Origin of the sequence: Streptomyces sp. R33 (assembly GCF_041200175.1) — a bacterium.
Lineage (GTDB): Bacteria > Actinomycetota > Actinomycetes > Streptomycetales > Streptomycetaceae > Streptomyces > Streptomyces katrae_B.
This window is the reverse complement of record NZ_CP165727.1, coordinates 3,905,136-3,961,352: the sequence shown is the minus strand read 5'-3', so window position 1 is coordinate 3,961,352 and position 56,217 is coordinate 3,905,136. Positions and strand designations below refer to the sequence as shown.

The 56,217-nt window shown below is 71.5% G+C and carries 54 protein-coding genes (2 of these 54 running past the window's edge); 30 read left to right on the top strand and 24 right to left on the bottom strand.

What is annotated here, in order from left to right; translation table 11 throughout:
• A protein-coding gene (locus AB5J51_RS18050; protein ID WP_136225687.1) for a MarR family winged helix-turn-helix transcriptional regulator crosses the window boundary here: on the top strand, window positions 1-332 show its 3' portion. Its footprint begins 100 nt before the window's first position; 332 of the gene's 432 nt are visible here — the last part of the coding sequence; its start codon lies beyond the left edge, outside the window; its stop codon occupies window positions 330-332.
• Between the two features lie 57 nt (window positions 333-389).
• Here the strand turns inward: AB5J51_RS18050 and AB5J51_RS18045 are convergent, their stop codons facing one another.
• Both AB5J51_RS18045 and AB5J51_RS18040 read right to left on the bottom strand, forming a co-directional pair.
• Window positions 390-1,562, bottom strand: a complete 1,173-nt coding sequence (locus AB5J51_RS18045; protein ID WP_369778082.1) for a lipase family protein — start codon at window positions 1,560-1,562, stop codon at window positions 390-392.
• A 139-nt stretch (window positions 1,563-1,701) separates the two neighbouring features.
• Window positions 1,702-2,712 carry an AraC family transcriptional regulator gene (locus AB5J51_RS18040; RefSeq protein ID WP_369778081.1) on the bottom strand — a complete coding sequence of 337 codons (1,011 nt, stop codon included), beginning with the start codon at window positions 2,710-2,712 and terminating at the stop codon, window positions 1,702-1,704.
• 133 nt (window positions 2,713-2,845) lie between these two features.
• On the opposite strand from AB5J51_RS18040, the gene AB5J51_RS18035 reads away from it, so the two are divergent.
• Window positions 2,846-4,639, top strand: a complete 1,794-nt coding sequence (locus AB5J51_RS18035) for a long-chain fatty acid--CoA ligase (protein ID WP_369778080.1) — start codon at window positions 2,846-2,848, stop codon at window positions 4,637-4,639.
• Between the two features lie 22 nt (window positions 4,640-4,661).
• On the opposite strand, the gene AB5J51_RS18030 is transcribed toward AB5J51_RS18035, so the two are convergent.
• The 4 genes from AB5J51_RS18030 to AB5J51_RS18015 form a co-directional block, all read right to left on the bottom strand.
• Window positions 4,662-5,402 (bottom strand): hypothetical protein, encoded by a 741-nt coding sequence (locus AB5J51_RS18030; protein ID WP_369778079.1) that lies wholly within the window; start codon window positions 5,400-5,402, stop codon window positions 4,662-4,664.
• A gap of 141 nt (window positions 5,403-5,543) precedes the next feature.
• Window positions 5,544-6,017: a carboxymuconolactone decarboxylase family protein gene (locus AB5J51_RS18025; protein ID WP_053791138.1), complete on the bottom strand. Its 474-nt coding sequence runs from the start codon at window positions 6,015-6,017 to the stop codon at window positions 5,544-5,546.
• Window positions 6,018-7,630: 1,613 nt separating this feature from the next.
• Window positions 7,631-8,107, bottom strand: a complete 477-nt coding sequence (locus AB5J51_RS18020; protein ID WP_133897230.1) for an SRPBCC domain-containing protein — start codon at window positions 8,105-8,107, stop codon at window positions 7,631-7,633.
• A 47-nt stretch (window positions 8,108-8,154) separates the two neighbouring features.
• Entirely contained in the window at window positions 8,155-8,589 is a 435-nt protein-coding gene (locus AB5J51_RS18015) for a VOC family protein (protein ID WP_369778078.1), read from the bottom strand.
• 65 nt (window positions 8,590-8,654) lie between these two features.
• On the opposite strand from AB5J51_RS18015, the gene AB5J51_RS18010 reads away from it, so the two are divergent.
• Window positions 8,655-9,098, top strand: a complete 444-nt coding sequence (locus tag AB5J51_RS18010; protein ID WP_053789805.1) for a MarR family winged helix-turn-helix transcriptional regulator — start codon at window positions 8,655-8,657, stop codon at window positions 9,096-9,098.
• A gap of 17 nt (window positions 9,099-9,115) precedes the next feature.
• On the opposite strand, the gene AB5J51_RS18005 is transcribed toward AB5J51_RS18010, so the two are convergent.
• Window positions 9,116-9,505, bottom strand: coding sequence for a hypothetical protein (locus tag AB5J51_RS18005; protein WP_133897229.1), 390 nt, complete (start codon window positions 9,503-9,505; stop codon window positions 9,116-9,118).
• Between the two features lie 291 nt (window positions 9,506-9,796).
• On the opposite strand from AB5J51_RS18005, the gene AB5J51_RS18000 reads away from it, so the two are divergent.
• The gene (locus AB5J51_RS18000) at window positions 9,797-11,506 is read left to right on the top strand and encodes a lytic transglycosylase domain-containing protein (protein ID WP_369778077.1); all 1,710 of its coding nucleotides are present in this window, start codon (window positions 9,797-9,799) and stop codon (window positions 11,504-11,506) included.
• 222 nt (window positions 11,507-11,728) lie between these two features.
• Here AB5J51_RS18000 and AB5J51_RS17995 read toward each other — a convergent pair whose 3' ends face one another.
• Window positions 11,729-11,932: a cold-shock protein gene (locus tag AB5J51_RS17995; RefSeq protein ID WP_030162033.1), complete on the bottom strand. Its 204-nt coding sequence runs from the start codon at window positions 11,930-11,932 to the stop codon at window positions 11,729-11,731.
• A gap of 237 nt (window positions 11,933-12,169) precedes the next feature.
• Here AB5J51_RS17995 and AB5J51_RS17990 point away from each other — a divergent pair, with 237 nt between their 5' ends.
• The 4 genes from AB5J51_RS17990 (at window position 12,170) to AB5J51_RS17975 (ending at window position 17,064) form a co-directional block, all read left to right on the top strand.
• The gene (locus tag AB5J51_RS17990) at window positions 12,170-13,033 is read left to right on the top strand and encodes a menaquinone biosynthetic enzyme MqnA/MqnD family protein (RefSeq protein ID WP_133897228.1); all 864 of its coding nucleotides are present in this window, start codon (window positions 12,170-12,172) and stop codon (window positions 13,031-13,033) included.
• A gap of 253 nt (window positions 13,034-13,286) precedes the next feature.
• Window positions 13,287-15,074: a serine/threonine-protein kinase gene (locus AB5J51_RS17985; RefSeq protein ID WP_136225693.1), complete on the top strand. Its 1,788-nt coding sequence runs from the start codon at window positions 13,287-13,289 to the stop codon at window positions 15,072-15,074.
• Window positions 15,075-15,168: 94 nt separating this feature from the next.
• Window positions 15,169-16,368, top strand: a complete 1,200-nt coding sequence (gene mqnC / locus AB5J51_RS17980; protein ID WP_133897226.1) for a cyclic dehypoxanthinyl futalosine synthase — start codon at window positions 15,169-15,171, stop codon at window positions 16,366-16,368.
• A 45-nt stretch (window positions 16,369-16,413) separates the two neighbouring features.
• Complete coding sequence (locus AB5J51_RS17975) at window positions 16,414-17,064, top strand: hypothetical protein (RefSeq protein WP_133897225.1); 651 nt, start codon at window positions 16,414-16,416, stop codon at window positions 17,062-17,064.
• 8 nt (window positions 17,065-17,072) lie between these two features.
• Here the strand turns inward: AB5J51_RS17975 and AB5J51_RS17970 are convergent, their stop codons facing one another.
• Together AB5J51_RS17970 and AB5J51_RS17965 are read right to left on the bottom strand one after the other, a co-directional pair.
• Entirely contained in the window at window positions 17,073-17,342 is a 270-nt protein-coding gene (locus AB5J51_RS17970; protein WP_053789799.1) for a response regulator transcription factor, read from the bottom strand.
• Between the two features lie 62 nt (window positions 17,343-17,404).
• On the bottom strand, window positions 17,405-18,313 hold the full coding sequence (locus tag AB5J51_RS17965) for a DUF3152 domain-containing protein (protein WP_136225694.1): 909 nt from the start codon (window positions 18,311-18,313) through the stop codon (window positions 17,405-17,407).
• 242 nt (window positions 18,314-18,555) lie between these two features.
• Between AB5J51_RS17965 and AB5J51_RS17960 the strand changes: the two genes are divergently transcribed.
• Together AB5J51_RS17960 and AB5J51_RS17955 are read left to right on the top strand one after the other, a co-directional pair.
• Entirely contained in the window at window positions 18,556-19,248 is a 693-nt protein-coding gene (locus tag AB5J51_RS17960; protein WP_053789797.1) for a demethylmenaquinone methyltransferase, read from the top strand.
• Window positions 19,249-19,253: 5 nt separating this feature from the next.
• Window positions 19,254-20,165, top strand: a complete 912-nt coding sequence (locus AB5J51_RS17955) for a glutaminase (RefSeq protein ID WP_030298020.1) — start codon at window positions 19,254-19,256, stop codon at window positions 20,163-20,165.
• Window positions 20,166-20,210: 45 nt separating this feature from the next.
• Here AB5J51_RS17955 and AB5J51_RS17950 read toward each other — a convergent pair whose 3' ends face one another.
• Window positions 20,211-20,741, bottom strand: a complete 531-nt coding sequence (locus tag AB5J51_RS17950) for a GNAT family N-acetyltransferase (RefSeq protein WP_053789796.1) — start codon at window positions 20,739-20,741, stop codon at window positions 20,211-20,213.
• A 99-nt stretch (window positions 20,742-20,840) separates the two neighbouring features.
• Here AB5J51_RS17950 and AB5J51_RS17945 point away from each other — a divergent pair, with 99 nt between their 5' ends.
• Window positions 20,841-22,124, top strand: coding sequence for a geranylgeranyl reductase family protein (locus tag AB5J51_RS17945; RefSeq protein WP_053789795.1), 1,284 nt, complete (start codon window positions 20,841-20,843; stop codon window positions 22,122-22,124).
• A 16-nt stretch (window positions 22,125-22,140) separates the two neighbouring features.
• On the opposite strand, the gene AB5J51_RS17940 is transcribed toward AB5J51_RS17945, so the two are convergent.
• Window positions 22,141-22,464, bottom strand: a complete 324-nt coding sequence (locus tag AB5J51_RS17940; RefSeq protein ID WP_369778076.1) for a hypothetical protein — start codon at window positions 22,462-22,464, stop codon at window positions 22,141-22,143.
• 196 nt (window positions 22,465-22,660) lie between these two features.
• The gene (locus AB5J51_RS17935; RefSeq protein ID WP_053789793.1) at window positions 22,661-23,494 is read right to left on the bottom strand and encodes a C40 family peptidase; all 834 of its coding nucleotides are present in this window, start codon (window positions 23,492-23,494) and stop codon (window positions 22,661-22,663) included.
• A 759-nt stretch (window positions 23,495-24,253) separates the two neighbouring features.
• Here AB5J51_RS17935 and AB5J51_RS17930 point away from each other — a divergent pair.
• From AB5J51_RS17930 to nuoN, 14 genes are read left to right on the top strand one after another with little or no spacing between them, the layout of a single operon-like run.
• Window positions 24,254-24,613, top strand: coding sequence for an NADH-quinone oxidoreductase subunit A (locus tag AB5J51_RS17930; RefSeq protein ID WP_030028256.1), 360 nt, complete (start codon window positions 24,254-24,256; stop codon window positions 24,611-24,613).
• 15 nt (window positions 24,614-24,628) lie between these two features.
• Window positions 24,629-25,183: an NADH-quinone oxidoreductase subunit B family protein gene (locus AB5J51_RS17925; protein ID WP_030298030.1), complete on the top strand. Its 555-nt coding sequence runs from the start codon at window positions 24,629-24,631 to the stop codon at window positions 25,181-25,183.
• On the top strand, window positions 25,180-25,926 hold the full coding sequence (locus AB5J51_RS17920; protein WP_053789792.1) for an NADH-quinone oxidoreductase subunit C: 747 nt from the start codon (window positions 25,180-25,182) through the stop codon (window positions 25,924-25,926). Before AB5J51_RS17925 ends, AB5J51_RS17920 begins: the two co-directional genes overlap by 4 nt.
• A complete protein-coding gene (locus AB5J51_RS17915; RefSeq protein WP_369778075.1) occupies window positions 25,926-27,281 on the top strand; it encodes an NADH-quinone oxidoreductase subunit D in 1,356 nt (451 codons plus the stop codon). Before AB5J51_RS17920 ends, AB5J51_RS17915 begins: the two co-directional genes overlap by 1 nt.
• Entirely contained in the window at window positions 27,278-28,057 is a 780-nt protein-coding gene (gene nuoE, locus AB5J51_RS17910; RefSeq protein ID WP_053789790.1) for an NADH-quinone oxidoreductase subunit NuoE, read from the top strand. The genes AB5J51_RS17915 and nuoE overlap by 4 nt, the downstream gene beginning before the upstream one ends.
• Entirely contained in the window at window positions 28,057-29,421 is a 1,365-nt protein-coding gene (gene nuoF, locus AB5J51_RS17905) for an NADH-quinone oxidoreductase subunit NuoF (protein ID WP_053789789.1), read from the top strand. The genes nuoE and nuoF overlap by 1 nt, the downstream gene beginning before the upstream one ends.
• Window positions 29,418-31,934, top strand: coding sequence for an NADH-quinone oxidoreductase subunit G (locus AB5J51_RS17900; protein WP_369778074.1), 2,517 nt, complete (start codon window positions 29,418-29,420; stop codon window positions 31,932-31,934). Before nuoF ends, AB5J51_RS17900 begins: the two co-directional genes overlap by 4 nt.
• Entirely contained in the window at window positions 31,931-33,301 is a 1,371-nt protein-coding gene (gene nuoH, locus AB5J51_RS17895) for an NADH-quinone oxidoreductase subunit NuoH (RefSeq protein ID WP_053789787.1), read from the top strand. Before AB5J51_RS17900 ends, nuoH begins: the two co-directional genes overlap by 4 nt.
• Window positions 33,294-33,902, top strand: coding sequence for an NADH-quinone oxidoreductase subunit NuoI (gene nuoI, locus AB5J51_RS17890; protein WP_053789786.1), 609 nt, complete (start codon window positions 33,294-33,296; stop codon window positions 33,900-33,902). The genes nuoH and nuoI overlap by 8 nt, the downstream gene beginning before the upstream one ends.
• Window positions 33,899-34,708: an NADH-quinone oxidoreductase subunit J gene (locus AB5J51_RS17885; RefSeq protein WP_053789785.1), complete on the top strand. Its 810-nt coding sequence runs from the start codon at window positions 33,899-33,901 to the stop codon at window positions 34,706-34,708. The genes nuoI and AB5J51_RS17885 overlap by 4 nt, the downstream gene beginning before the upstream one ends.
• Entirely contained in the window at window positions 34,705-35,004 is a 300-nt protein-coding gene (nuoK, locus tag AB5J51_RS17880; protein WP_030864698.1) for an NADH-quinone oxidoreductase subunit NuoK, read from the top strand. The genes AB5J51_RS17885 and nuoK overlap by 4 nt, the downstream gene beginning before the upstream one ends.
• A gap of 12 nt (window positions 35,005-35,016) precedes the next feature.
• The gene (gene nuoL / locus AB5J51_RS17875; protein ID WP_369778073.1) at window positions 35,017-36,912 is read left to right on the top strand and encodes an NADH-quinone oxidoreductase subunit L; all 1,896 of its coding nucleotides are present in this window, start codon (window positions 35,017-35,019) and stop codon (window positions 36,910-36,912) included.
• Between the two features lies 1 nt (window position 36,913).
• Window positions 36,914-38,515, top strand: coding sequence for an NADH-quinone oxidoreductase subunit M (locus AB5J51_RS17870; RefSeq protein WP_369778072.1), 1,602 nt, complete (start codon window positions 36,914-36,916; stop codon window positions 38,513-38,515).
• Between the two features lie 5 nt (window positions 38,516-38,520).
• Entirely contained in the window at window positions 38,521-40,167 is a 1,647-nt protein-coding gene (nuoN, locus tag AB5J51_RS17865; protein ID WP_053789811.1) for an NADH-quinone oxidoreductase subunit NuoN, read from the top strand.
• A gap of 64 nt (window positions 40,168-40,231) precedes the next feature.
• Here nuoN and AB5J51_RS17860 read toward each other — a convergent pair whose 3' ends face one another.
• The 8 genes from AB5J51_RS17860 to fahA form a co-directional block, all read right to left on the bottom strand.
• Complete coding sequence (locus AB5J51_RS17860; protein ID WP_369778070.1) at window positions 40,232-40,837, bottom strand: Uma2 family endonuclease; 606 nt, start codon at window positions 40,835-40,837, stop codon at window positions 40,232-40,234.
• 105 nt (window positions 40,838-40,942) lie between these two features.
• Window positions 40,943-43,705, bottom strand: a complete 2,763-nt coding sequence (locus AB5J51_RS17855; protein ID WP_369778069.1) for a fumarate reductase/succinate dehydrogenase flavoprotein subunit — start codon at window positions 43,703-43,705, stop codon at window positions 40,943-40,945.
• A gap of 69 nt (window positions 43,706-43,774) precedes the next feature.
• Window positions 43,775-44,530: an ABC transporter ATP-binding protein gene (locus tag AB5J51_RS17850; RefSeq protein ID WP_136225702.1), complete on the bottom strand. Its 756-nt coding sequence runs from the start codon at window positions 44,528-44,530 to the stop codon at window positions 43,775-43,777.
• Window positions 44,531-44,631: 101 nt separating this feature from the next.
• Window positions 44,632-45,468, bottom strand: a complete 837-nt coding sequence (locus AB5J51_RS17845) for an ABC transporter permease (RefSeq protein ID WP_369778068.1) — start codon at window positions 45,466-45,468, stop codon at window positions 44,632-44,634.
• Window positions 45,465-46,817, bottom strand: a complete 1,353-nt coding sequence (locus AB5J51_RS17840) for an ABC transporter substrate-binding protein (RefSeq protein WP_136225704.1) — start codon at window positions 46,815-46,817, stop codon at window positions 45,465-45,467. The genes AB5J51_RS17845 and AB5J51_RS17840 overlap by 4 nt, the downstream gene beginning before the upstream one ends.
• Before the next feature lie 14 nt (window positions 46,818-46,831).
• Window positions 46,832-47,059 (bottom strand): ferredoxin family protein, encoded by a 228-nt coding sequence (locus AB5J51_RS17835; RefSeq protein WP_030298062.1) that lies wholly within the window; start codon window positions 47,057-47,059, stop codon window positions 46,832-46,834.
• 43 nt (window positions 47,060-47,102) lie between these two features.
• Window positions 47,103-47,873, bottom strand: a complete 771-nt coding sequence (locus AB5J51_RS17830) for a GntR family transcriptional regulator (RefSeq protein ID WP_206310750.1) — start codon at window positions 47,871-47,873, stop codon at window positions 47,103-47,105.
• Between the two features lie 151 nt (window positions 47,874-48,024).
• Complete coding sequence (fahA, locus tag AB5J51_RS17825) at window positions 48,025-49,248, bottom strand: fumarylacetoacetase (protein ID WP_369778067.1); 1,224 nt, start codon at window positions 49,246-49,248, stop codon at window positions 48,025-48,027.
• A 141-nt stretch (window positions 49,249-49,389) separates the two neighbouring features.
• Between fahA and AB5J51_RS17820 the strand changes: the two genes are divergently transcribed.
• Complete coding sequence (locus tag AB5J51_RS17820) at window positions 49,390-50,211, top strand: Cof-type HAD-IIB family hydrolase (RefSeq protein ID WP_053789776.1); 822 nt, start codon at window positions 49,390-49,392, stop codon at window positions 50,209-50,211.
• Window positions 50,212-50,356: 145 nt separating this feature from the next.
• On the opposite strand, the gene AB5J51_RS17815 is transcribed toward AB5J51_RS17820, so the two are convergent.
• Window positions 50,357-52,354, bottom strand: coding sequence for a CocE/NonD family hydrolase (locus tag AB5J51_RS17815; protein WP_369778066.1), 1,998 nt, complete (start codon window positions 52,352-52,354; stop codon window positions 50,357-50,359).
• On the bottom strand, window positions 52,351-52,581 hold the full coding sequence (locus AB5J51_RS17810) for a hypothetical protein (RefSeq protein WP_133897210.1): 231 nt from the start codon (window positions 52,579-52,581) through the stop codon (window positions 52,351-52,353). Before AB5J51_RS17810 ends, AB5J51_RS17815 begins: the two co-directional genes overlap by 4 nt.
• 314 nt (window positions 52,582-52,895) lie before the next feature.
• Between AB5J51_RS17810 and AB5J51_RS17805 the strand changes: the two genes are divergently transcribed.
• The 4 genes from AB5J51_RS17805 to AB5J51_RS17790 all read left to right on the top strand — a co-directional run bounded on the left by AB5J51_RS17805 (window position 52,896) and on the right by AB5J51_RS17790 (window position 56,036).
• Complete coding sequence (locus AB5J51_RS17805; RefSeq protein WP_053789773.1) at window positions 52,896-53,906, top strand: polyprenyl synthetase family protein; 1,011 nt, start codon at window positions 52,896-52,898, stop codon at window positions 53,904-53,906.
• A gap of 178 nt (window positions 53,907-54,084) precedes the next feature.
• Complete coding sequence (locus tag AB5J51_RS17800) at window positions 54,085-55,311, top strand: DUF2092 domain-containing protein (RefSeq protein WP_136225708.1); 1,227 nt, start codon at window positions 54,085-54,087, stop codon at window positions 55,309-55,311.
• Window positions 55,312-55,416: 105 nt separating this feature from the next.
• Entirely contained in the window at window positions 55,417-55,620 is a 204-nt protein-coding gene (locus AB5J51_RS17795) for a ribbon-helix-helix domain-containing protein (RefSeq protein ID WP_225884906.1), read from the top strand.
• Window positions 55,617-56,036 carry a hypothetical protein gene (locus tag AB5J51_RS17790; protein WP_234382739.1) on the top strand — a complete coding sequence of 140 codons (420 nt, stop codon included), beginning with the start codon at window positions 55,617-55,619 and terminating at the stop codon, window positions 56,034-56,036. Before AB5J51_RS17795 ends, AB5J51_RS17790 begins: the two co-directional genes overlap by 4 nt.
• Before the next feature lie 25 nt (window positions 56,037-56,061).
• Here the strand turns inward: AB5J51_RS17790 and AB5J51_RS17785 are convergent, their stop codons facing one another.
• On the bottom strand, window positions 56,062-56,217 hold the 3' end of the coding sequence (locus AB5J51_RS17785; protein WP_133897208.1) for a M28 family metallopeptidase. It continues 1,161 nt past the right edge of the window; only the last 156 of its 1,317 coding nucleotides appear in the window; the start codon falls outside the window, past its right edge; its stop codon occupies window positions 56,062-56,064.

Genomic DNA, 56,217 nt, shown 5'->3' with positions numbered 1-56,217 from the left:
CGCAGCAGGGCGCGCTCGCCGTGCTCAGCGACAACCCCGGGATCAACGCCGCCGAGCTCGCGCGCAAGCTCTCGGTGACTCCGCAGACGATGAACAGCCTGCTCGGCCGGCTGGAGGCGCGCGGCCTGGTCGCCCGCAGCCCGCACCCGATCCACGGCACCCTGATCGAGATCCGGATGACCGAGCGCGGCGCGGAGGTGTTCGCCCAGGCCGACGCGCTGGTGGCGAAGCTCGACGCCCGGCTCCACGAGGGGCTGTCCGAGGCCGAGTCGGCCGCCGTACGGGATCTGCTCACCCGGATCATCCGGAACGCCGAGGCCCCAGGCCTCTGAGTCCTGGGGCCTGGGGCCTGGGGCCTGGGGCCTGAGGGCGTTGGTGTGCCCGTCCGGTCAGCAGTTCGGATGCGTCGGGCGGTCCGCGAAGCGGTCCGCCAGCCAGTCGCCCGCCGCCGGGGAGTGCGTGATCACGCCGCTGACGTGCTCGCCGACCCAGATCGTGTCCCACTCCACGTTCGCGCCCTTCGCGCACCACTCGGAGCGCAGCTGCCGCCCGACCGCGTACGGGATGAGCTCGTCGCCGAGCGCGTGGTACTGGTGCACCGGCGCGGCCGGGGCCGTCCGCCCGAGCCTGCTCTGGTTCAACCGGGCCTGCCAGTCCGGCTGTTCGAGGGGGTTGCGGGTGGTCAGGTCGGAGATCCGCTTGAAGGAGCCCGCGATGGCGTCGATCGCCACGCAGTTCTCCTTCATGCCCGACACCAACGCCTTGCCCGCCGGATTGAGGTACGAGTCCAGGCGGAGCTCCGGGAACGCCGCGTCCTGGCCCGCCGCCGCCATGAAGATCAGGCCCGAGCCGTACGAGCCGTCGTTGAAGCCGGCCACCCTCATCAGGTCGGCCGGGACCCCGCCGGTCGCCGTGCCCTTCACCTTCAGCTCGGGGGCGTACGAACCCTGCAGCTCGGCGGCCCAGCTGCTGGCCTGGCCGCCCTGGGAGTAACCCATGATGCCCACCGGGGTACCGGCCCCCAGGCCCGCCTCCGGCAGTCGCTCGGCTGCACGCGCGGCATCGAGCATGGCCCGGCCGGCCGAGGGGCCGACCGTGTAGGTGTGGACCCCGGGGGTGCCGAGGCCCTCGTAGTCGGTGACGACCACGGCCCAGCCGCGCAGGGTGAGCTGCTGGATCAGGTTGGCCTCCATGGCGGTGCCGTACGGGAGGTTGTTGCTCGGCGCGCACGAGTCGCCCATGCCGACGGTGCCGACGGCGTACGTGACGAGCGGCCGCGGGCCGGTCCGGCCGTCCTGGGGGACGATCACGGTGCCGGAGACGGTGTTCGGGGCGCCGTCGGCAGTGGTGGAGCGGTAGTGGATCTTCCAGGCCTTGGTGTTGGTGGGCTGGCCGGGCAGCGGGTGGAAGGCCGAGGGGGCGACATCGACGATGTCCCCGGGGCGGCCGGTTCCGGCTTCGGACGCGGTGGCCGTGGCGGGGATCCCGGCCGGGACGGCGGCCAGTGCGGCCGCGGCCACGGCGGCGACGGCGGTCCTGCGGGCGGGGGTTCGCAAACGCATGGGCGGCTCTCCCAACGGAACGTTTCGTGCGGGGGGTGGGTGAGGAGAACGTAGTGACCGACCGGTAGGCACGTCGCTGACCGCGCAGCTCACCTTTCCTGGCCCGGGGTTCACCCCCGCCCGCCGGCCTCAGCCGGCCTCAGCCGCCCGAGGCGATCCGGTACGCGCCCGGCGTCGTCCCCGTCCAGCGGCGGAACGCGCGGTGGAAGGCGGTGTCCTCCGAGAAGCCCAGCCGGGCCGCCAGTTCCGCGATCGGCTCGCCGCTCTCCGCCAGCCCCGCGATCGCCGCGTCCCGCCGCACGTGGTCCTTCAGCTGCTGGAACGAGGTCCCCTCCTGCCGGAGCCGACGCCGCAGCGTCGCCGGGGACACCGCCAGCCGCGCCGCCACCTCCCCCAGCGCCGGCAGCCGCGGAGAGCTCCGCAACTGCCGTGCCAGGGCCCGGCGGACCTGCTCCGCGACCGTCGTCCCGTACTCCGGCCGCGACAGCAGGTCGAAGGGGGCCCGGCGCAGCATCGCGTCCAGCGCGGCCTCGTCCCGTACGAGCGGTGCGGCCAGCCAGCGCGCGTCGAAGGCGGCGCCCGTACGGACCGCCCCGAAGCGGACCGGACAGCCGAAGAGGATCTCGTACTCGGCCTCGTGCGGCGGCGCAGGGTACGCGAACGCGGCGTACGCGAGCGGGATGCGCCGCCCGATCAGCCAGCTGCTCAGCCGGTGCCAGATCGCGAGCACGCACTCGGTCAGGAAACGCTCCTCGTCCCGCGCGAAATCGTTGTGCACGGTGAACCGCGCCTCGGCGCCCGTCACTTCGAGTGCCAGCTCCGGGCCGCCCGGGAAGAGGCCGTAGAACGCCGCGGCACGCTCCACCGCCGCGCCGAGGTCCCGGCAGCCCAGCGAGGCGTAGCACATCATCGCGAACGTGCCCGGGCGGCTCGGTACCGCGGACAGCCCCAGGAACTCGTCCTGGGTGGTCCGGTACAGCGCCCGGAACAGCCGGGCGAACTGCGCCGGCGTGATCCGCGCCCGGTCGTCGCCGAGCAGCAGCGGAGGGATCTGCGCCTCCTGGAGCAGCGGCACGGTGTCGATGCCGCTGCGCGCCGCCCCCGCGAGCACGGCGCGCACATGGTGCACGGTGATCGTCCGCCTCCCCATGGTCCGACGGTAGCCCCAATGAGCTCCGGGGTCAGCGGGGCTGACGCTTCCGGTCATGTCGCCCAAGGGTCCGGCCTGCCTAGCGTCGTCGGTACGTACGTACCCCGGACGTACCCCCAGGGAGGCGAGGGTGATGGACGCTGTGCGACCGGAGACGCTGGCGGTGTTCACCGAGTGGACGGGGGAGCGGTACGGCGGCGAGACCGCCCTGCGATTCAGAGGGGACGGCGGTTGGACCACCGTCACGTACGCCGAACTGCGCACCCGCGTACGGCAGACCGGGCGGGCGCTGCTCGGGCTGGGGGTCGCGCCGGGGGAGCGGGTGGCGGTCCTGGCCGAGACCCGGCCGGCATGGACGTACACCCACTTCGGGATCCTGGCGGCGGGCGCCGTCCTCGTACCGGTGTACCCGACGGCGGGGGACGAGGAGCTGGCCTGGGTCCTGGCGGACTCGGAGGCGGTGGCCGTGGTCTGCGACGACGCGGCGCAGGCGGACCGGGTCGAGGTGTTGCGGGCGAAGCTGCCGGCGCTGCGCACCGTCGTACGGATGGACGCGCTGGTCGGGCTGCAGGGGCCGGCGGAGCTGCCGGGGCTGCTGGGGCTGGCTGCGATCGAACCCGCCCCGGAGGCGGAACTCCTGGAACGGGCCCGGCGGGTGGCCCCCGGCGCCGACGCGTCGATCGTCTACACCTCGGGGACGACGGGCCTGCCGAAGGGCTGCCGCCTCACGCACGGCAACCTGGGCGCCATCCAGGACGCGACGCTCCCGCTGACCAAGGGCGGACCGGGCGACTCCACGTACCTGTACCTGCCGCTGGCGCACCTGCTGGCCCAGCTGATCCAGTTCACGACCCTGCTCCAGGGCGGTGAGCTGTGCTACTTCGGCGGGCGGATCGAGGACGTGCTGTCCGAGCTCGCCGAGGCGCGGCCCACCCATCTCCCGTCCGTACCCCGCCTGTTCGAGAAGGTCCACTCGGTGGTGCTGTCCCTGGCGGAGTCCCGGGAGGGCGGCGCCGAGCGCTTCCGGGAGGCGGTGCGGCTGGGGGTGCTGGCGGCGGAGGGCCGGCTGCCCGAGTCCTCGCGGGCGGCGTACGAGGAGGCGGAGAAGAGCCTGTACTCCTTGGTCAGGGGCGCTTTCGGGGGCCGGCTGCACTGGGCGCTGACCGGCGGAGCACCGATCGCCCCGGCGACCCTGGACTTCCTGCGGGCCTGCGGGATCGCGGTCTACGAGGGCTACGGAATGACCGAGTCCGGCGGGGTGATCAGCCTCAACCACCCGGCGGCCGTCCGCCACGGCACGGTGGGCCGGCCGATCGCGGGCTGCGAGGTCCGCATCGCGGCGGACGGCGAGGTCCTGGCCCGGGGGCCGATGGTCTTCCCGGGTTACCACGCGAACCCGGCCGCGACGGCGCAGGCGCTGGACGCGCAGGGCTGGCTGCACACCGGGGACCTGGGGGAGCTGGACGCCGACGGGTTCCTGTCCATCACGGGCCGCAAGAAGGAGCTGATCATCACCTCCTCGGGGAAGAACATCACCCCGACGGAGGTCGAGTTCGCCGTCCAGCGCTCCCGGTACGTGTCGCGGGCGGTCCTCATCGGCGACCACCGGCCCCACCCCGTCGCCCTGGTCACCCTGGACGCGGAGGAGGTCACGGCGTGGGCGAAGCGGCAGGGCCTCGACCTGGACCCTGCCGCCGCGGCCGCCCACCCGGCGGTCCGCGCCCTCGTCGAGGAGGCGGTCACGGCGGCCAACGCCACGGTCTCCCGCCCGGCCCGCATCCGCGCCTTCCACGTCCTGGCCGAGGACTTCACCATCGAGGCGGGCACGTTGACCCCGACCCTGAAACTGCGCCGCGCGGCGGTGGCGGAGCGGTACGCGGCGGAGATCGACGCGCTGTACGGGGACGGCCCGGACCGCCGCGGCTGAGGCCGCCGGGGCGATCGGGGCTTCAGCCGCGGGCGTACGACCCGAGGCCGACCAGGCAGTACACGTACTCGTTGATGGTGATCCCGCCGCGGCTGTAGCGGTACGAGAACGCGTACTGCGTCTTCGGATTGCTGTTGCAGCGGTCCAGCTCGGACGTCAGCGGGATGCTCTCGATCACCTTGTAGTGCGCGTCGGACGCCGAGCAGGAGACCTCCTCCACGCCGGTGACCTTCGTCGGGGTGGTCGAGTCCGGCAGGGTTCCGTTGAGGCACGTGCCCCGGTCGAACGGGCTGGGGGCCGGCTCCTCGGAGGGCGGGGCGAGCGGATCGCTCGAGCTGACCACCGGGGGCGGGGCCGGGGCCGGGGACCAGGAGCTGTACGAGGGGGTGGGCCGCGGGGCGGCGGTGCCGTCCCGGTCGTCGTCCCCGCTGTTCAGCAGGATCGCGCCGATGACGATGGCGACGACGATCCCGAGTGCCACGAGGCATCCCCGCGAGCTCGACGCGGGTGCGGGTGCGGGTGCGGATGTGGGTGTGGGTGTGGGTGTGGGTGTGGGTGTGGGGGCTGGTCCGGGCCCGGGGCCGGGGGCGACCCGGATGCGCAGCAGCACCTCGCCCTCGCCGAGCCGGGCCCGCACGAGATCGCCGTCCCGGGAGGGCGGAATCCGCAGCCGGGCCACGCCGGTCGCCAGCGTCACGCTCAGGATCACGCCGTGGGCGGCCTGCTGCGGGGTGAGGGTGATCGGGATCTCCTGAGACTCCACCGGCTGCTCCACGGGGTGAGGGGACGACTGCCTGACGGGTCCTCATCGAGTGTGCAGGACCAGCGTGTCGGGACGCAGCCGTTCCGCCGGGACGGCCCGGCCGCCGTGGTGGAGGCAGCGGCCGGGCGGGCCCGCTCGTGATCAGCCGAACTGGCCCGGCTGGTAGTCGCCCGCCGGCTGCTGGACGATCACGTTCATCCGGTTGTAGGCGTTGATCAGGGCGATGAGGGAGACCAGGGCGGCCAGCTGGTCCTCGTCGTAGTACTTGGCGGCTTCCGCCCAGGCCTCGTCCGTGACACCGCCGGCGGCGTCGGCGATGCGCGTGCCCTGCTCCGTCAGCTCCAGGGCCGCCCGCTCGGCGTCGGTGAACACCGTCGCCTCACGCCAGGCCGCGACCAGGTTGAGCCGCACGGCGGTCTCCCCGGCGTGTACGGCGTCCTTGAAGTGCATGTCGGTGCAGAAGCCGCAGCCGTTGATCTGGCTGGCCCGCAGCTTCACCAGCTCCTGCGTGGGGGCCGGCAGCGTCGAGTCCGAGATGACCTTGCCTGCCGAGTTGATGTACCGCGCGAACTTGGCGGCGACGGCGTTGCCGAAGAAGTTGAGCCGAGCGTCCATCGTGATCTCCTTGCCGTATCGACTGTTACACAGCTCTGACGGAACAGCGCGGACCGATGTGACAGGCGGGCGACACGGCTGGGTGTGAGCTGGGTCTCACCCGGGTGGGGCGGGGGTGGGGTGGGGTCCGTGTGTTCGGGGTCGGTGACGTCTGCGGGGGGCGTCGGGGGGCGGGGTCCGTGCACTCGGCGTGGGTAGGGCGAGCCGGGACCTTGGGGACGGGGTCTGTGCACTCGGCGTGGGTGACGTCTGCCGGGATGTCGGGGGCGGGGACCGTGCACTCGGCATCAGGACTGTGGATCGGAGGCCAGGGGGCGGGGTTCGCGAACTCGGCGTCGGTGGAGTGTCCGGGGGCTTCCCGGCAGTCCACTGTCCTTCCGTGTCGTGCCGGTCCCTCAAGGGCGCTCCTTCGTCGCGTCGCTTCGCGATGTCGCTGCGCTCCACCCTTGACCGACCGACCCGCCCCGGAATGCCAACAGACTGCCGGGAAGCCCCCGAAGGAATGGCCGGGAGGTTCATGTTCCGATTGGCCCCGATCAGAGATGCCGAGCAGGGGCCCCTGTCCATCCGCACCCCATTCCCCGGGACCACCGAGGTGGAGCGGGATGAGGCCCGGGGGAGGCCACAGTCCCCTGAAGGGCCCAAAGGAAGCCCTTTCCGGACCAGGGCAGGGTCAACCTGCACCAGACAGCGGCCAGATGACCAGGCCGGTAGGAGTGGCCCCGCAGGCGCCCCAGATCGCTACGCGCTCCTCATCTCTCGGCGTCCGACGGCCGTCTGGGGCTGGACATAGGCCGCCCAGACGCCTCCGTGGCCAGGTTTTCGGGCGTCTGCGAGCCGTTCGGGGCGAAATGCGGGCCAGACGGAGTCTGATGGCGGATTTCTCAACCTCTCACTCCGGCAAGCGCCCCTTCACGTCTCAACTGGGCGTCAAAACGGGACAAACGACCCGCAGGCGCTTTCCGGGCCGGCTTGTGCCGGTCGTGGGCGGCCTCTGTCCAGCCCCAGACGGCCGTCAGCCGCCGAACCGGGCGGAGCGCGTAGCGATCCGGGGCGTCCACGGCCCGACTGGGACCGCATGGTCATCTCTTCGCTGTCTGGTGCGGGTTGACCCTGCCTGGGTTCGGAAGGGGTGTCTCTGGGCCCTAGAGGGAGGCGTGGCCCTCCCCGCGGCCCCATCGGCTGTCCCGGCCGGGTCCTGGTGGGCTGGACCGGGGGGGGGGACAAGGTCGGACATCTCTGATGAACCCGTGTGGGTATCTGTCCCCCTGACCGTTCCTTCGGGGGCTTCCCGGCAGTCTTATGGCATTCCGGGGCGGGTCGGTCGGTCAAGGGTGGAGCGCAGCGACATCGCGTAGCGACGCGACGAAGGAGCGCCCTTGAGGGACCGGCACGACACGGAAGGACAGTGGACTGCCGGGAAACCCCCGGACTTCCTCTGATGCCGGATGAGTGCACCCCGCCGCGGGGATCCCGCCCTCGGCAACGCAGCCCAGGCCGTCAGCCCAACGGCCGGCCCGGCCGTCACCCCGCCCCCGCCCCCGCCCCCGACCCCGCCCCGGCCCCCGCTCCCCGGCCCCGCCCCCCGTCCTCGCCGCCGCCCCGCCCCGCCCTCACTCCCGCTCCGTCAGGGCCTCGTCCTGGGCCGCCAGGACCTGGTGCCAGGCCGACTCGTGGGCGTCGCGGGCCGCTTCGTCGTAGAAGCCGGCGTGGGTGAGGTGCAGCCGTGTGCCGATCGGGTGCGGGCTGAGCTCGACGGTGACCACCGTCTCGGCGCCGGCCGTGCCGGCCCGGCCCGTCACCCAGGTCAGCTCCACCAGCCGGTCGGGCACCAGGCGCAGGAAGCGCCCGTAGTGCGGATGCCTGGTCCGTGGAGCCCCCGGCTCCTTCGCGAACTCCGTCTCGAAGAAGAACGGGGCGTTCACCTCGGCCGTCATCACCACCGAGCCCGGCGCGGCGAACCAGCGGTCGAACTCCTCGGTCCACGCCGCGTACAGGGTGTGCTCGGAGGCGATCATCGCGCGCTCGACGGTCAGCCGGTGGGGGCGCTCCGTCAGGTCGGGGACGCGGATCGGTGCGGTGTCGGTCATGGCACCTCACCGTAGTGAGCGGGGAGCGCGGCGCCCGGGTGCGACGCTCAGTACGACTGGAGCTCCCACAGGTTGCCCTCGGGATCGCGGACATGGGCGCTGCGCAGGGTCGGGCCCCACTCCGGGCGGTCGGCCGGCGGGCCGGCCGGGGTGGCGCCGCGGGACAGGCAGGCGGCGTAGGCGGCGTCCACGTCCGGGACGCGGCTGACCAGCATCGTGCGGTCATCCAGGGCGCCGGGGCCGCCGGGGTCGGCCGGACCGCCGTCACCGGGCGGTGTCGTCGTGGAGGCCGTCACCGTCGCCATCGCCGTACGGTCGAACAGCGCGAGCACGCCTTGGCCGTCCACGTCCCACGAGGCGTACGGGCCCTCGGCGCCGCCACGGGTGCGCGTCGCGCCGAGCAGGGCGGGGAGCAGGGCGTCGTAGAAGCGGAAGGCGTCGCCGAAGCGGGCGACGAGCAGGCGGGTGTGCAGGGCGTCCATGAGGGCTCCGTTCACACGAATCTGTAGGGTGACACCAATGGTTGGTGTCACCCTACAATCTCCCCATGGTTGCTCCCTCGACGCCCCGACTGACCGCCCTCACGCCCTACTTGCTCTCCACGGTGGGCAAGGAGGCCCGCGCCCTCGTCGGCGAGCGGGTCGCCGCGCGCGGTCTGCGGCTGTGGGACATGGCCGTGCTCGCCGCCCTCGCCGATCACGGGCCGCAGCCGCAGCGGGATCTCGCCGAACGGCTCGAGCTGCACCCGAGCGACGTGGTCAAGGTGCTCGACGGACTCGCCCGCCTCGGACACGTCGACCGGGAGCGCGACACGGCCGACCGCCGCCGGGTCCTGGTGAGCATCAGCGAGCCGGGACGACGGCTCCTGGACGAGCTGGCCGCGGAGGTCGCGGCCGTCCGCGACGGCCTGCTGGCCCCTCTGGACGAGGCCGAACGGGCCACCCTGCACGCGCTTCTGCTGCGCGTGCACGTGCACGCGGCCCGCCGGTGACTCGGCGCGCCGGTGACTCAGCGCTTGGGCAGGGCCCGGAGCACGGCGAGTTCCTCGGTGTGGCGGCGCATGGCCAGGCTGACGGTGCCCGAGGTGTACTGGAAGAGGCCGACGGCCGCGAGCGGCAGGGAGACCACGAGCATGCCGAGCAGGTCGGCGGAGTCCCGTGCGGCCGCGCAGCGGTCGCCCTCGGCGTCGGCGTAGCCGCGCTTCCCGGAGTCCCCCTCGTCGTAGAAGACGCGGGAGGCGCACGTCCGGCCGCTGCTCGAGCCGAGGCTGAAGGGGGCGAACAGCTGGTAGGCGAGCCAGAGCCAGATGCCGCCCGCCGCGATGAACAGGAAGACCCCCACGGTCCTCTTGCGCTCCGCCCGCTCGCGGAAGGTCGTCTCGTACGCCTCTGCAGTCATGGGCGTCGAATCTAGCCGAGGCCGACGGCCCGCTCCGGATCCTTTCCTCCGCGCACGGTGCTGCGCGCCCACCGACCAAGAACGGTCAAACCAGGGAGTATTGGGGTGTTTCCGGTGCGATCCTAGATCCTTTGTTCGTTCGGCTGTGAGGGCCCGGTGAAGCCGAGACGAATGGTGTGCCACATATCGCGGGGCGGCGGCGAGTCGTATCCGAATACCTGATAGACAGTGGATATCCACGGCTCGACCCGCCGTATACCTTGTCGGCCGCCTTGGGGGGATCGCCGCACCGTGAAGCCGCTTCACCGTCACCTCGTCAACACCTCGCGCAAGGTCCTGTGCACGGCCGCGCTCGCGGCCAGCCTGACGACCGCCGCGGTGGTGACCAACACGCCGACCGCAGACGCGGGCGAGTCCGAGCCCACCCCGGACAGCCCCCAGGCCAACGATCGCGGCGACGCTCGCCTCGACCTGCCCGACCCGCTCGCCGACCCGGCCGTACCGCCCGCCGGCGCCGGGGGCGAGGGGGCCAGCGGCATACCCGCGACCGCCCTCGACGCGTACCGGCGCGCCGAGGTCTCCGTCGCCGCCGCGCTCCCCGGCTGCAAGCTGCCCTGGCAGTTGCTCGCCGGCATAGGCCGGGTCGAGTCCGTGCACGCCTCCGGCTACGGGCTCAAGGCCGACGGCTACACCGAGAAGCCGATCCGCGGCCCCCGCCTCGACGGCAACGGCTTCGCCGAGGTCAAGGACACCGACAAGGGCGAGTTCGACGGGGACGCCGTCTACGACCGCGCCGTCGGCCCGATGCAGTTCATCCCCTCCACCTGGGCCACGTGGGGCGCCGACGGCAACGGCGACTCCAAGCGCGACCCGAACAACATCTACGACGCGGCGCTGGGCGCGGGCCTCTACCTGTGCGCGGGCGACCGGAACCTCTCGGACCAGGCGCAGCTCGACCGGGCGATCCTCAGCTACAACAACTCCCGCGAGTACGTGAACACCGTGGTCGGGTACATGCACCAGTACCAGAACGGTGCCGCCGGGGTGCCGAACCCGCCCGTCGGGAACTACCCGACGCCGCCCGTGACGACGCTGCCCACGCCCTCGCAGACGAAGCCGAGCACTCCGAGTACGTCGAAGCCCACGCCGACTCCGACCCCGACGCCCACGCCGTCGAAGCCGGCCGAGCCGCAGAAGCCCACGCCGGCTCCGACCCTGGCCAAGCTGGAGCTGCTCGGCAGCCCGCAGCTCAAGGCCGAGGCCGGGTCCGCGTTCGGCGCGGTCCCGCGGATCAAGGCGGTGCTCAGCGACGGCAAGCCGGCCGCCGCGAAGCCCATCCTGTTCGAGCTCAAGGACGACACCACGGGCAGCTTCATCGGCGCCGAGGGCAAGACCTTCCTCGTCGTCGAGACCGACACCGAGGGCATCGCGGCCCTGCCCGGCCTGAAGGCCGGGGCCAAGGCGGGCGGGTTCACCCTGCGGGTGGCGGCCTACAACACCGAGACCCAGCTCACGGTGAACTTCACCGGTACGGTCACGGCGAAGCCGGCCCCGGTCGCGGACAAGCTGACCCGTACCGACGCCGGCGCGGCGCAGCCGCTGGAGGTCGTGGCGGGGACCAGCTTCACGGGCGTGCAGGTCACGGCCACCGCCCAGGACAAGGCGGTTGAGGGTACGCAGGTCACGGCCGGACTGGTGGAGAAGAACCAGGACGGCAGCGCGTGGGTCCCGGTGGACCCGGCGAAGTCCAAGGGCCCGTGGTTCAAGGACAAGGACGGCGCGAAGGTGACCAACCTGCTGCTGGCCCCGACCGGCGCGGACGGCAAGATCGCGCTGCCCGAGCTGTTCACCACGGACGTCGCCCCGGGCACGTACCACCTCCGCCTGATCACGAAGGACAACGTGGTCCTGATCCTGGACCTGAAGATCACGGCAGCCCCGACGACGCCTCCGACGACGCCTCCGACGACGCCTCCGACGACGCCGGCCGCCAAGCAGTAACGCGCCGGGCCCGGGACCGCGTTCCGGAGTCCGGGCTCGCGGGCCCGCCCGCAGACGCCGACCGCCCCTGCTCACCGTGCAACGGTGAGCAGGGGCGGTCCGCGTTCGCCCCGTCCCCCGCCCGGGAGGGAAAAGGCAGGAGCCCCACGACCTCCGTCGGAACGGAGGAGGCAGGGCTCCTTGGGTACTGCTATCCAACCGCGATTAGGTTGGCCCAGGCGACTAGGCCGGGGTGACGTTCTCCGCCTGCGGGCCCTTCGGACCCTGCGTGACGTCGAAGTTCACCATCTGGTTCTCCTCGAGGGAGCGGAAGCCAGAGGCGTTGATCGCGGAGTAGTGGACGAAGACATCCGGGCCGCCGCCGTCCTGGGCGATGAAGCCGAAGCCCTTTTCAGCGTTGAACCACTTCACGGTTCCGGTAGCCATGAGCCCTCCTATGGGCCAAAGGGTCGCCCTGCTCCAGAACCTGCTAAGAAGTCTGAAAACTACAAAAGCCTGCGGGTCACATTCTCCGCAGGCCTCGTACTGCAAGGGAAACCAAACTGCAACTTGCGTCGAGCCTAGCACGCACCCTGCGGCGGAGACCAGAGGGAAAGATCACGTCACCCGGACGTTTGAGGGCCGCCCGAAGGCTGACGGAGACCCGGGGGCTAGTCTCGCGATGTGGACGTCTATCGCAGCCGGCCCCGCGTCGGCCACATTCAGTTCCTGAACTGCCTTCCCCTCTACTGGGGACTGGCGAGAACCGGCACGCTGCTGGACCTGGAGCTGACCAAGGACACCCCCGAGAAGCTCAGTGAGCGGCTCGTCCAGGGGGACCTGGACATGGGTCCGATCACCCTCGTGGAGTTCCTCCGCAACTCCGACCAGCTCGTCGCGTTCCCCGATCTGGCGGTCGGCTGCGACGGCCCGGTCATGTCCTGCGTGATCGTTTCGCAGGTGCCGCTGGAGCGGCTGGACGGGGCGCGGGTCGCCCTCGGCTCGACCTCCCGTACGTCCGTACGCCTCGCCCAGCTGCTGCTTTCCGAGCGGTACGGGGTCCGCCCTGACTACTACACCTGCCCGCCCGACCTGGGCCTGATGATGCAGGAGGCCGATGCGGCGGTGCTGATCGGCGACGCCGCGCTGCGCGCCTCGCTGCACGATGCGCCCCGGCTCGGCCTCGACGTGCACGACCTGGGGCTGATGTGGAAGGAGTGGACCGGACTGCCGTTCGTCTTCGCCGTCTGGGCCGCCCGCAAGGACTACCTCGCCCGCGAGCCGGCCGTCGTGCGCAAGGTCCACGAGGCCTTCCTCGACTCCCGCGACCTCTCCCTGGAGGAGGTCGCCAAGGTCGCCGAGCAGGCGGCCCGCTGGGAGGCCTTCGACGCCGATCTGCTCCAGCGGTACTTCACGACGCTCGACTTCCGCTTCGGACCCGAACAGTTGGCCGGTGTAAGGGAATTCGCCCGTCGTACGGGACCGACCACGGGCTATCCCGCGGATGTCGCGGTGGAGCTGCTGAGCGGCGACGGCGCCCGCCTCTGATCGCTTCCGGCGCCTTCTGCTGATCGAATTACCGGGCGGTAGCCCGGGTTCCGGTAGGGGGATATGCCGTTTCCCGGGAATTCCCCCTCTTTTCGCTTTCCTGTCCGAGTCCCGTCCGCCCGACCGGAATGCACGGATCAGGCCCTCGAGCAGATGCGCGCCGGGTGCGGGCCCACGGGATCCGCCCCCGCGGGACGGTGACCCCTCTAAGGTGCTCTTGGCGATCAGGGACCGAACGGGGGAGGGGGACGCGATGCAGCCGCTCGAAGCCGGCGAACCGCGGACCATCGGTGCGTACCGGCTGCTCGGCCGGCTCGGCTCGGGTGGCATGGGGCGGGTCTACCTGGGGCGCAGCACGGGCGGACGGACGGTGGCCGTCAAGATCGTGCACCCGCACTTCGCCTCCGACGAGGAGTTCCGCGCCCGGTTCCGCCGCGAGGTCGAGGCCGCCCGGCGGGTCGGCGGCGAGTGGACCGCGCCCGTCCTGGACGCCGACCCGGAGGCGCCGGTCCCGTGGGTGGCCACCGGGTACGTGGCGGGCCCCTCCCTGGGCGGTGCGGTGGCCTCGTACGGACCCCTTCCCGAGGCCTCCGTACGAGCCGTCGGCGAAGGTCTGGCGCGCGCTCTGGTGGCCGTCCACGGGCTGGGGCTCGTCCACCGGGACGTGAAGCCGTCGAACGTGATGCTGACCCTCGACGGCCCCCGGCTGATCGACTTCGGGATCGCCCGCGCCACGGACGGCACGGCCTCGCTCACCTCCACCGGCGTCTCCATCGGCTCACCCGGCTACATGTCCCCCGAGCAGATCCTCGGCAAGGGGGTCACCGGGGCGGCCGACGTGTTCTCGCTCGGCGCCGTGCTGGCCTTCGCGGCGACCGGTCAGCCGCCGTTCACCGGGGACAACTCAGCGACCCTGCTCTACAAGGTGGTCCACGAACCGCCGGACCTCGACGCGGTCCCGGCCGGCGGGCTGCGCGAACTGATCGCCGCCTGCCTGGCCAAGGCGGCCGCCGACCGGCCCGCGCCGGAGGCGATGGCGCAGGCGCTCGCCGGTTCCCTGAGCGCCCCCGGGTGGCTTCCCGCGCCCCTGGTGGAGGAGGCCAGCCGCGCGGCGGTGGCCCTGCTCGACCTGGAGGCCGCACCGGCCGGTCCCGTAGCGGAGGCCGCCCCGGCGCCCGCCGCCGAACCCGCTTCGGGGCCGGTGCCGTTCACGGCCTCCTCGTACGGGGGCCCGGCGGTCGGTTTCGGGGCGCCGGACCCCTCGTACGGGAGCGCGGCGGTGTCCGGCGCCGGCTCGGCGGGCAGCTCGTACGGCCCGTACGGTCGGCCCGCGGACGTGGTGCACGGCCCTTACGGTCCGCCGCCCGGCGCCGTCCACGGGAGTCCCACCGAGACCGCCGGCGGGGGTGTGCCGAAGCCGCGGACCGCACCCGACCCGGCCCGCCAGGTCACCTTCAGCGCGGCCGGGCGGCGGTTCAGCTGCTCCCTGGTCCTCGCGGCGACGGCCGTACTGGCCGTACTGTCGGGCGGCGGGCTCTACGGGCTGGGGTTGCTGCCGGGCACGGGCGGCGACTCCGACCAGCACGCGTCCGGCGACTCCACCGCCCGGCCCCCGGCGGCGTCGAAGGGGGATCCGTCCCCGAGCGGAACGAACAGCCCGGCTCCGCCCCAGGGCACCCGGGGCGATGTCCCCAAGGAGCTCACCGGCACCTGGAAGGGCACGGTCACCACCGCCCGCGCCGGGGTCTCCAGCGAGTTCGAGATCACCATCAAGGGCGGCAAGGTCGGCGAGGTCGTCGCCCGGGACAAGTCGATCCTCCCGCTCTTCGGCACCGACTGCAGCGGCGACTGGAAGCTCGCCTCCGCCACCGACCGCTCCCTCGTCCTGGACACCGCGGGCGGCCCCAACCCGGCCCCCGGCATCTGCTCCAACGGCTCCGCCGACGAGCGCTTCACCCTCAACGCGAACGGGACGCTCCACTACAAGTCGGGCGACCAGCCCGCCGGGTACCCCGAGGGCGACCTGACCCGCGTCCCGTGAGATCCCGCCGGACTCCGGTGGGCGGGCCTGGCGTACGCTGGATCGGTCCGGATCTCCTGACCCTCTTGACACACCGCCGAAAGGTGACGCACCGGTGACCGACCAGGCCGTTCTCCAGTCTGTCCTCGACCGCGCCGCCGCAGGGGGCCGGATCACCAAGGAAGAGGCGCTCGACCTCTACCGGCACGCCCCCCTGCACGCGCTCGGCCAGGCGGCCGACGCGGTGCGCCGCCGCCGCTACGCCGGCACCGAGCACATCGCGACGTACATCATCGAGCGCAACATCAACTACACCAACGTGTGCGTCACGGCGTGCAAGTTCTGCGCCTTCTACGCGGCCCCGAAGGACACCAAGAAGGGCTGGTCCCGCGACCTCGACGACATCCTGCGCCGCTGCGCGGAGACCGTGGAGCTCGGCGGCACGCAGATCATGTTCCAGGGCGGGCACCACCCGGACTACGGCGTGGAGTACTACGAGGAGCACTTCTCCGCCATCAAGAAGGCGTTCCCGCAGCTGGTCATCCACTCCCTCGGCGCGTCCGAGGTCGACCACATGGCCCGTATCTCCGGCGTCTCCGCCGAGGAGGCCATCCGCCGCATCCACGCGGCCGGCCTCGACTCGTTCGCGGGCGCCGGTGCCGAACTCCTGCCGGAGCGGCCGCGCAAGGCGATCGCCCCGCTGAAGGAGTCCGGCGAGCGCTGGCTGGAGATCATGGAGATCGCCCACGAGCTGGGCGTGGAGTCCACCTCCACGATGCTGATGGGCACCGGCGAGACCAACGCCGAGCGCATCGAGCACATCGCGATGATCCGTGACACGCAGGACCGGACGGGCGGCTTCCGCGCGTTCATCCCGTACACGTACCAGCCCGAGAACAACCACCTCAAGGGCCGGACCCAGGCGACGGTCTTCGAGTACCTGCGGATGATCGCCATCGCGCGGCTCTTCCTCGACAACATCGCCCACATCCAGGGCTCCTGGCTCACCGTGGGCAAGGAGGCGGGCCAGCTCTCGCTGCACTACGGCGCGGACGACCTCGGCTCGATCATGCTCGAGGAGAACGTGGTCTCCTCGGCCGGAGCGAAGCACCGCTCCAACCGCCAGGAGATCATCGACCTGATCCGCAAGGCGGGCCGCGTCCCCGCGCAGCGCGCGACGACGTACGAGCACCTGCTCGTGCACGACGACCCGGCGAACGACCCGGTCGACGACCGCGTCGTCTCGCACATCTCGTCCACCGCCATCGAGGGCGGCACGGCGCACCCCGAGCTGAAGCTCATCTCGACGAACTGACGACTCGACGATCTGACGACGGACTGACGACGGACCGACACGCCCGTGCTGACCCTCCACACCGCTGAACTCCTCGTCCCGGGGGCGGGTTCCGCCGCGCTGCCCGGCGGCGCGGTCCTCGTCGACGGCGACCTGATCGCCCGCGTCGGGGCGTACGGGGAACTCGCCGCGGAGTTCCCGCACGCGCGGGTCCGGCGCTGGCCCGGGGTGCTGACCCCGGGGCTGCTCGTACGCGGGGCGGACGAGCTGCTGGAGCGCACGTACTACCCGGACGACCCGTACGAGGTCACCGAGCTCGGCGCCGACCCGATCACCGGCGCCGAGGCGCTCGACTCCCTCAAGCTGACCGAGTCCCGCTGGGGCAACAGCGCCCGCCGGGCCACGCAGAAGCTGCTGGCCCGCGGGGTGGTGGCGGTCGCCGGGCGGCTCACGATCCCGGCGGTACGGACGGCGGTGGTCCGCTCGGGGCTGACGCTGCTCCCGCCGGCGGCCGCGGTGTCCCCGGCCCCGCCGTCGCTGGACCCGTTCGCCGGCCGGGACACGGTCGAGCAGGCCTTCTTCGGCATCCTGGAACCGGGGGCCCCGGCCCGCTTCGCGGCGTTCGCCGCCCCCGACCCCGAGGCGCTGCTGGACCAGGGAGCCACCACCTGCGTGGCCACGGTCATCACCGGCCGCCTCCTGCACCGCCGCCGCTAGGGGGCGCGCTACGTTCTGATGCCCTCGCGGGCCAGGGCGGCCAGGAGGCAGGCCTGGAGACGGCTGATTCCGCCCAGTTTCGCCCGTATGTTGTGGACGTGGAACTTGACCGTGCTGACGGACAGTTGCAGCTCGCCGGCGAGTTCCGCGTTGGAGGCGCCGGTCGCCAGGCACAGGAACACGGCCGACTCCTGCTCGGTGAGCTGGACCTCGCGCCGCACCTCCTCCCCGGTCCGGGGCGGAAACCAGGCCGGGACGCTGAAGCTGACGACGCGCACGGTTTCCACTCCTCGCCCCCGGCCGATGCCCCTGTGGTCAACCCATCGGCTCTCCCTGTGCCCTAAGGGACGTTCGGGCCCGACAGGTAGGTTCCCTTCCCGTCGAACGGCCAGGCGTTGGCCTGGCAGCCGAGCAGCCCCTTGATCTGCTGCATCATGGCCGGAGCGGGCTTGCCGGGGCCCGGGCAGGTCTCGTGGTCGCGGCCTATCTCGTGGCCCACCTCGTGGTTGACGATCAGCGCCCGGTACTCCTCCACGGGGCCCTTGAACTGCGGAGACCCCTCCTGCCATCGCTTGAGGTTCACCACGACCGTGTGGCCGGCCCGGCAGTTGGTCTCGCCGACGAGCTCGGGGGTGACCACCTCGCACAGCCGGTCGGTGGTCGTGGGCGTCGCGATCTTCACCGTGAAGTCCACCGGCTGGCCCGCCCCGACGAGCTGGAAGCCGTACGCCGGATCCCGGGTCCAGCCGCGCGGGTCCCCGAGGATCGCCTCCACCGACTGGGCGGCGGCGTTGGGGTCGACCCCGCTGCCCTCCTCGACCTCGATCCGCCAGCGGCGGGCGGTCCCCTTGCCCTGCGGCTGCCCCGAACGCGAGGAGGCCGCGAACACCCCCGGCCCGGACTGCGGCACCGGGGCGGCGGCCGAGCTGCCGCCGCCGCCCGGCTTGGACGATGCGGCGCCGGGGTTCGGCGAGGCGGCGGAGTGCCCGGGCGAGGGCGAGCCGGACGAGGCCGACGGGGACGGAGCGGCGGCGGGATCCTGGTCGGGCGCCACGGCAGCCGGCGCGGCCACGCTGTCGGAGACGGAGGCGGCGTCGTCCAGCGGCACGATCGCGTACGCGGTCGCCGAGACGGCGACCACCGCGGCCGAGCCGAGGACCGTACGGCGCAGCCGCCTGCGCCGCTCGGCCCGGCGCTTGGCGCGCGGACCGAGGGCGGAGCGTCGACCGGTGGAATGGCCTGCCGGCATCGTGAACCCTTTGTTCGGCAATGTCTTCGTGATCTTCACGAACGTGTTCGTGGAGATGCTCGTGTATGTCGTGTTTCGGTAGGCCTTGTCGGGCCGTACCAGCCAGTCAACGCGGACGCCCGGGCTCCGCGTAACTGTCCTTCGGGCCAGTTGTGCCCCCGGCGGTGGGGCGTGGGGGCGCCTGCGAGAATGGCCCGGTATCAGCCCACCCGCACCGCACCGCACCTGAGGGGCCAACGCCAGTGACCCGCGCTTCCCTGGACAAGCAGCCGCACGAAGTCGCCTCCATGTTCGACGGTGTGGCGGCGAACTACGATCTCACCAACGACGTCCTCTCCCTCGGGCAGGCCCGCCTGTGGCGCAAGGAGGTCGCCAAGGCGGTCGGTGCGCGCCCCGGGCACAAGGTGCTGGACCTGGCCGCCGGAACCGCGACCTCCTCGCTGCCGTTCGCCGCGACCGGCGCGTACGTCGTCCCCTGCGACTTCTCCCTCGGCATGCTCCGCGAGGGCAAGAAGCGCCACGCCTGGCTGCCGCTGACCGCGGGCGACGCGACGAAGCTGCCGTTCAAGGACGACGTCTTCGACACCGTGACGATCTCCTTCGGGCTGCGCAACGTGCAGGACACCGACGCCGCGCTGCGCGAGCTGTACCGGGTGACCAAGCCCGGCGGCCAGGTCGTCATCTGCGAGTTCTCGCAACCGACGTGGGCGCCCTTCCGGACGGTGTACGTGGAGTACCTGATGCGGGCCCTGCCGCCGGTGGCCCGCGCCGTGTCCTCCAACCCCGACGCGTACGTCTACCTCGCCGAGTCGATCCGCGAGTGGCCGGACCAGCCGGCGCTGGCCGCGCTGCTGCAGAAGGCCGGCTGGTCCAAGGTCGCCTGGCGCAACCTGAGCGGCGGGATCGTCGCGCTGCACCGCGGTTCCAAGGCGTAGGAAGCGTGGATTACCAGGCCCTCCTGGAGCAGATCGCCGCGGACGTCGCCCCGTTGGTGGGCAGCGGCACGCCCGCCGAGTACATCCCGGCGCTCGCGTCGGTGGACCCCCGGCAGTTCGGGATGGCCGTCGCCGACCTCGACGGGAACGTCTTCGGGGTCGGGGACTGGGAGGTTCCGTTCTCCGCCCAGTCCATCACCAAGGTCTTCGCCCTGGCCCTGGCGCTGGCCGAGGGCGGCGACAGCCTGTGGGAGCGGGTCGGCCGGGAGCCCTCGGGCAACCCGTTCAACTCCCTCGTGCAGCTGGAGTACGAGAACGGCATTCCACGCAATCCGTTCATCAACGCGGGCGCGCTCGTCGTGACCGACCGGCTGCAGACCCTGACGGGCGACGCGAGCAGCGAGCTCCTGAAGTTCCTCCAGGAGGAGAGCGGGAACCCGGAGCTCGGCTTCGACGCGGAGGTCGCGGCCTCGGAGCACGAGCACGGGGACCGCAATGCCGCGCTGGCTCACTTCATGGCCTCGTACGGCAACATCGACAACCCCGTGCCGACGCTGCTGGACCACTACTTCTGGCAGTGTTCGATCGAGATGACCTGTGCGGACCTGGCGCGGGCGGGCCGCTTCCTGGCCCGCCACGGGCTGCGCGCGGACGGCTCCCGCCTCCTCACGCGCAGCGAGGCCAAGCAGGTCAACGCGGTGATGCTGACGTGCGGGACGTACGACGCGGCGGGGGAGTTCGCGTACCGCGTCGGCCTGCCGGGCAAGAGCGGGGTGGGCGGCGGGATCGTCGCGGTCGTCCCGGGCCGCTGCACGCTGGCCGCGTGGAGCCCGGGCCTCGACCTCCACGGCAACTCCGTCGCAGCGGCAGCCGCCCTCGACCGCTTCACGACCCTGACGGGCCTTTCCGTCTTTTGACCCCTCCCGGTTTCGACCCCCTCCGCGTCCCGGGGCCGGCGGGGGTCACTCGGGGGCGAGGGACAGTTCGTAGCGGCGGCCCGGGTTGCCGCCCGGAGTGATGAACTCCTCGGCCAGGTCCATCCCGAGGCGCTCCGCGACCGCCACCGAGCGGGTGTTCCGGGCGTGGATCATCGCGACCACGTGCGGCACCCCCGCCTCCCGGAGCCGGTCGAGGGTGGCCAGCGCCGCGGCGTACGCGTAGCCCTGGCCCCAGGCGGAGCGGGCCAGGCGCCAGCCGATCTCGATCTCCCCGACGGGTCCCCACTCCTCCTGCGGCCACGGCTGCGCGCCGGTGAACCCGATCACCGCCCCCTCCGCGTCCAGCAGCGTCCACAGGCAGTAGCCGAGCCGGGCGTCGTGCAGGCGCTGCCGCGCCGTGAACTCCTCGTACAGGGACAGCTCGGCGGGACCGCCGAGGAACTCCATGACGTCGGGGTCGTCGAAGACCCCGTGCCAGGCCCGCGCGTCCTCATCGGTGGGCACGCGCAGCTGTACGACGGGGAGCGAGGCGGGCGAAGCAGGCGAGGTGGTCATCGGGGGCAGCCCTTCGGGTTCGTGATCTCTCTCGCTGCATAGACTGCACATGTCCTGTGCCGTTGGGCACCCCTTATCGAGCCTTCGGGAGACCCCGCAGTGACCGAGCCCCTCTCCGAACACTCCGCGGATGTGATCGTCGTCGGAGCCGGGCCCGCCGGCTCGACCACCGCCTACTACCTCGCCAAGGCCGGACTGGACGTCCTGCTGCTGGAGAAGACGGCCTTCCCGCGCGAGAAGGTCTGCGGTGACGGCCTGACCCCGCGCGCCACCAAGCAGCTGGTGGCGATGGGCATCGACATCTCCGAAGAGGCCGGCTGGCTCCGCAACAAGGGCCTGCGGATCATCGGCGGCGGTCAGCGGCTCCAGCTGGACTGGCCGGAACTCGCGTCCTTCCCGGACTACGGACTCGTCCGCAAGCGCGACGACTTCGACGAGACCCTGGCCCGCCAGGCCCAGAAGGCCGGCGCCCGCCTGTACGAGCGCTGCAACGTGGGCGAGCCCGTCCGCGACCCCCGCACCGGCCACATCACCGGCGTGCACGCGAAGCTGGGCGAGGAGAAGACCCCGGTCACCTTCAGCGCCCCGCTCGTCGTGGCCGCCGACGGCAACTCCTCCCGCCTCTCCCTGGCGATGGGCCTGCACCGGCGCGAGGACCGCCCGATGGGCGTCGCGGTCCGTACGTACTTCACCTCGCCGCGGCACGACGACGACTACCTCGAGTCCTGGCTGGAGCTGTGGGACCGGCGCGGTCCGCAGGACCGGCTGCTGCCCGGCTACGGCTGGATCTTCGGCATGGGCGACGGCACGTCCAACGTCGGCCTCGGCATCCTCAACTCCTCCTCCGCCTTCAAGGAGCTGGACTGGCGCGAGGTCCTCAAGGCCTGGTGCGCGTCCATGCCGGAGGACTGGGGTTACACCCCCGAGAACATGACGCAGCCGATCCGCGGCGCGGCCCTGCCGATGGCCTTCAACCGGCAGCCGCACTACACCAAGGGCCTGCTGCTGGTCGGTGACGCGGGCGGGCTCGTCAACCCGTTCAACGGCGAGGGCATCGCCTACGCGATGGAGTCGGGGCAGATCGCCGCCGACGTCATCGTCCAGGCGCACTCCCGCGCCACCCCTGCACTGCGCGAACTGACGCTGCACAGCTACCCGAAGGTGCTCAAGGAGACCTACGGCGGCTACTACACGCTCGGCCGCGCCTTCGTGAAGCTGATCGGCAACCCGAAGGTCATGAAGGTCGCCACCCAGCGCGGCCTGACGCACCCGGTGCTGATGAAGTTCACGCTGAAGATGCTCGCCAACCTGACCGACCCGGCGGGCGGCGATGCGATGGACCGCATCATCAACGGCCTCTCGAAGGTGGCCCCCAAGGCCTGAGTCGCGCTAAGCGCCCTCAAGGAGCGGGTCGGGCCGGGGTTCCACCGGTTCGGCCCGCTTCGCCGGCTCCGTCCCCGTACGTCCGCCGCCGCGGGCCGTGGACCGTCCGTACGCAGCGGGCCACCAGCACCGTGCCCCAGAGCAGCAGCGCGAACGCAACGGCCCAACCGAGTCCCAGGACGACGGGATGTCCGGGTTTGTGCCACGGGCGGGTGGTGTTGAGCAGCCAGCCGCCGACGGCGAGCAGGAAGAGCCCGGCGGCGGCGGGTACGGGGGTGGGGTCGGCCGCGGGGCCGGCGCCCTCCCCGCCGGAGCCGTGTTCCTCGTACGCGTCGGTCATCGCGGTCCGACACCTCCTGGCCTGAATCGGGCGCTGCGCACCGCCATCCTCTCAGGGCGCCGGCGTACGCGGAAAGGGCCGGCACTCCGCCCCCGAGCGGGGGAGTGCCGGCCCTCGGGCCGTGCTGAGACGTGCCGGGACGCGCGCTGAGAGGGGCTCAGGAGCCCCTGGGGAACCTCAGGGACGTTCAGGGACCTCAGAGGATGCGGACGGCGCCCGACGGCTTGTCGTAGCTCAGGGAGCGCTCGACGATGCCCGTGCTGGGGTTCTGCGCGCCCACGAACTTGCCGCCGCCGACGTAGATGGCGACGTGGTAGGCGCTGCCGCGGGAGCCCCAGTACAGGACGTCGCCCGGCTGGAGGGCGCTCAGGGAGACCGAGGTGCCCCTCGAGGACTGGTCCTGCGACATGCGCGGCAGGGAGATGCCGGCCTGGCGGTACGCGGCCTGGACGAGGCCGGAGCAGTCGAACGAGGACGGACCGGTGCCGCCCATGACGTACGCCTTGCCGACCTGCGCGCGGGCGAAGTTCACGATGGCGGCGGCGGAGCCGGTCGCCGGGGCGGTGACGGTGCCCGAGCCCTGCTCGCCGGAGTCGGACGCGGAAGTGCTCTGCAGCGAGGTGCGGGAGGAGCTGCGGGTGGCGCGCTCGGCCGCGGCCTTGCGGTCCGCCTCCTCCTTCGCCTTCTTCTCGGCGTCGGCCTTCTCGGCGTCTTCCTTGGCCTTCTTCGCCTCGGCGGCGGCGCCGGTACGCGCCTGCTCCTCCTGGGAGCGCAGCTCGCCGGTGACGGCGGCGGCAGCCGTGTTCTCGGCGGCGGTGGTGACGGCGGAGGAGACGTCGGCGGCCAGGTCCAGGTTCAGGACCGGCATTTCGAGCGTCGTCTCGGTCACGGGCTCGGACGGGGACGCGCTCGCCGTGCCGGCCATCGCCAGGGTGCTGAGGACGCCACCGGCAACTCCGGCGCGGACCGCGAGCTTCGAGGCGCTGCGACGGGGCTTCCGGTGGCTGGGTATGTGAGCGGTGTGGGACATGAGGACAACCGCTATCAGGGCGTCCGGGTTCCCTTCAAGAAACGTGGTCTGCGCCACAGTTGCGCGCGAAACGGGCTAACCGGGCGCGCCGCGCGTCTTATTGACGCCGTAACGGACGTATCGGACACGCCTTCACAAGGCTGTGATCAAGGGGTTTCTGCAATAAGTCCGAATTGATCTGTGGCCTACCATCCCCGCGCACAGTTGGCCAAGCCCTCTTTCGGAACCAAGAATTCGGCGTGGCGCAGGTCACAGGAATGTCTCACCGTGAGGGCGCTGTGGTCCGTCCGTGACCCAGCCGTGAAGTTGCCGTGGGGTGGGACCCCGGCGCTCGTGAATGTGTGCACGCGTCCACTCCCGTCCCCGGGAGCTCCCCCGACCGGGCGACGCGGTTTCCTTTACCCTGCAAGGCTTGATGGCGCAAATTTGCCTGCACCGGACATGGTTTGATAGTGGCATCCGCCTTCTACCTGCGGTAACGGGGTCGGATGTCACCTTTGGTGATCATGTGGATGCTTCGCGTATGAAGATCACGGCTCATCGGACTTCATGATCGTTCGTCAGGTGGTGGAGATCACAAACTCGGTGTTGTTACCCGTGTCGCAGATCACAGACCGGCGGGCATAAGATGCGCAGCAGTCCGGCTTGTGAACTGCCTCACATGCAAATGCCCGATCACGGCGTGATCTTCGCGAGGTGGCTCGCTCGGCGCCGGCGCAGCGGTCCAACGGTCAAGGACGACTGGAAGGAGCGAGGAGCGTGAATGCGTACGCGCCCATCCTCGTGCTCGGCGCCCTCGGCGCAGGGTTTGCGATCTTCTCCGTGGTCATGGCCACGCTGATCGGCCCAAAACGGTACAACCGGGCGAAGCTCGAGGCGTACGAGTGCGGCATCGAGCCGACGCCCACGCCGGCCGGCGGCGGTCGCTTCCCCATCAAGTACTACCTGACGGCGATGCTCTTCATCGTCTTCGACATCGAAGTTGTCTTCCTCTACCCCTGGGCCGTCACCTTCGACTCCCTGGGGATCTTCGGGCTCGTCGAGATGCTGCTCTTCGTGCTCACCGTCTTCGTCGCCTACGCCTACGTGTGGCGCCGCGGCGGCCTGGAATGGGACTGAGGGGCTGAATTTCCCATGGGACTGGAAGAGAAGCTGCCGAGCGGCTTTCTGCTGACCACCGTCGAACAGGCCGCGGGCTGGGTGCGCAAGTCATCCGTCTTCCCCGCGACCTTCGGCCTGGCCTGCTGCGCCATCGAGATGATGACCACCGGAGCGGGCCGGTACGACCTGGCCCGCTTCGGCATGGAGGTCTTCCGCGGCTCACCGCGCCAGGCCGATCTGATGATCGTGGCCGGCCGGGTCAGCCAGAAGATGGCGCCGGTGCTGCGGCAGGTGTACGACCAGATGCCCGCTCCCAAATGGGTCATCTCCATGGGGGTTTGTGCATCTTCGGGCGGAATGTTCAACAACTACGCGATCGTCCAGGGCGTCGACCACATCGTCCCCGTGGACATCTATCTGCCCGGCTGCCCGCCCCGCCCCGAGATGCTGATCGACGCGATCCTCAAGCTCCACCAGAAGATCCAGGGCGGAAAGCTCGGCGTGAACCGGGAAGAGGCGGCCCGCGAGGCGGAGGCGGCGGCCCTCAAGGCCCTTCCCACGATCGAGATGAAGGGGCTGCTCCGGTGAGCGACACGAGCGACACCACCCCGGGCACCGACGACAACGGCAACGGGAACAACGTTCCTGCCCCGAGGGGCTCCGCCGGGGGCCCCGAGGTCATCGGCGTCCGCAAGGGCATGTTCGGAGCACGGGGCGGCGGCGACACCAGCGGCTACGGCGGCCTCGTCCGCACCGTGGCCATGCCCGGCGCCAGCCACCGCCCGTACGGCTCCTACTTCGACGAGATCGTCGACGAGCTCGAAGGGGCGCTGGAGGAGCAGGACCTGCTCCCGGAGAACGCGATCGAGAAGGTCGTCGTCGACCGGGGCGAGCTGACGCTCCACATCGCCCGCGAGCACCTGCCCCGCGTCGCGAAGACCCTCCGCGACGACCCGGCGCTGCGCTTCGAGCTCTGCACCGGCGTCTCCGGGGTGCACTTCCCCGACGACAAGAGCCGCGAGCTGCACGCCGTCTACCACCTGCGCTCCGTCACCCACGGCCGGGTGGTGCGCCTGGAGGTGACCGCCCCGGACGCCGATCCGCACATCCCGTCGCTCGTCTCCGTCTATCCGACGAACGACTGGCACGAGCGCGAGACGTACGACTTCTTCGGCCTCGTCTTCGACGGGCACCCGGCGCTCACCCGGATCATGATGCCGGACGACTGGCAGGGCTTCCCGCAGCGCAAGGACTACCCGCTCGGCGGCATCCCCATCGAGTACAAGGGCGCCCAGATCCCGGCTCCCGACCAGCGGAGGTCGTACAGCTGATGTCCACGTCGAACCACGCCTCCCCGAACCACGCCTCCTCGGACCACGCAGCCTCCCGGGAGACCACCGAGGGCACCGTCTACACCGTCACCGGCGGCGACTGGGACGAGATCGTCCAGTCGGCGGCCAAGGCCGACGACGAGCGGATCGTCGTCAACATGGGGCCGCAGCACCCGTCCACCCACGGAGTGCTCCGGCTGATCCTGGAGATCGACGGCGAAACGGTCACCGAGGCCCGCTGCGGCATCGGCTACCTGCACACCGGCATCGAGAAGAACCTCGAATTCCGGAACTGGACGCAGGGCACCACCTTCGTGACGCGCATGGACTACCTGACGCCGTTCTTCAACGAGACGGCGTACTGCCTCGGCGTCGAGAAGCTGCTCGGCATCACCGACCAGATCCCGGACCGCGCCACCGTCATCCGCGTCCTGCTGATGGAGCTCAACCGGCTCTCCTCCCACCTGGTGTGCATCGCCACCGGCGGCATGGAGCTGGGCGCGACCACGATCATGATCTACGGCTTCCGCGACCGCGAGCTGATCCTCGACGTCTTCGAGCTGATCACCGGCCTGCGCATGAACCACGCGTTCATCCGCCCCGGCGGCCTCGCGCAGGACCTGCCCCCGGGCGCCGTCGACCAGCTGCGCGACTTCCTCAAGACCATGAAGAAGAACCTGCCGGAGTACGACAAGCTCGCCACCGGCAACCCCATCTTCAAGGCCCGCATGCAGGACGTCGGCTACCTCGACCTCACCGGCTGCATGGCACTCGGCGCCACCGGCCCGATCCTGCGCTCCGCCGGCCTGCCGCACGACCTGCGCAAGGCGGATCCGTACTGCGGCTACGAGACCTACGAGTTCGACGTCCCGACCACCGAGACCTGCGACTCGTACGGGCGGTTCCTGGTCCGCCTGGAGGAGATGCGCCAGTCCCTGCGGATCGTCGAGCAGTGCCTGGAACGGCTCGAGGCGGGCCCGGTCATGGTCGCCGACAAGAAGATCGCCTGGCCGGCGCAGCTCGCGATGGGCCCGGACGGCCTCGGCAACTCGCTCGACCACATCAAGAACATCATGGGCACCTCCATGGAGGCCCTCATCCACCACTTCAAGCTGGTGACCGAGGGCTTCCGGGTGCCGGCCGGGCAGGCGTACGCGGCCGTCGAGTCGCCGAAGGGCGAGCTCGGGGTCCACGTCGTCTCCGACGGCGGCACCCGCCCCTACCGGGTCCACTTCCGGGACCCGTCCTTCACCAACCTGCAGGCCATGGCAGCGATGTGCGAAGGCGGCCAGGTCGCCGACGTCATCGTCGCCGTCGCCTCCATCGACCCCGTGATGGGAGGCGTCGACCGATGACCACCGCGTTCTCTGGAGGGGACACCCCCCAGGCCCCCCTGTCCCTGGGCATGCCCCAGCTGCCGGCACCCGACTTCCCGGCCGACGTACGCGCCCGGCTCGAAGCGGACGCCAAGGACGTCATCGCCCGCTACCCAGACAGCCGCTCCGCGCTGCTGCCGCTGCTGCACCTGACCCAGGCGGAGGAGGGCTTCGTCTCGCGCACGGGCATCCGGTTCTGCGCCGAGGTGCTGGGCCTGACCACCGCCGAGGTCACCGCGGTGGCCACCTTCTACACGATGTACCGGCGCAAGCCCTCGGGCGACTACCAGGTCGGCGTCTGCACGAACACCCTGTGCGCGGTCATGGGCGGCGACGCCATCTTCGACGAGCTCAAGCAGCACCTCGGGGTCGGCAACAACGAGACCACCCCCGACGGCAAGGTGACCCTCGAGCACATCGAGTGCAACGCGGCCTGCGACTACGCCCCCGTGGTGATGGTCAACTGGGAGTTCTTCGACAACCAGACCCCCGAGTCCGCCAAGGCCATGGTCGACGACCTGATCGCCGGCCGCGAGGTCTCCCCGACCCGGGGCGCGCCGCTGTGCACCTACAAGGAGACCGCCCGGATCCTGGCCGGCTTCCCGGACGAGCGCGAGGGCGCGGTCGAGGCGACCGGCGGGGCCGGCCCCGCCTCCCTGATCGGCCTGCGCATCGCACGCGGCGACAGCACCCAGCTCGGCAAGGTCGTGCACCCGCGTGGTGAGGCTCCGGCTGCCACCGAGGAGGGGGAGTGATGACGGTGACTGCCGAAATGCATGAGAACGGCGCCCCGGAGAAGCTGCTGGCGCCCGTGCTGTCGGCGTTCTGGGACGAGCCGCAGTCGTGGACGCTGGACACCTACCGGCGGCACGGCGGCTACGAGGGACTCCGCAAGGCACTTGCGATGTCGCCCGACGAGGTCATCGCCTACGTCAAGGACTCCGGTCTGCGCGGGCGCGGCGGCGCGGGCTTCCCCACCGGAATGAAGTGGCAGTTCATCCCGCAGGGCGACGGAAAGCCGCACTACCTCGTCGTGAACGCGGACGAGTCGGAGCCGGGAACCTGCAAGGACATCCCCCTTCTCTTCGCCAACCCGCACTCCCTCATCGAGGGAATGATCATTGCCTGCTACGCGATCCGGTCGGAGCACGCCTTCATCTACCTGCGCGGCGAGGTCGTGCCGGTGCTGCGACGCCTGCACGAGGCGGTGCGCGAGGCGTACGAGGCCGGCTACCTCGGGGAGGCTGAACATCGTCAAAAGAGCGGTCTCGGGAGCGGGCCGAAGCTCGACATCACGGTGCACGCGGGGGCGGGCGCGTACATCTGCGGTGAGGAGACGGCACTCCTCGACTCCCTCGAAGGCCGGCGCGGTCAGCCCCGGCTGCGTCCCCCCTTCCCTGCCGTCGAGGGGCTCTACGCCTGCCCCACTGTCGTCAACAACGTGGAGTCCATCGCCTCGGTTCCCGCGATCCTGAACAAGGGCAAGGACTGGTTCAAGTCGATGGGGACCGAGAAGTCCCCCGGCTTCACCCTGTACTCGCTCTCCGGGCACGTCGCAGGCCCCGGCCAGTACGAGGCCCCCCTCGGCATCACCCTGCGCCAGCTGCTCGACATGAGCGGCGGGATGCGGCCCGGGCACCGGCTGAAGTTCTGGACCCCGGGCGGCTCGTCCACCCCGATGTTCACGGACGAGCACCTCGACGTCCCGCTGGACTACGAGGGCGTCGGCGCGGCCGGCTCCATGCTCGGCACCAAGGCGCTCCAGTGCTTCGACGAGACGACCTGCGTGGTGCGGGCCGTCACCCGCTGGACCGAGTTCTACGCCCACGAGTCCTGCGGCAAGTGCACCCCCTGTCGCGAAGGCACCTACTGGCTGGTCCAGTTGCTCCGCGACATCGAGGCCGGCAAGGGCGTCATGTCCGACCTCGACAAGCTGAACGACATCGCCGACAACATCAACGGCAAGTCGTTCTGCGCGCTCGGCGACGGCGCCGCAAGCCCGATCTTCTCCTCGCTCAAGTACTTCCGCGAGGAGTACGAGCAGCACATCACGGGCAAGGGCTGCCCCTTCGACCCCAGGAAGTCGACCCTCTGGGCTGACACGGAGGTGAACGCGTGACCGTCACCACTAACTCCCCCGCCGGTGGCGGCGAGGCTGCGGGGCGGCCGAAGGCCGCCGAAGACACCGTCTCCCTGACCATCGACGGCGTCGAACTGTCGGTGCCCAAGGGAACCCTGGTCATCCGGGCCGCCGAGCAGATCGGCATCGAGATCCCCCGGTTCTGCGACCATCCCCTCCTCGACCCGGTCGGCGCCTGCCGCCAGTGCATCGTCGAGGTCGAGGGCCAGCGCAAGCCGATGGCCTCCTGCACCATCACCTGCACCGACGGCATGGTCGTCAAGACGCAGCTCACCTCCCCCGTCGCCGAGAAGTCCCAGCGCGGCGTGATGGAGCTGCTGCTCATCAACCACCCGCTGGACTGCCCGGTCTGCGACAAGGGCGGCGAGTGCCCGCTGCAGAACCAGGCGATGTCCCACGGGCAGAGCGACTCGCGTTTCGAGGGCAGGAAGCGCACGTACGAGAAGCCGGTCCCGATCTCCACGCAGGTGCTGCTGGACCGCGAGCGGTGCGTGCTGTGCGCGCGCTGCACCCGGTTCTCCACCCAGGTGGCCGGCGACCCGATGATCGAGCTGCTCGAGCGCGGCGCGCTCCAGCAGGTCGGCATCGGCGAGGGCGACCCCTTCGAGTCGTACTTCTCCGGCAACACCATCCAGATCTGCCCCGTCGGCGCCCTCACCTCGGCCGCGTACCGGTTCCGCTCCCGCCCGTTCGACCTCGTCTCCTCCCCGAGCGTGTGCGAGCACTGCGCGGGCGGCTGCGCGACCCGGACCGACCACCGCCGCGGCAAGGTGCTGCGCCGGATGGCCGCCGAGGACCCCGAGGTCAACGAGGAGTGGATCTGCGACAAGGGCCGCTTCGGGTTCCGCTACGCGCAGCGCCCGGACCGGCTCACCACCCCGCTGGTGCGCGGCACGGACGGGGTCCTCGCCCCGGCCAGCTGGCCCGAGGCCCTGGAGGCCGCGGCCGCCGGGCTCGCCGCCGCGCGCGGCCGGGCGGGGGTGCTGACCGGCGGCCGGCTCACCGTCGAGGACGCGTACGCGTACGCCAAGTTCGCCCGGGTCGTCCTCGACACCAACGACATCGACTTCCGGGCCCGGATCCACAGCGCGGAGGAGGCCGAGTTCCTGGCCGCCACCGTCGCCGGCACCGGCAAGGACCTCGACGGCGCCGGGGTGACGTACGCGAAGCTGGAGGCGGCGCCCGCCGTCCTGCTCGCCGGCATCGAGTCCGAGGAGGAGGCCCCCGGCGTCTTCCTGAGGCTGCGCAAGGCCCACCGCAAGCACAAGCAGCGGACCTTCGCCCTCGCCCCGTTCGCCACCCGCGGCCTGGAGAAGGCGGGCGGCACGCTGCTGGCCGCCGCCCCCGGCACCGAGCCCGAGTGGCTCGACGCACTCGCCTCCCGGACGGGCCTGGAGGCCGGTGGGTCCGAGGCCGCCGACGCGCTGCGCCGGTCCGGGGCGGTCATCGTCGTCGGGGAGCGGCTCGCCGGGGTGCCCGGCGCGCTGACCGCCGCCGTACGGGCCGCCGCGGCCACCGGCGCGCAGCTGGTGTGGATCCCGCGCCGGGCGGGGGAGCGGGCCGCCGTCGAGGCGGGTGCGCTGCCGTCCCTGCTGCCGGGGGCCCGTCCGGCCACCGACCCGCGGGCCCGCGACGAGGTCGCCACCGCCTGGGGGCTGGACGAGCTCCCGCACCGTTACGGCCGCGACACCGGCCAGATCGTCGAGGCCGCCGCGGGCGGGGAGCTCAGCGCCCTGCTGGTCGCAGGCGTCGAGATCGCCGACCTGCCGGATCCGGCCCGGGCGCTGGTCGCCCTCCAGGAGGCCTTCGTGGTCTCGCTGGAACTGCGGCCCGGCCAGGTCACCGACCACGCGGACGTCGTCTTCCCGGTCGCCGCCGTCGCCGAGAAGGCCGGCGCGTTCATCAACTGGGAGGGCAGGGTCCGGCCGTTCGAGGCCGCGCTCAAGCCCGACCAGATGACCCGCCCCCTCGCCCCCGCCGACGCCCGCGTGCTGCACATGCTGGCCGACGCGGCCGACCGGCCGATCGCGCTGCCCGACGTACACGCCGTGCGCCGCGAGCTCGACGCGCTCGGCCCGTGGACCGGGGAGCGGGCGGCCGGGCAGTCCGCGGACACCGCGCCGCTGCCCCGCCCCGGGGCGGGCGAAGCGGTCCTGGCGGGCCACCGGCTCCTCCTCGACCAGGGCCGGCTCCAGGAGGGCGACGACGCCCTGGCCGGCACCCGGCACGAGGCGAGCGCCCGGCTCTCGGCCGCCACGGCCGCCGAGACGGGCGTCAAGGACGGCGACGTCCTCGCGGTGACGGGACCGGCCGGCTCCGTGGAACTGCCGCTGCGGATCACCGAGATGCCCGACCGCGTGGTCTGGCTCCCGCTGAACTCCACCGGCCACGGCGTCCTCGCCGACACCGGGGCCCACCCGGGCACCCTCGTACGGATCGGTCCGGCGACCCCGGCCGACAGCAGCGGCACCCCTGCGGAGGTGGGCGCGTGAACGCGGTACAGCTCGCTGCCGAGGACCTCTCCCTGTTCGGCAGGGACGTCTGGTGGCTGGTCGTCGTCAAGGCGGTGTTCTGCTTCGCCTTCCTGATGGTGACCGTGCTCTTCTCCATCGTCTGGGAGCGCAAGGTCGTCGCCTGGATGCAGCTGCGCATCGGCCCCAACCGGCACGGGCCCTGGGGCATGCTCCAGTCGCTCGCCGACGGCGTGAAGCTGATGCTCAAGGAAGACATCATCGTCAAGCGGGCCGACAAGGTGGTGTACGTCCTGGCCCCGATCATCGCGGCGATCCCGGCCTTCATGGCCATCGCGGTGATCCCCTTCGGTCCGCCCGGCGACGAGGTCTCGATCTTCGGCCAGCGCACCACGATGCAGCTGACCGACCTCCCGATCGCCATGCTCTACATCCTCGCGGTCGCCTCGGTCGGCATCTACGGCATCGTCCTGGCCGGCTGGTCCTCGGGCTCGACGTACCCGCTGCTCGGCGGCCTGCGCTCCTGCGCGCAGATGATCTCGTACGAGATCGCGATGGGCGCGGCCTTCGCCTCCGTCTTCCTCTACTCCGGGTCGATGTCGACCTCGGCGATCGTGGAGGCGCAGGCGGACCGCTGGTACATCGTGCTGCTGCCGGTCTCGTTCATCATCTACGTCATCACGATGGTCGGCGAGACGAACCGCGCGCCGTTCGACATGCCGGAGTCCGAGGGCGACCTCGTCGGCGGCTTCAACACCGAGTACTCCTCCATCAAGTTCGCGCTGTTCATGCTGGCCGAGTACGTCAACATGGTCACCGTCTCGGCGGTCTCGGTCACCCTGTTCCTCGGCGGCTGGCGGGCCCCGTACCCGATCAGTCACTTCTGGGAGGGCGCGAACCACGGCTGGTGGCCGATGCTCTGGTTCGTCATCAAGGTCCAGCTGCTGCTGTTCTTCTTCATCTGGCTGCGCGGAACGCTGCCCCGCGTGCGCTACGACCAGCTGATGAAGCTCGGCTGGAAGGTCCTGATCCCGGTCTCCGTGCTCTGGCTGATGCTGGTCGCGACCGTCCGGGCGCTGCGCAACGAGCAGTACGACTTCTCGGAGATCGTCCTGTACGTCGGCGGCGCGGTCGTCGCGATCCTGCTGCTGTCCTTCGTCGCGGACCTCTTCCGGGACAAGAAGGAGAAGGCGGCCGCCGAGCAGGCCGGCGAGGCCGCCGGGGCCGAGCCCTTCGACCCGTTGGCGGGCGGGTTCCCCGTACCGCCCAAGCCCGGCCAGCACCTGGCACCCGTACCGCGCAGGCGGCCTCGCAGTGAGCGGGAGCTGATTGTCAGTGGCGGGACGAATACTGACAGTGACCGAGAGGAGGGTGCTGAGAATGTCTGACAAGTCTGATGCCGAGCAGGGCGAGAAGTGGCAGAACCCGGTGGCCGGCTTCGGCGTGACCTTCAAGGCCATGTTCAAGAAGCGCCTCACCGAGCAGTACCCGGAGCAGCAGAAGACCACCGCTCCGCGCTTCCACGGACGGCACCAGCTGAACCGGCACCCGGACGGTCTGGAGAAGTGCATCGGGTGCGAGCTGTGCGCCTGGGCCTGTCCCGCGGACGCCATCTACGTGGAGGGCGCGGACAACACCGAGGAGGAGCGGTACTCCCCGGGTGAGCGGTACGGGCGGGTCTACCAGATCAACTACGCCCGCTGCATCCTGTGCGGGCTGTGCATCGAGGCCTGCCCGACGCGGGCGCTCACGATGACGAACGAGTTCGAACTGGCCGACGCCAGCCGCGAATCGCTCATCTACACCAAGGAGCAGCTGCTCGCCGGCCTGACCGAGGGCATGGTGGAGTCGCCGCACTCGATCTTCCCGGGCATGGACGAGCAGGATTACTACCGCGGGCTGGTGACCGGGGCGGCTCCCGGTACGCAGCGGCAGGTGGCGGTCTCGAAGGGCGAGCAGGCGGCGCCCTCCGAGGAGGTGCAGGCATGAGCGCCCTCGCAGCGGCCACCCTGACCTCCACGGGCGAGGCGGTCCAGTTCTGGGTCCTCGGCACCGTCGCCGTCATCGGCGCGCTGTCCACGATCCTGATGAAGAAGGCCGTGCACAGCGCGCTGAGCCTGGCCGGGACGATGATCATCCTGGCGGTCTTCTACCTCGCCAACGGGGCGTACTTCCTGGGCGTGGTCCAGGTCATCGTCTACACCGGCGCGATCATGATGCTCTTCCTCTTCGTGGTCATGCTCGTCGGCGTCACCGCCGCCGACTCGCTGAAGGAGACCCTCAAGGGGCAGCGCTGGCTGGCCGCCCTGTGCGGGCTCGGCTTCGGCGTCCTGCTGATCGCCGGCATCGCCAATGCCGGTCTCAGCCACTTCAACGGGCTCGGCCGGGTCAACTCCGCCGGGCACGTGGAGGGGCTGGCCACGCTGATCTTCACCAAGTACGTGTTCGCCTTCGAGATCACCGGCGCGCTGCTGATCACGGCCGCCGTCGGCGCGATGGTCCTCACCCACCGCGAGCGCACCGAGCGGGCCGCCACGCAGCGCGAGCTCGCCGAGCGCCGCGTCCGCGAGGGTGTCCAGCTCCCGCCGCTGCCCGCGCCCGGCGTGTACGCCCGGCACAACGCGGTCGACGTCGCCGGTCTGCTGCCGGACGGCACCCCGTCCGAGCTGACCGTCAACAAGACGCTGCGCGCCCGCGGCCAGATCCGGGACGTCTCCAGCGAGGCGCTGAACGACCTGAAGGCGCTGGAGCAGGCGTCGGCCGAGCGGCTCGGCCGTGAGGAGGCCTCGAAGTGAACCCGGTCAACTACCTGTACCTGGCCGCCCTGCTGTTCACCATCGGCGCGGCCGGAGTGCTCATCCGGAAGAACGCGATCGTGCTGTTCATGTGCGTCGAGCTGATGCTCAACGCCTGCAACCTCGCGTTCGTCGCCTTCTCCCGGATGCACGGCAATCTCGACGGCCAGATCATCGCCTTCTTCACGATGGTCGTCGCCGCCGCGGAGGTCGTGGTGGGCCTCGCGATCATCGTGTCGCTGTTCCGTACCCGCCACTCGGCCTCGGTCGACGACGCCAGCCTGATGAAGCTGTAAGGGGCGCTCACAGTGGAGAATCTGATTGGGCTGCTGATCACGGCGCCCCTGCTCGGAGCGGTGGTGCTGCTCTGCGGCGGCCGCCGCCTCGACAAGGCCGGCCACTGGCTCGGCACCCTGTTCGCCGCCGCCTCCTTCGTGATCGGCGTGGTCCTGTTCGCCGACCTGCTCGGGCGCGGCGCCGAGGACCGGACCCTGTACGAGAAGCTGTACACGTGGATCCCCGTCGAGGGCTTCCAGGCGGACGTCGCCTTCCAGCTCGACCAGCTGTCGATGACGTTCGTCCTGCTGATCACCGGGGTCGGCACGCTCATCCACGTGTACTCGATCGGGTACATGGAGCACGACGAGCGCCGTCGCCGCTTCTTCGGCTACCTCAACCTGTTCCTCGCGGCGATGCTGCTGCTGGTCCTCGCCGACAACTACCTGCTGCTGTACGTCGGGTGGGAGGGCGTCGGCCTCGCCTCGTACCTGCTCATCGGCTTCTGGCAGCACAAGCCCAGCGCGGCGACCGCCGCGAAGAAGGCCTTCCTGGTCAACCGGGTCGGCGACATGGGCCTGTCGATCGCGATCATGCTGCTGTTCACCACCTTCGGGACCTTCGCCTTCGGGCCGGTGTTCGCCTCCGTGGGCAACGCGACCGAGGGCAAGCTGACGGCGATCGCCCTGATGCTGCTGCTCGCCGCGTGCGGCAAGTCGGCCCAGGTGCCGCTGCAGTCCTGGCTCGGCGACGCGATGGAGGGCCCGACCCCGGTCTCGGCCCTCATCCACGCGGCGACGATGGTGACGGCGGGCGTGTACCTGATCGTCCGCTCGGCCGCCGTTTTCAACGGGGCGCCGGACGCCCAGCTGGTGGTCACCATCGTGGGCGCGGTCACGCTCCTCTTCGGTGCGATCGTCGGTTGCGCGAAGGACGACATCAAGAAGGCCCTCGCAGGGTCGACGATGTCGCAGATCGGCTACATGATCCTGGCGGCGGGCCTCGGCCCCATCGGGTACGTCTTCGCGATCATGCACCTGGTGACGCACGGGTTTTTCAAGGCAGGCCTCTTCCTCGGCGCGGGTTCCGTCATGCACGGGATGAACGACGAGGTGGACATGCGCAAGTACGGCGCCCTGCGGAAGTACATGCCGGTCACCTTCGTCACCTTCGGCCTCGGCTACCTGGCGATCATCGGCTTCCCCGGTCTGTCCGGCTTCTTCTCCAAGGACATGATCATCGAGGCGGCCTTCGCCAAGGGCGGCACCCAGGGCTGGATCCTCGGCGGGGTCGCCCTGCTGGGTGCCGGCATCACCGCCTTCTACATGACCCGGGTCATGCTCCTCACCTTCTTCGGTGAGAAGCGCTGGCAGCTCGATGCGGACGGCCACGAGCCGCACCCGCACGAGTCCCCGAAGTCCATGACCATCCCGATGATCATCCTGGCGTTCGGGTCGGTCTTCGCCGGCGCGTTCTTCGAGATCGGCGAACGCTTCCTGAAGTGGCTGGAGCCGGTCACCGGTTACGAGCACGGCAACTCGCCGGTCAGCGCCATGACGGTGACCGCGTCCACCATGGTCGTCCTGGTCGTCGGCGTCGCCGTCGCCTGGTCGATGTACGGCCGCAGGCCCGTCCCGGTCGTCGCCCCGCGCGGCAGCTGGGTCACCCGGGCGGCCCGCCGGGACCTGCTCCAGGACGACTTCAACCACGTCGTGCTGGTGCGCGGCGGGGAACACCTGACCCGCTCGCTCGTGTACGTCGACCACAGCCTGGTCGACGGGGTGGTCAACGGGACGGCCGCCTCGGTGGGCGGGGCGTCGGGCCGGCTGCGCAAGCTGCAGAACGGCTACGCCCGCAGCTACGCGGTCTCGATGTTCGGGGGCACGGCGATCCTCATCGCCGCGACCCTGCTGATGAGGGCGGTGTGAGATGAGTTTCCCGCTTCTGACGGTGACGGCCGCGCTCCCCGCGGTCGGCGCCGTCCTGACGGCGGCCGTCCCGGCCGCCCGCAGGACCGCGGCCAAGTGGCTCGCGCTGCTGTTCTCGCTGGCGACGCTGGCCCTGGCCGTGCTCGTCGCGGTCCGCTTCGAGCCCGGTGGCGCCCGCTACCAGCTCACCGAATCACATGCCTGGATCCCCGACTTCGGCGTCCGCTACGAACTGGGCGTCGACGGCATCGGGGTGGCGCTGATCGCGCTCACCACGCTGCTGATCCCCTTCGTCATCGGGGCCGGCTGGCACGACGCCGACCCGCTCGAGACCGAAACCCCGGCGAACTCGCGCTGGCGGCCGACACAGGGCTTCTTCGCCCTGATCCTGCTGGTCGAAGCGATGGTGGTCATCTCCTTCGAGGCCACCGACGTCTTCCTCTTCTACATCTTCTTCGAAGCCATGCTCATCCCGATGTACTTCCTCATCGGCGGCTTCGGGGACCGGGCCCATGCCGGGTCCGACGAGAACGCGGCCGCGCAGCGCTCGTACGCAGCGGTCAAGTTCCTCCTCTACAACCTCGTCGGCGGCCTCATCATGCTGGCCGCGGTCATCGGGCTGTACGTGGTCGCCGGGAACTTCTCCCTCCAGGAGATCGCCGCCGCCCGCGCCGCGGGCACGCTGGACATGGCGACCAACACCGAGCGGCTGCTGTTCCTCGGCTTCTTCTTCGCCTTCGCTGTGAAGGCCCCGCTGTGGCCGCTGCACACCTGGCTGCCGAACGCGATGGGCGAGTCCACCGCCCCGGTCGCCGTACTGATCACCGCGGTCGTCGACAAGGTCGGCACCTTCGCGATGCTCCGCTTCTGCCTCGGGCTGTTCCCCGACGCCAGCAAGTGGGCCACGCCGGTGATCCTCGTCCTGGCCCTGATCAGCATCGTCTACGGCGCGCTGGTCGCGGTCGGGCAGCGGGACATCAAGCGGCTGGTCGCGTACGCCTCGATCTCGCACTTCGGGTTCATCATCATGGGCATCTTCGCGATGACCTCCCAGGGGCAGTCGGGCGCCACGCTCTACATGGTCAACCACGGGCTCTCGACGGCCGCGCTGATGCTGGTGGCCGGCTTCCTGATCTCGCGGCGCGGCTCCCGGCTCATCGCCGACTACGGCGGTGTGCAGAAGGTGGCCCCGGTCCTGGCCGGCACCTTCCTGATCGGCGGCCTCGCCACGCTGTCGCTGCCCGGCCTGGCCCCGTTCGTCAGTGAATTCCTGGTCCTGGTCGGCACGTTCGCCCGGTACCCGGTCATCGGCATCATCGCCACCATCGGCATCGTGCTCGCCGCGCTCTACACCCTGGTGCTCTACCAGCGCACGATGACCGGACCCGTGAAGGAGGAGGTCCGCCCGATGAAGGACCTGCGCCTGCGGGAGGTGCTGGTGGTCGCCCCGCTGATCGCGCTGCTGATCGCGCTCGGCGTGTACCCGAAGCCGCTCACCGAGATCGTCAACCCGGCGGTGGAGCACACCATGTCCGACGTACACCAGAAGGACCCGAAGCCACAGGTGGCCGTCGAGGCCAAGAACGGGGAGGCGGCGAAGTGAGCACCGTGGCTGCTGCCCAAGGGCTGCTGACGCTGGCGGCCGCGGATCCGGTCGACCGGATCCCGGCCCCGCACATCGAGTACGCGCAGCTCGCGCCCACGCTGATCGTGGTGGGCGCGGCGATCATCGGGGTCCTCGTCGAGGCCTTCGTACCGCGCAAGTCCCGCTACTACGTCCAGGTGTTCCTCGCCGTCGCCGCGCTGGCCTCGGCCTTCGCGGCGGTCGTCGGACTCGCCGCCGGCGGGTACGCCGGCGACAAGGCGCACATCGCGGCGATGGGCGCCGTGGCCGTGGACGGCCCGGCGCTGTTCCTGCAGGGCACCATCCTGCTGGCTTCGATCGTCGCGGTCTTCACCTTCGCCGAGCGGCGCCTGGACCCGGCCGCGCACGGCAACCGGGTGGACTCGTTCGCCGCGCAGGCGGCGTCCGTACCGGGCAGCGACAGCGAGAAGGCCGCCGTCAAGGCGGGCTTCACCACCACCGAGGTCTTCCCGCTGGTGCTGTTCGCGATCTCCGGGATGCTGATCTTCCCCGCGGCCAACGACCTGCTGACGCTGTTCGTGGCCCTGGAGGTCTTCTCCCTCCCGCTGTACCTGCTCTGCGCCGTCGCCCGCCGCCAGCGGCTGATGTCGCAGGAGGCGGCGGTCAAGTACTTCCTGCTCGGGGCCTTCTCCTCGGCCTTCCTCCTCTTCGGCATCGCGCTGGTCTACGGGTACGCGGGCTCGGTCTCGTACGCGGCCATCGCCGACGTGGTCGACGGCACCGTCACGAAGATCGACCCGGCGCTGGCCGACACCATGGGCAACGATGCGCTGCTGCTGATCGGCGGGGCGCTGATCCTGACGGGCCTGCTCTTCAAGGTCGGTGCCGTCCCGTTCCACATGTGGACCCCGGACGTCTACCAGGGCGCCCCGACCCCGGTCACCGGCTTCATGGCGGCGGCGACGAAGGTGGCCGCCTTCGGCGCGCTGCTGCGCCTGCTGTACGTCGTCCTGCCGGGCCTGCGGTGGGACTGGCGGCCGGTGATGTGGGGCATCGCCATCGTGACGATGCTGGCCGGTGCGGTGATCGCGGTGACCCAGACCGACGTCAAGCGCCTGCTGGCGTACTCCTCGATCGCGCACGCGGGCTTCATCCTGGCCGGTGTGATCGCGACCTCGGCGCAGGGCGTCCAGTCCGTCCTCTTCTACCTGGGCGCGTACTCCTTCGTGACGATCGGCGCGTTCGCGGTGGTCACGCTGGTGCGCGATGCGGGCGGCGAGGCGACGCACCTGTCCAAGTGGGCGGGGCTGGGCCGCCGTTCCCCCCTGACGGCGGCGGTCTTCGCAGTGTTCCTGCTGGCCTTCGCCGGCATCCCGCTGACGTCCGGCTTCTCGGGCAAGTTCGCCGTGTTCAAGGCGGCGGCGGAGGGCGGTGCGGGGGTGCTGGTCGTGGTCGGTGTCATCTCGTCCGCGATCGCCGCGTTCTTCTACATCCGGGTGATCGTCCTGATGTTCTTCAGCGAGCCGAAGCCGGACGGCCCGACGGTGGCCGTCCCGTCGCCGCTGACGATGACCACCATCGCGGTGGGCGTGGCGGTGACGCTGGTCCTGGGCCTGGCGCCGCAGTACTTCCTGGATCTGGCGGGGCAGGCGAGCACGTTCGTCCGCTGACCGGCTGCGACACGACTGGGCCCGGCTCCCCGATGGGGGCCGGGCCCAGTGGCGTGTGGCGGTGCTATTCGGCGCGGCGGCGCTTCGGGGCGATTGCAGTGAGGTCCAAGTCGATGGGGGACGGGACCGACACCTTGAGGCGGTCGTGGAAGATGCCAGTGGCCACGTACGCCTTCGTAGCCGGATCGAGCTCGTAAACGTAAACCACCGCCCGGCCCTCCTGGTTTTCCACCCGCCAAAAGTGCGGGATCTTGGCACGGGCGTACTTGATCGGTTTGGTTTCGCGGTCGCGTCCCACTGACTCCGTGGAGACGACCTCGATGGCCAGCCGGACGATCGATGCCGGGAGCCGGGTCTGGTCCGGATCCTCGCTGTCCTCCTCGGCGACGATCACGTCCGGCTCGGGCCTGTTGCGCCGATCGATGTCGATCGTGAACTCTCTGACCACCTCGAGCCCCACCGGCACCATAGATTCGAGCTGTTGCTCGAAGAACCTCAGGGCGCGCATGTGGAAACGAGTCTGAGGACTCGCGAAGAGCAGGCTTCCGTTGATCAGCTCCGTGTGCGGAGGCAGGTTGGGAAGCCGGTCAAGGTCGTCACCGGTCCAGCCGCCTGCCGGCGGGACGGGCCAGCGGTATCCCGGGTCGGTCTTTTCGGGATCGACGCTCATCGGTAGTGCTCCCATGCGGAGAGTCTCGCGAGTCCGTCCAGCCTATCGCCGGAGTTCCTTCCGGGACCGTCCACACGTGTGGACGGTGGGCTGATGTTGACTCTGTCAGTGGCGAGCGGCATATGCGCGAACATCGGCGTCCGGGTCCGAGGTGGCCGTGGCCAGGGCCGTGCGGGCCTCGGGAGCGGTGCGGTGGGTGCGGAGGGAGAGGACGGCGGCCTTGCGGACGTCCGCGTTGTCGTCCTTCAGGGCCGCGGCCAGGGCGTCCACGGCCGTGGCGGGGTCGGCCGCCGAGAGGGCGGTGGCGGCGCCCGCGCGGACCTGCCACGCCGGGTCGGCGAGGGCGGTGATGGCGGTGGCCGCGTACGGCGCCGGGCAGCCCGTGGCGGCCAGCGCCGCCAGGGCCGCCGCGCGGACCAGGAGGTCCGGGTCCGCGAGGAGCGGGTCCAGCGGGGCCGGGGCCGGGGCGTGCACCGCCGCGAGCCCCTTGGCCACCGCGACCCGGACCTCACGGGCCGGATCCGCCGCGGCCCGCGCCAGGGCCGGGACGGCGTCCACCGAGACCAGCGCCCGGACCGCGTGGATACGGACCTCCGGGTCGGGGTCCGCGAGGGACTCCGCGTACAGGGCGGCGTCGCCGAGCCGCAGCGCGCGCAGGGCCTCCAGCGCCGCCGAGCGGACCGCCGGGTCGGGGACCTCCAGGGCGGCGCGCAGGGCGGCCCCGAGCTCCGGATCACCCGGCAGGACCTCCAGCAGCTCCCGCAGCGCGGCCGCGGCTGCCGCCCGTACCGCCGGATCCGGATCCCCGAGGCGGGCCGCCAGCTCCGGGCCCGCCCCCGCCGGGACGGTCTCGCCGATCACGGCCACGGCAGAGGCCCGTACCGCCGGATCGGGGTCGCCGAGGTACGGCCGCAGGGCCGCCAGGTCCGGCGACTCCTCGGCCAGGGAGAGGAGTTCGAGGATCCGGGGCGAGGGGCCTGCGGCCACCACGGGCCCGGCCGCGTCGGAGGCGGGTGCGCTCGCGGATTCCCCGGCAGCAGGGGAGGCCTCTGCGGGCGCCCCGGATTCCGTACCCCGGCCCCCGCGCGGAGCGGCCCTGCGCGGGCCCGCCGTCGCCACGCCGACCAGTTCGACCTCGCCCAGGTGCCGGGAGGCGCCGCCCTCCGGTGTGAATTCGGGGACGGGGACCACGTACGGCTCCACCGGCCGGGCCGTGAACTCCATCGCCCCCGAAGCCGACTTGCGCAGGTCCAGGTGGTGCAGCCAGCCCGCGTCGTCGCGCCCCGGGTGGTCGAGCCGCTCGTGGTACAGGCCCCAGCGGGACTCCGTCCGTGCCAGCGAGGCCCGGGCCGCCATCTCCGCGCAGTCCCGGATGAAGGACACCTCCGCGCACCGCATCAGCTCGTGCGGGGTCTGCGCCCCCATCTCCTCGATCTCGCCGCTCATCCGGGTGAAGGCCTCCACGGCGAGGGAGAGCTTCGCGCCCGTCTTCGGCGGGGCCACGTAGTCGTTGACGAAGCGCCGCAGCTTGTACTCCACCTGCGGCTGCGGCGGCCCGTCCGGCCGGCGCAGCGGACGGTAGACCAGCTCGTGCGCCGCCGCCACCTGGTCCGCCGGGAGCGGGCCCTCGTACGCCGTGTACTGCGCCGCGTCCTCGCCCGCCAGGTCGCCGAAGACGAACGCCCCGATCATGTAGTTGTGCGGTACGGAGGCCAGGTCCCCGGCCGCGTACAGCCGCGGCACGGTGGTGCGGGCGTGGTCGTCGACGCGCACGCCCGACGCCGAATGGCCTCCGCACAGTCCGATCTCCGAGATGTGCATCTCGATGTCGTGCGTGCGGTAGTCGTGGCCGCGGCCCGCGTGGAAGGTGCCGCGGGTCGGCCGCTCCGTGGTGTGCAGGATCGATTCGACGGCGGAGACGGTCTCCTCCGGGAGGTGGCTGAGCTTCAGGTACACGGGCCCCCGGTCCGAGGCGAGTTCGGCCGCGAACTCGGACATCATCTGCCCCGACCAGTAGTCGGAGTCGACGAACCGCTCGCCGTGGCGGTTGACCTGGTAGCCGCCGAAGGGGTTCGCGACGTACGCGCACGCCGGGCCGTTGTAGTCCTTGATCAGCGGGTTGATCTGGAAGCACTCGATCCCGGTGAGGGCCGCGCCCGCGTGGTAGGCCATGGCGTAGCCGTCGCCCGCGTTGGTCGGGTTCTCGTACGTCCCGTAGAGGTATCCGGAGGCGGGGAGTCCGAGCCGGCCGCAGGGTCCGGTCGCGAGGATGACCGCGCCCGCGCGGACCGTCACGAAGGCGCCGGTACGGGTGTTGAAAGCGGCCGCGCCGATGGCCCGGCCGTCCTCGGGCGAGGTGAGGACCCGTACCGGCATCACCCGGTTCTCGATCCGGATCCGCTCGCGCATCTCGCGGCGGCGCAGCTGCCGGTAGAGGACCTTCTTGACGTCCTTGCCCTCGGGCATGGGCAGCACGTACGAGCCGGAGCGGTGGACCCGGCGGACCGCGTACTCGCCGTGCTCGTCCTTCTCGAACTTCACGCCGTACGACTCCAGGCGCTGCACCATCGCGAAGCCGCGGGTGGCGGTCTGGCGGACGGTGGACTGGTCGACGACGCCGTCGTTGGCGCGGGTGATCTCGGCGACGTAGTCGTCGGGCTCGGCGCGGCCGGGGACGACCGCGTTGTTGACCCCGTCCATGCCCATGGCGAGGGCGCCGGAGTGGCGTACGTGCGCCTTCTCCAGCAGCAGGACCCGCGCGCCGCGGCCGGCGGCGGTCAGGGCCGCCATGGTGCCGGCGGTGCCGCCGCCGATGACGAGGACGTCGCAGGAGAGTTCCTCGGCGTCGGCGATCGCGGGGATGTCCATGGTGGGGGCTGCCCTTCGAGGCTCGGGGTCGGGTCGGGTCGGGTTCGGGGTCGGTGTCGGGGGCGGTGGTCAGAGGGAGGAGAGGATCCGGCGGCGGAGGGCGGAATGATCGGCGGACCGCTCGCGCGGGGCCGGCACCTCCAGCACCGAGTCGGCGTGGAGCAGTGCGATGCGGTCGCCGACGAACAGCGCCTCGTCCACGTCGTGGGTGACGAAGACGACGGTCGCGCCGGTGTCGGCGAGGACGTCGACCAGGAGGTCCTGCATGCCGGCGCGGGTCTGGGCGTCGAGCGCGCCGAAGGGCTCGTCCATGAGGACGGCGCGGGGGCCCGGGGCGAGGGCGCGGGCCAGCTGGACGCGCTGGCGCTGGCCGCCGGAGAGCTGGTGCGGGAGCCTGTGGGCATGCTCCGCGAGGCCGACGCGGGCCAGCCATTCGTCGGCGGTCCGCCGCCGCTCGGCGCGGGGCACGCGCCGGATGGCGAGGGGCAGTTCGACGTTCCCGCGTACGGTGCGCCAAGGAAGCAGGGCGTCGTCCTGGAAGACGAGCGCCCGGTCGGCGTCGGGGCGGGCAACCGGGGTTCCGTCCTGCGTGACGGTGCCGGCGAGCGGGGGCAGCAGCCCGGCCAGGGTGCGCAGCAGGGTCGACTTCCCGCATCCGGATGGCCCTACGACGGCCAGCACCTCGCCGGGCCGGACGTCGAGGTCGAGCTGGTCGAGGACGCTCGGGCCCCCGGTCCGGCCGAGCCGGACGGCCTGGAGGCGCAGGGCGGAGCCGTGGGGTTCGGGGGCGGTGGTGGTGGCTGGCGCCGCCGCAGATGCGGACACGGGGGGCCTCCTGTGAGTAGTCGAATTCCGGTGGCCGGTGGCGCAGGTTCTGCTGCGCGGGCCTTCTCCGCGCCCCGCGCAGCGGCAACCACCGCGGCGGGTCAGGGGAGTGCTGGTTCAGCGGAGGGGCGGCGGGGGCCCGCCCCCGGGGCCGCGGCCGCCGCGGGGCGCTGCGGGCGGGTCGGGAGCCAGTGGGTCAGGCGGCGGCCCAGGCGTTCCACCGCCGTCGAGGTCAGCCAGCCCAGTGCGCCGATCGTGGCCATGCCGACGAAGACCCCCGGGTAGTCCACCACCGTGTAGTCCTGCCAGGTGCGGTAGCCCACCCCGTACTCGCCCGAGATCATCTCCGCCGAGATCACGCAGATCCACCCGACCCCGATGCCGACCGACAGGCCGCCGAAGATGCCGGGCAGCGCGCCGGGGAGGACCACCGACAGCAGGATCCGGCCCCGGCCCCCGCCCATCGTCAGGACCGCCTCCTCCCAGACCGGTGACAACGCCGCCACCGCGTGGCGCGTCGACACCAGCACCGGGAAGAACGCCGCCGCGCACGTGATGAACACGATCCCCTGCTCGTTGGAGGGGAAGAGCAGGATGGCGACGGGGACCAGCGCGATCGCCGGGATCGGGCGGAGCACCTCCAGGACCGGACCCAGCACGTCCGCCGCCACCCGCGAGCGGGCGATCGCCGTGCCCACCGCCACTCCCAGCACCGCCGCCAGCGCGAAGCCCGACACGATCCGGCTCAGGCTGGAGAGGAGGTCCTGCCAGTACGGGCCGGTCGACGCCCGCTCCGCCAGCTTCGACGCCACCTCCGTCGCCGTCGGGAACTGGCCGAACCGGAGCCAGAGCTCGACGTCCAGCGAAGTCAGCAGCTGCCATGCCAGCAGAGCCGCCCCGAGCGAAGCCAGCCGCAGCAGCCGGCGCCCCGGGGTCATGAGGCGATGCCTCCGGCCTCGGCGAAGCCCACGATCCGCGCCCCGGATCCCCTGTGCTGGTCGACGTACGACTTCGCGCCCGCCGGGGTGACGAACGCCCGCAGTTCGGAGCCCTCCGCCACCCACACCGCCTTGTCGGCGAACCAGGGGGTCCCGGTCACCGCGTCCGGCACGTACGCCGCCCGGACCGCGGCCGGGCCGGCGCCCTTCAGGGCCTTCAGCAGGGCCGCCGGCGTGTCGAACGTCCGCGTCGTCGGCTCGTTCCTCAGCCACAGCTCGGGCCGGGCGGGCCCGGCCGGCGGGTAGTCCGCCTCCGGAACCGCCCGCTTCAGCGGCTCCCGGTCCACGAACCCGTCCACGTCCACATCGGCCACCAGCTTCGCGTCCCGCAGGACCGGCACGTCCTCCTTCAGCGCCGCCAGCAGCTCCGGCCGCAGCGCCGGGTCGAAGGTCGCGATCCCGTTCGCGCCGTTGTACAGGTACACGACCTCCGCCGGCAGCCCGGTCTCCTTCGCCACCGACTCGGCCGCCGCGACCGGCTGCGTCCGCAGGTACTCGGTCGCCTTGCGCTGCGCCCGCAGGAAGTCGTCCAGCACGCCGGCCCGTTCGGCCGCGAACTCCTGCCGCACCGTGACACCGTGGAACGTCGGCAGGTTCAGCTCGGCGCCGTCGTACAGCGCTTTGGCCTTCCCCTCGTACGCGAGCTGCCCCGGCCAGGCCACGAACTGCGACAGCGCGTCCGCACTGCCCGCCTGGAGGGCGGAAGCCCCCACGCTGGGCTGCTGGTTGAGCTTCTGGATACCGCTCGAAGGATCGATCCCGGCGCGCTGCAGGGCCCGTACGAGGGTCCCGTCCGCAGCGGAGCCGACCGAGGTCGACACCTTCTTGCCGCGCAGGTCGGCCAGCGACTCGAACTTCGCGTCCGGCGCGGTGACGACGGTGTTGAGGCCGCCGCGCAGGTTGTAGCCGGTCACGGACACGAGGCGGGTCGGCTGCTTCAGCTCCTTGCCGCGCGCCGCGTTGATCAGGAGCGGAAAGTCGCCCATCGAGCCGATGTCGATCTTCCCGGCGGTCATCTGGGCCGTGATGGGCGCGCCCGTGGCGTAGTCCTGCCAGTCGACCTTGTACGTGATGCCGTCCTTCCTGCCGCGCGCCGCGAGCTCCTGCTCGAAGTAGCCGAGGGAGCGCAGCAGGGTGCCTGCGGTGACGGTGTTGATGGTCTTGGACTGGTAGCCGACGGTCACGGTCAGGGTCTTGGGGCCGTCGGCCCCGGACGCCTTCCCACCGCATCCGCTGGCCAGCGGAACGAGGAGTACGGCGAGGGCGAGGGACAGTCGCGGGCTTCGCATGGGAACAGGGCCTTTCACCGGAGCAGGTACGGCATGTTGACGGTCACCGCGCCCGTGGGGCAGCGGGCGGCGCACGGGCCGCAGTACCAGCACTCGTCCACGTGCATGTAGGCCTTGCCGCTGTCCTGGTGGATCGCGAGGGAGTCGAGCGGACACATGTCGACGCAGAGGGTGCAGCCGTCGATGCACAGGGACTCGTCGATGGTCACGGGCACGTCGCCGCGCTGGGGGACCAGAGGCATGGCTGTCTCCAGGAAGGTGGGTCACAGGTGCGCAGGGGGCAGGTCAGAGGTCGCGGCGGAGCAGGCCGCTCATGGTGATCCGGTCGCCGCGGAAGCGGATGAACTCCAGGTCCACGGGCCGGCCGTCACCCAGATGGGTGAGCCGCTCCAGCATCAGCACGGCGGCCCCGCGCGGCGCCTGCAGGACGGCGGCGGAGTGCGCGTCGGCGTTGACGGCTTCGAGGGTGATCTCGGCATGGCCGAGGGGCTGCCCGGTCAGGGACTCCAGGAGCCGGAAGACGTCGGTGTTCTCCAGGTCGCAGCCGAGCAGTTCGGCTCCGATGTCCAGGGGGACGTACGTGAGGTCGAGGGAGAGCGGGAGCCCGTTCAGGCTCCGCAGCCGCTCGATGTAGAGCACGTCGGCGTGCTCGGGGAGCCGCAGCCGGCCGGCGACCGGGGCGGGGGCGCGCACCGGGCCGACGGTGCGGACCTCGTTGGTCACCCGGCCGTGCTCGTGCAGGGTTTCGGCCAGGCCCTGGAGGCGGTCCAGGCCGTGGGGGTACTTCTCGCAGACGACGACGGTGCCGACGCCCGGCCGGCGTTCGACGAGCCGCTCGCCGCGCAGCAGGTCGAGGGCCTGGCGGACGGTGTTGCGGCCGGCTCCGTAGTCGGCGGCGAGGGCGTCTTCCAGGGGGAGGACCCCGCCGGGGTAGCCGCCGGCCAGGATCTGGTGGCGCAGCAGGTCGGCGAGCTGCCGCGCCTGGTCCGCGCGCAGTCGCCGCCGGCGCGCGGCGGCGACCGGGACGGTGTGCTCACGGGTGCGTTCGGCTGGCATGGCACGGAACATACCGACGGGCCCCGGCCGGTGGTGTTGCGGCAGTATTGCGCCACCGCGAGCACTCAGCGGCAAGGCTGTGACCTGCTACGACGCCGGGGTGGCGGAAAGATCCGCCACCCCGGTGCCGTGGTCCGTCCCAAGGGCCGGACTAGGGGGATCCCACAATGCGGCCGGTGACCTCGCCGAGGCCCACGCGGGTGCCCTCGGGGCCGGGGGCCCAGGCGGTCATGGTGACCGTGTCGCCGTCCTCGAGGAAGGTGCGCTTGCCGTCGGCGAGCTCGATGGCGTCGCGCCCGTTCCACGTCAGCTCCAGCAGCGAGCCGCGCTGCCCGACCTCGGGGCCGCTGACCGTGCCCGAGCCGAAGACGTCCCCGGTGCGCAGGGAGGCGCCGTTGACGGTCATGTGCGCGAGCTGCTGGGCGGCGGTCCAGTACATCGTCGCGAAAGGCGGCTGCGCGACCTCCTGCCCGTTGATGGACACGGTGATGTGCAGGTCGAAGCCGCCGGGCCGGTCGGCGTCGGCGTCGTCGAGGTAGGGCAGGAGCGGGAAGTCGCGGGCCGGCGGGGCGACCCGGGCCGCCTCCAGGGCCTCCAGCGGGGTCACCCAGGCGGAGACGGAGGTGGCGAAGGACTTGCCGAGGAAGGGGCCCAGCGGCACGTACTCCCAGGCCTGGATGTCGCGCGCCGACCAGTCGTTGAGCAGGAACAGCCCGAACACGTGGTCCTCGAAGGCGCCCAGCGGCACCGGGCTGCCCAGCTCGGACGGGGTGCCGACGACGAAGCCGACCTCGGCCTCGATGTCGAGCTTGACGGACGGACCGAAGACGGGCGCCGGGTCGGCGGGCGCCTTGCGCTGCCCGGACGGGCGGACGACGTCGGTGCCGGAGACCACGATCGTGCCGGAGCGGCCGTGGTAACCGATCGGCAGGTGCTTCCAGTTGGGCGTGAGCGCGTCCCCGTCCGGGCGGAACATCTTGCCGACGTTGGTGGCGTGGTGCTCGCTCGCGTAGAAGTCGACGTAGTCGGCGACCTCGTACGGCAGGTGCAGGGTGACGGCGTCCAGCGGGACGAGGTGCGGCTCGACCGTCACGCGGTGGCCGGGGTCGGTCACCCACGCGGTCAGCGCACGGCGCACGTCGCGCCAGGCGGTGCGCCCGGCGGCCAGCAGCGGGTTGAGTGAGGACTGCCCGAGCAGTGCGGCGTACGGGGAACCGAGCGCGACGGCGGCCGCCCCCGCGTCGAGCACGTGTCCGCCGATGCGCACACCGATGCGACGGCGGGTGTCCCCGGAGGTGGAGAAGACGCCGTACGGGAGGTTGTGCGGCCCGAACGGGTCGCCCTCGGGCACATCGAGGGGGCTCTGCTGGGGCATGGGGTACTGCCTCGCTTTCGACGCGGTCCGGGGGTGTCCCGGTGGGCTGGTTGATACGTTACGTGGCCTGTGGGGCCTGCGGGAGGCCGGATTCGGGCTCTATTTGTAGGACTTGTCCAAAGGGGTCCGTATCCTTGCGCCGTGACTTCCGCCCCGCTTTCGGCCCTCCCCTACGCCTTGATCGCCACTGACCTGGACGGGACCCTGCTGCGCGCCGGAGACACCGTCTCCGCGCGGTCGTACGCGGCGCTCGCGACGGCGCGCGCCGCCGGCGCCCAGCACATCATCGTCACCGGGCGCCCCGTCCCACAGGTCCGGCACGTCCTGGACGACCTCGGCTACACAGGGCTCGCGGTGTGCGGGCAGGGCGCGCAGGTGTACGACACGGCGTGCGCGCGCCTGTTGCACTCCGTTCCGCTGGACCGGGACCTGGCGGAGGTGGCGCTCGGGAAGATCGAGGCGGAGATCGGCGAGGTGTACGCGGCGGTCAACCAGGAGGGGGTGGACGCCGAGATGCTGATAGGGCCGGGCTACCGGATGTGGCACCCGCACCTCCCGACCGTCCGGGTGCACAGGCGCGGCGACCTGTGGGCCGCGCCGATCAACAAGGTGCTGCTGCAGCACCCGGAGCTGGACGACGACGAGCTGACGCGGGTCGCCCGTTCGGTGGTCGGGGACCTGGTGAACGTGACGATGGCGGGGGAGCACACGGTGGAGCTCCAGCCGCCGGGCGTGAGCAAGGCGAGCGGGCTGGCGCTGGCGGCGGAGGTACTGGGCGTCGGCCCGTCGTCGACGATCGCCTTCGGCGACATGCCGAACGACATCCCGATGTTCGCGTGGGCGGCGCACGGCGTGGCCATGGCCAACGCCCACCGCGAACTGATGGCCGTGGCCGACGAACTGACCCTCTCGAACGAACAGGACGGCATCGCGGTGGTCCTGGAACGCCTCTACCCCAGCTGATCCGTCCCCGGCGGCCGAACCGGGCGAACCGGCCCGGCCGGCGTTCGAGGCGCGGGGTCCGGGGCGCAGCCCTGGGTAGGGGTCCCTCCCGGACGGACTCCGGGGGAGGCGGACGGGCGGGCAGGGAACGAGCCCCGCAGGGCCGTCAGCCCGCCGCCCGCGGCAGCCGCCGCTCCCACGTCCGGTGGAACACCACCTCCTCCCCCTCCCGGCACACCACCTCGTTCGACGCCACGAAACCACCCGCATCGCACGAGACCTCCGACCGCGTCTCCACCCGCACGTCCCACCCCAACTCCGGCCGGTGCAGCCGGATCCGCCACTGCGACCGGGTCCGGGCCGACAACGGATCCGCCGAGTCGATCTCGTAGACCTCCTCCGCGTCCTCCCCGTACTCCAGCCCGTCCGGATACACCCGCGTCCCCCCGTACCGCGGGTCCACCTCCAGCCGCCACCGCCCGCGCGCGACGTCCCGTACGACCAGCCGCTCCGGCCGCGGCTCGTCCAGCGTGGCCGGGACGACCACACCCAGCGGTTCCGCCTGCTCCGGCGGCTCGAACACCACGGCCGGTTCCGACCCCGCAGCCCTGACCGGCAAGACCACCGCACTCCCCGCCGGATCCAGCGTCCAGCCCGCCTCCGACCCGGCCCGCGGCCAGATCCACGGCCAGTACGCCGAGGACAGCGCGAGCCGGATCCGGTGCCCCGCCGCGAAGCGGTGCCCGATGCCGTTCAGCTCGAAGACCACGTCCTCGTACGCGCCCACCGGCCACGGCACCGCCTTCTCCCGGCCCAGTCGCGCCGACAGGTTCAGCGCACCGCGCGTCACCAGCGTCGACGACCCGTCCGGCGCCACGTCGCACAGCCGGGCCACCACCTGCCCGTACGGGACGTCCATCCGCAGCCGGGCCGTCACCTGCGCCCGGCCCAGGACCTCCACCGGCTCGCGCCCCACCGGGAACTCGAAGCAGGCCGACTTCGCGTCCTCCTCCCGCTGGTCCGGCGGCAGGTCCGCGGCGTTGCCGAACGGGAGGAACCGCCCGGCGTCCAGCCCCGTGTGCTGCGGGGAGGCCACGGCCACGGGCGCGCCCTGGAGCGCGTACGTGACGGGGGTGACGGCGGGGGAGGGCCATTCGGCGTCACCGACCCAGCGGCCCGGCAGCACCTCGTACGTGGTCGCCGGCGGATGGGACTCCGAGATCCAGGACCGCAGCAGGGGCTCGTCCATCACCCCGTTGTCCGCGCCCTTCAGCCAGTGGTCCCACCACCGCAGGGTCTCCTGGAGGAACCCGATCGCAGGTCCCGGCGGCAGCCCCCGGTCCGGGTACTGGTGCGACCACGGGCCGATCAGCCCCCGTACCCGCTCGGCGGGCAGATGGGAGACCAGCCGCAGTACCGCGTCCCGGTACGGGTCGTGCCAGCCGCCCACCGCGAGGACGGCCGCGCCGATCGCCCCGTAGTCCTCGCAGACGCTGCCGTGGCGCCAGTAGTCGTCCCGCGTCTGGTGGGCCAGCCAGGTGTGGATCAGGGGTTCGACGGATTCCAGCCGGGCCAGCCACTGCTCGCGCCAGCCGTCGCCGACGAACAGCGGGTCCGGCGGGCGCGCCGCGAAGGCCAGCATGGCCGCCGCCCACGCGTGCATGTCCACGGCCAGCACCGAGCCGCCCATGTAGTGGACGTCGTTGTCGTACCGGTCGTCCGTCGAGCAGACCGTGACGACCGCCTTCAGGGCCTGCGGCGCCAGCGCCGCGATCTGGAGCGAGTTGAACCCGCCCCACGAGATCCCGAACATCCCCACCGACCCCGTGCACCAGGGCTGGGCCGCCAGCCACTCCACCACCGCGACCCCGTCGGCCAGCTCCCGCGCGTCGTACTCGTCGCCCGGGTTCCCGCCGCTGCAGCCGTGGCCCCGTACGTCCACCCGGACCGAGGCGTAGCCGTGGCCCGCGTACCAGGGGTGGCGCTGCCGGTCCCGCGGCGCGGTCCAGTCCGTCAGCCGGTACGGCAGGTACTCCAGCAGGGCCGGAACCTGCTCGTCCGTCACGGGGCGCCAGATGCGGGCGTACAGGTCCACGCCGTCGGCCATCGGGATCCGGACGTCCTCGTGCGTCGACTCGTACGGGAACTCGGTACGGATGATCATGCGGGAACCACCTCGTTCGCCTCAGTGGACGGGTGCATCGTGCGCCGCAGCCACGGCGCCGGGGCGATCACGGCCGGGCCCGCCGCCACCGCGCAGCAGACGGCCGGCGCGATGACGGGGATGAGGGCGAGCAGGTCGACGAAACGGCCCGCGGTCAGCCAACCGACGGCGGCCAGAAGGGTGGCGAGTGCGCCCGCGGCGAGGAGCACGGCGACGATGCGGCGCACGGCGCGGCGCATCGCGTGGGCCGCGAAGGCGTACTTTGCCGAGTGCTTTCGTCCGGCCGGATGGCGGCGGCTGGTCCGCCTGCGCGTCGACCGGCTCCTCTATTGCGGTGGCAGTTCTGGACAAAACGCATTCTCCGGTTGTTTCGGCTTCTGCAGAACATACCGGTGTGCATCGGGCGGTGCGCGGGTGGCGACATGGCGGGCGCTCTCGGTGATCGAAAACAGACCGGATACGCTGGCTTGAGTGATGGCAGCGACACATCGACAATCCAGGTGATCGTCAGCGTGATCGTCAGCAGACAGGAGTACCCCTCGTGACCGTCGTCGGGCCGTTCGGACTGAGCGTGCGGGACCAGGCTCTTGAGACCGATGTCCAGGCCGGACTGGCCGCCGTCGAGGCGGGTCTGCTGGAGGCCACCAAGAGCGAAGTCCCCTTCATCACCGAGGCCGCACAACATCTGGTCAAGGCCGGCGGCAAGCGGTTCCGGCCGCTGCTGGTGATGCTCGCCTCGCGGTTCGGCGATCCCTACGCGCCCGGGATCGTGCCGTCCGCGGTGGTCGTCGAGCTCACCCACCTGGCCACGCTCTACCACGACGACGTCATGGACGAGGCGGACGTGCGCCGCGGTGTGGCCAGCGCCAACGCCCGCTGGGGCAACTCGGTGGCCGTCCTGACGGGTGACTTCCTGTTCGCCCGCGCCTCGCACATCCTGGCCGACCTCGGGCCGGAGGCCGTACGCATCCAGGCCGAGGCCTTCGAGCGGCTGGTGACGGGCCAGATCCTGGAGACGGCCGGCCCGCGCGACGGCCGCGACCCGGTCGCCCACTACCTCGACGTCATCGCCGGCAAGACCGGCTCGCTGATCGCGGTCTCCGGCCGGTTCGGCGCGCTGATGTCCGGCGCCGACGAGTCCGTCGTCGACATCCTGACCCAGTACGGCGAGCGCCTCGGCACCGCCTTCCAGCTCGCCGACGACGTCCTCGACATCGCCTCCGACTCGCACGAGTCCGGCAAGACCCCGGGGACGGACCTGCGCGAGGGGATCCCGACGCTGCCCGTGCTGCGGCTGCGCGAGATGGCGGCCCAGGGCGGCGACCCCGACGACCTGGAACTCGTGGGACTCCTCGACGGGGACCTGAGCGACGACGCCCGGCACGCCGAGGTGCTCGCCCGGCTGCGGGTGCACCCCGCGCTGGAGAAGGCCCGCCGCGACACCATCCGGTACGCGCAGGACGCGCGGGCCACGCTCGCCCCGCTGCCGGAGTGCTTCGCGAAGTCGGCGCTCGAGGAGCTGTGCGACGCGGTGGTGCACCGCGCCGGCTGATACCGGCCGTTCCGCACGGGCGAGGGCCCGGCATCCCCTACGGGTAGGGGATGCCGGGCCCTCGTCGTGTCATCCCTGGGGCGTACGCGGAGTTGGCCCCGGGGAGTGACGCCCCGACCCCCACCCCTTTGGTCAGATGGAGACACACCAGAACGGGTGACAAAGAGGTAGGGCAGACATGGCAACGAACGCAAAGACCCGCAAGGCCGCCCGGTACGCCGTACCGGTCGCGGTGGCGGGTGTGGCCGCCGCGACCGTGGCGATGGTCCCGGCCTTCGCGAACTCCGGCAGCCCGGACCTGCCGAAGGTGACGGCACAGCAGCTCATCGAGAAGGTCGCCGCCTCGGACGTGCAGCAGCTGTCCGGCAGCGCGAAGATCAGCACCGACCTCGGTCTGCCGACCCTGGCGAGCGGGCTGCTCGGCGGCGGGGGCGTCGCGGGCGGCTCGGCCAACCCCGAGGACAAGATCGCGCAGCTGGCGAACGGCACGCACACCGTGCGCGTCGCGGCCGACGGCCCGGACCGCCAGAAGCTCACGTTCGTGGATGGCAAGGACGAGTACAGCCTCATCCACAACGGCGCCGACGTCTGGGGGTACGACAGCAAGGCCAACGAGGTCTGGCACGAGAAGGACACCGAGGGCGCGGCGCAGGGCAAGGACCAGCAGGGCAAGGGCCACAAGAAGACGGCCGACCGGATGGGCGGCGCCTCGCCCCAGCAGCTGGCCCAGGACATCCTGAAGGCCGCCGGCCCGACCACGGACGTCAGCGTGGGCGACACCGCGCAGGTGGCCGGCCGGGACGCCTACCAGCTGGTGCTGAAGCCCAAGCACGGCGGATCCACCGTCGGCTCGGTCAAGATCGCGGTGGACGCCAAGAACGGCGTGCCGCTGCGGGTGCAGCTCCTGGCGGCCGAGGGCGGCAAGCCGATCGTGGACGCCGGCTTCACCAAGGTGGACTTCGCCAAGCCGTCCGCCGACACCTTCGCCTTCACCCCGCCCAAGGGTGCCAAGGTGACCGAGGGCTCCGACCACGCCCCGGGCGGGCGCGGCAAGGAGTTCAAGGGCCTTGAGTCCTTCCCCGGCCTCGACGCCCTGACCGGCGGCGCGGGCCTCGACGGCGGCAAGGGCGGCGAGACGAAGGTGCTCGGCGAGGGCTGGTCGACCATCGCCCGGATCGACACGGGCGCCGGCAAGAGCCTGAAGGACATCGAGAACGACAAGAACGCGCCCAAGGAGGCCAAGCAGTTCCTCGACTCCCTCGGGGGCAAGGTCACCGGCAAGTTCGGCGAGGGCCGGGTCTTCAAGACCCGCCTGGTCAACGCCCTGATCACCGACGACGGCAAGCTCTACGTCGGCGCGGTCACCAAGGACGCGCTGGTGAAGGCGGCCGACGCCAACAAGTAACCCCGTCCGAGGGGTGCGTCCGAAGGGTGGGCGGGGACTGTGTCCCTGCCCACCCTTCGGCCGTTCCGGCCCTGTGTACAGCAGGCCCGCTGTACCGTGAAAAGCATGTCGAGACACGTCACCATCCGCCTGGACGAAGAGTTCCACGAGCGCCTCAAGGCGCGCGCGGCGGCACTGGGGACGACGGTCACCGCGCTGATCACCGAGGTGACGGAACGCGAACTCGACGAGGACCGGAAGAACTTCCTTTCCGGGATCGAGGAGTTCGCCGACCACTGGGGCTACTTCCAGGAGCGGTTCGGCAATTGAAGATCACCATGGAGTGGGCCTGGACCGCTCTGGCCCACCATCTCCCGTCCGACCCCGCCGTGTGGGACCCCTCGGGGGTGGCCGCCGCGGTCGCCCGGCACCAGAACGACCTCGTCCTGGTGCCCGAACAGCCCGCCCCGGACACCGCGTGGCGGGCCGCCGCGTTTCTGCACACCCTCGCGGTGTGCCCGGCGCTGGAATCGCCGATGAACGAGTTCTACGCGGCCGCCGCCACCCGCTCGTACCTGCGGGTGGCGGGAGCCAGGCAGCTGCCCTCGCCGGAGGACCTCGGCGACCTGGTGGAAGCGGCGAAGCTGGGTCGCGCGGACATCGGCGCCGTGGCCGAGGAGCTCCGCGCGCTGATACAGGAGCCGCTGACGGTCCCGTCGCAGACCCGTACGGAGGACGCGCCCTGAGCGGGCGCGCCCCCCGGGGCGAGCGCTAGAAGGTGATCTTCCAGCTGTTGATGTAGCCGACGTCCTGCGCCGCCACGTCCTTGGCCTGGAGCTTCCAGACGCCGTTGGCCACCTCGCTCGAGGCGTTGACGGTGTACGTCTGGACGAGGTTGTCGGCGCTGCCGCCACTGCGGTTGTGGAG

Coding starts and splice junctions, on each gene's coding strand:
- AB5J51_RS18045 (WP_369778082.1), bottom strand. CDS start 1,562: ATGCGTTTGCGAACCCCCGCCCGCAGGACCGCCGTCGCCGCCGTGGCC.
- AB5J51_RS18040 (WP_369778081.1), bottom strand. CDS start 2,712: ATGGGGAGGCGGACGATCACCGTGCACCATGTGCGCGCCGTGCTCGCG.
- AB5J51_RS18035 (WP_369778080.1), top strand. CDS start 2,846: ATGGACGCTGTGCGACCGGAGACGCTGGCGGTGTTCACCGAGTGGACG.
- AB5J51_RS18025 (WP_053791138.1), bottom strand. CDS start 6,017: ATGGACGCTCGGCTCAACTTCTTCGGCAACGCCGTCGCCGCCAAGTTC.
- AB5J51_RS18020 (WP_133897230.1), bottom strand. CDS start 8,107: ATGACCGACACCGCACCGATCCGCGTCCCCGACCTGACGGAGCGCCCC.
- AB5J51_RS18015 (WP_369778078.1), bottom strand. CDS start 8,589: ATGGACGCCCTGCACACCCGCCTGCTCGTCGCCCGCTTCGGCGACGCC.
- AB5J51_RS18010 (WP_053789805.1), top strand. CDS start 8,655: ATGGTTGCTCCCTCGACGCCCCGACTGACCGCCCTCACGCCCTACTTG.
- AB5J51_RS18005 (WP_133897229.1), bottom strand. CDS start 9,505: ATGACTGCAGAGGCGTACGAGACGACCTTCCGCGAGCGGGCGGAGCGC.
- AB5J51_RS17995 (WP_030162033.1), bottom strand. CDS start 11,932: ATGGCTACCGGAACCGTGAAGTGGTTCAACGCTGAAAAGGGCTTCGGC.
- AB5J51_RS17985 (WP_136225693.1), top strand. CDS start 13,287: ATGCAGCCGCTCGAAGCCGGCGAACCGCGGACCATCGGTGCGTACCGG.
- AB5J51_RS17965 (WP_136225694.1), bottom strand. CDS start 18,313: ATGCCGGCAGGCCATTCCACCGGTCGACGCTCCGCCCTCGGTCCGCGC.
- AB5J51_RS17950 (WP_053789796.1), bottom strand. CDS start 20,741: ATGACCACCTCGCCTGCTTCGCCCGCCTCGCTCCCCGTCGTACAGCTG.
- AB5J51_RS17940 (WP_369778076.1), bottom strand. CDS start 22,464: ATGACCGACGCGTACGAGGAACACGGCTCCGGCGGGGAGGGCGCCGGC.
- AB5J51_RS17935 (WP_053789793.1), bottom strand. CDS start 23,494: ATGTCCCACACCGCTCACATACCCAGCCACCGGAAGCCCCGTCGCAGC.
- AB5J51_RS17925 (WP_030298030.1), top strand. CDS start 24,629: ATGGGACTGGAAGAGAAGCTGCCGAGCGGCTTTCTGCTGACCACCGTC.
- AB5J51_RS17915 (WP_369778075.1), top strand. CDS start 25,926: ATGTCCACGTCGAACCACGCCTCCCCGAACCACGCCTCCTCGGACCAC.
- nuoE (WP_053789790.1), top strand. CDS start 27,278: ATGACCACCGCGTTCTCTGGAGGGGACACCCCCCAGGCCCCCCTGTCC.
- nuoF (WP_053789789.1), top strand. CDS start 28,057: ATGACGGTGACTGCCGAAATGCATGAGAACGGCGCCCCGGAGAAGCTG.
- nuoI (WP_053789786.1), top strand. CDS start 33,294: ATGTCTGACAAGTCTGATGCCGAGCAGGGCGAGAAGTGGCAGAACCCG.
- AB5J51_RS17885 (WP_053789785.1), top strand. CDS start 33,899: ATGAGCGCCCTCGCAGCGGCCACCCTGACCTCCACGGGCGAGGCGGTC.
- AB5J51_RS17870 (WP_369778072.1), top strand. CDS start 36,914: ATGAGTTTCCCGCTTCTGACGGTGACGGCCGCGCTCCCCGCGGTCGGC.
- AB5J51_RS17860 (WP_369778070.1), bottom strand. CDS start 40,837: ATGAGCGTCGATCCCGAAAAGACCGACCCGGGATACCGCTGGCCCGTC.
- AB5J51_RS17855 (WP_369778069.1), bottom strand. CDS start 43,705: ATGGACATCCCCGCGATCGCCGACGCCGAGGAACTCTCCTGCGACGTC.
- AB5J51_RS17845 (WP_369778068.1), bottom strand. CDS start 45,468: ATGACCCCGGGGCGCCGGCTGCTGCGGCTGGCTTCGCTCGGGGCGGCT.
- AB5J51_RS17840 (WP_136225704.1), bottom strand. CDS start 46,817: ATGCGAAGCCCGCGACTGTCCCTCGCCCTCGCCGTACTCCTCGTTCCG.
- AB5J51_RS17835 (WP_030298062.1), bottom strand. CDS start 47,059: ATGCCTCTGGTCCCCCAGCGCGGCGACGTGCCCGTGACCATCGACGAG.
- AB5J51_RS17830 (WP_206310750.1), bottom strand. CDS start 47,873: ATGCCAGCCGAACGCACCCGTGAGCACACCGTCCCGGTCGCCGCCGCG.
- fahA (WP_369778067.1), bottom strand. CDS start 49,248: ATGCCCCAGCAGAGCCCCCTCGATGTGCCCGAGGGCGACCCGTTCGGG.
- AB5J51_RS17815 (WP_369778066.1), bottom strand. CDS start 52,354: ATGATCATCCGTACCGAGTTCCCGTACGAGTCGACGCACGAGGACGTC.
- AB5J51_RS17800 (WP_136225708.1), top strand. CDS start 54,085: ATGGCAACGAACGCAAAGACCCGCAAGGCCGCCCGGTACGCCGTACCG.
- AB5J51_RS17795 (WP_225884906.1), top strand. CDS start 55,417: ATGTCGAGACACGTCACCATCCGCCTGGACGAAGAGTTCCACGAGCGC.